Origin of the sequence: Variovorax sp. LG9.2 (genome assembly GCF_035018885.1) — a bacterium.
Lineage (GTDB): Bacteria > Pseudomonadota > Gammaproteobacteria > Burkholderiales > Burkholderiaceae_C > Variovorax.
The window spans coordinates 1-41,776 of the sequence record NZ_JASJXB010000039.1 but is presented as its reverse complement, the minus strand read 5'-3'; the positions used below and the strand labels follow the sequence as shown (position 1 = coordinate 41,776).

Annotated in this window: 40 protein-coding genes and 6 pseudogenes; 27 read left to right on the top strand and 19 right to left on the bottom strand. The window is 62.5% G+C overall.

All coding sequences use genetic code 11. The features are described 5' to 3' along the window. Positions 1-685: 685 nt before the first annotated feature. The 10 genes from ppk2 to QN413_RS24455 are packed head-to-tail and all read left to right on the top strand — an operon-like array spanning position 686 to position 8,268. Positions 686-1,531, top strand: a complete 846-nt coding sequence (gene ppk2 / locus QN413_RS24500) for a polyphosphate kinase 2 (RefSeq protein ID WP_323499216.1) — start codon at positions 686-688, stop codon at positions 1,529-1,531. Between the two features lie 3 nt (positions 1,532-1,534). Then, positions 1,535-3,004, top strand: coding sequence for a F0F1 ATP synthase subunit beta (gene atpD / locus QN413_RS24495; protein WP_323499215.1), 1,470 nt, complete (start codon positions 1,535-1,537; stop codon positions 3,002-3,004). Further along, on the top strand, positions 2,994-3,383 hold the full coding sequence (locus QN413_RS24490; protein WP_323499214.1) for a F0F1 ATP synthase subunit epsilon: 390 nt from the start codon (positions 2,994-2,996) through the stop codon (positions 3,381-3,383). The genes atpD and QN413_RS24490 overlap by 11 nt, the downstream gene beginning before the upstream one ends. A 19-nt stretch (positions 3,384-3,402) precedes the next feature. Next, a complete protein-coding gene (locus tag QN413_RS24485) occupies positions 3,403-3,720 on the top strand; it encodes an AtpZ/AtpI family protein (RefSeq protein WP_323499213.1) in 318 nt (105 codons plus the stop codon). 6 nt (positions 3,721-3,726) lie between these two features. Further along, positions 3,727-4,020: an ATP synthase subunit I gene (locus QN413_RS24480; protein WP_323499212.1), complete on the top strand. Its 294-nt coding sequence runs from the start codon at positions 3,727-3,729 to the stop codon at positions 4,018-4,020. 6 nt (positions 4,021-4,026) lie between these two features. After that, positions 4,027-4,725 (top strand): F0F1 ATP synthase subunit A, encoded by a 699-nt coding sequence (locus tag QN413_RS24475; RefSeq protein WP_323499211.1) that lies wholly within the window; start codon positions 4,027-4,029, stop codon positions 4,723-4,725. Between the two features lie 17 nt (positions 4,726-4,742). Next, positions 4,743-5,033 (top strand): F0F1 ATP synthase subunit C, encoded by a 291-nt coding sequence (locus QN413_RS24470; protein ID WP_323499210.1) that lies wholly within the window; start codon positions 4,743-4,745, stop codon positions 5,031-5,033. Positions 5,034-5,036: 3 nt separating this feature from the next. Beyond that, on the top strand, positions 5,037-5,840 hold the full coding sequence (locus tag QN413_RS24465) for a F0F1 ATP synthase subunit B (protein WP_323499209.1): 804 nt from the start codon (positions 5,037-5,039) through the stop codon (positions 5,838-5,840). Then, positions 5,837-7,387 (top strand): alternate F1F0 ATPase, F1 subunit alpha, encoded by a 1,551-nt coding sequence (locus QN413_RS24460; RefSeq protein ID WP_323499208.1) that lies wholly within the window; start codon positions 5,837-5,839, stop codon positions 7,385-7,387. Before QN413_RS24465 ends, QN413_RS24460 begins: the two co-directional genes overlap by 4 nt. Further along, on the top strand, positions 7,384-8,268 hold the full coding sequence (locus QN413_RS24455; protein WP_323499207.1) for a F0F1 ATP synthase subunit gamma: 885 nt from the start codon (positions 7,384-7,386) through the stop codon (positions 8,266-8,268). Before QN413_RS24460 ends, QN413_RS24455 begins: the two co-directional genes overlap by 4 nt. Before the next feature lie 19 nt (positions 8,269-8,287). On the opposite strand, the gene QN413_RS24450 is transcribed toward QN413_RS24455, so the two are convergent. The 4 genes from QN413_RS24450 to QN413_RS24435 form a co-directional block, all read right to left on the bottom strand. Beyond that, complete coding sequence (locus QN413_RS24450; protein WP_323499206.1) at positions 8,288-8,413, bottom strand: class I fructose-bisphosphate aldolase; 126 nt, start codon at positions 8,411-8,413, stop codon at positions 8,288-8,290. After that, positions 8,410-10,797, bottom strand: a complete 2,388-nt coding sequence (locus QN413_RS24445; protein WP_323499219.1) for a phosphoketolase family protein — start codon at positions 10,795-10,797, stop codon at positions 8,410-8,412. The genes QN413_RS24450 and QN413_RS24445 overlap by 4 nt, the downstream gene beginning before the upstream one ends. Before the next feature lie 128 nt (positions 10,798-10,925). Beyond that, complete coding sequence (locus QN413_RS24440) at positions 10,926-11,192, bottom strand: SHOCT domain-containing protein (RefSeq protein ID WP_323499205.1); 267 nt, start codon at positions 11,190-11,192, stop codon at positions 10,926-10,928. Between the two features lie 119 nt (positions 11,193-11,311). Continuing rightward, positions 11,312-12,040: a PRC-barrel domain-containing protein gene (locus QN413_RS24435; RefSeq protein WP_323499204.1), complete on the bottom strand. Its 729-nt coding sequence runs from the start codon at positions 12,038-12,040 to the stop codon at positions 11,312-11,314. A gap of 371 nt (positions 12,041-12,411) precedes the next feature. Between QN413_RS24435 and QN413_RS24430 the strand changes: the two are divergent. The 3 genes and pseudogenes from QN413_RS24430 to istB form a co-directional block, all read left to right on the top strand. Then, a pseudogene (locus tag QN413_RS24430) lies at positions 12,412-12,797 on the top strand (transposase); the annotation flags it as partial. A 262-nt stretch (positions 12,798-13,059) separates the two neighbouring features. Further along, complete coding sequence (istA, locus tag QN413_RS24425) at positions 13,060-14,553, top strand: IS21 family transposase (protein WP_323499203.1); 1,494 nt, start codon at positions 13,060-13,062, stop codon at positions 14,551-14,553. After that, positions 14,550-15,365, top strand: coding sequence for an IS21-like element helper ATPase IstB (gene istB / locus QN413_RS24420; protein ID WP_323499202.1), 816 nt, complete (start codon positions 14,550-14,552; stop codon positions 15,363-15,365). Before istA ends, istB begins: the two co-directional genes overlap by 4 nt. Before the next feature lie 790 nt (positions 15,366-16,155). Here istB and QN413_RS24415 read toward each other — a convergent pair. Together QN413_RS24415 and QN413_RS24410 are read right to left on the bottom strand one after the other, a co-directional pair. Beyond that, positions 16,156-16,500, bottom strand: a complete 345-nt coding sequence (locus QN413_RS24415) for a type II toxin-antitoxin system RelE/ParE family toxin (RefSeq protein WP_323499201.1) — start codon at positions 16,498-16,500, stop codon at positions 16,156-16,158. After that, the gene (locus QN413_RS24410) at positions 16,497-16,748 is read right to left on the bottom strand and encodes a type II toxin-antitoxin system ParD family antitoxin (RefSeq protein WP_323499200.1); all 252 of its coding nucleotides are present in this window, start codon (positions 16,746-16,748) and stop codon (positions 16,497-16,499) included. Before QN413_RS24410 ends, QN413_RS24415 begins: the two co-directional genes overlap by 4 nt. A gap of 305 nt (positions 16,749-17,053) precedes the next feature. On the opposite strand from QN413_RS24410, the pseudogene QN413_RS24405 reads away from it, so the two are divergent. Then, positions 17,054-17,218, top strand: a pseudogene (locus QN413_RS24405) (IS3 family transposase); the annotation flags it as partial. 454 nt (positions 17,219-17,672) lie between these two features. On the opposite strand, the gene QN413_RS24400 reads toward QN413_RS24405, so the two are convergent. Further along, positions 17,673-18,470, bottom strand: a complete 798-nt coding sequence (locus QN413_RS24400; RefSeq protein WP_323499199.1) for an SDR family NAD(P)-dependent oxidoreductase — start codon at positions 18,468-18,470, stop codon at positions 17,673-17,675. Continuing rightward, positions 18,467-19,666: an MFS transporter gene (locus QN413_RS24395; RefSeq protein WP_323499198.1), complete on the bottom strand. Its 1,200-nt coding sequence runs from the start codon at positions 19,664-19,666 to the stop codon at positions 18,467-18,469. The genes QN413_RS24400 and QN413_RS24395 overlap by 4 nt, the downstream gene beginning before the upstream one ends. A 173-nt stretch (positions 19,667-19,839) precedes the next feature. On the opposite strand from QN413_RS24395, the gene QN413_RS24390 reads away from it, so the two are divergent. Next, a complete protein-coding gene (locus QN413_RS24390; RefSeq protein ID WP_323499196.1) occupies positions 19,840-20,757 on the top strand; it encodes a LysR family transcriptional regulator in 918 nt (305 codons plus the stop codon). A 59-nt stretch (positions 20,758-20,816) separates the two neighbouring features. Beyond that, positions 20,817-21,293: pseudogene (locus QN413_RS24385) on the top strand (IS6 family transposase); the annotation flags it as partial. A 108-nt stretch (positions 21,294-21,401) separates the two neighbouring features. On the opposite strand, the gene QN413_RS24380 reads toward QN413_RS24385, so the two are convergent. Next, the gene (locus QN413_RS24380) at positions 21,402-22,022 is read right to left on the bottom strand and encodes a DUF4337 family protein (RefSeq protein WP_323499195.1); all 621 of its coding nucleotides are present in this window, start codon (positions 22,020-22,022) and stop codon (positions 21,402-21,404) included. 148 nt (positions 22,023-22,170) lie between these two features. Between QN413_RS24380 and QN413_RS24375 the strand changes: the two are divergent. The 5 genes and pseudogenes from QN413_RS24375 to QN413_RS27460 form a co-directional block, all read left to right on the top strand. Next, positions 22,171-22,432: pseudogene (locus QN413_RS24375) on the top strand (IS3 family transposase); the annotation flags it as partial. A 258-nt stretch (positions 22,433-22,690) separates the two neighbouring features. Continuing rightward, a complete protein-coding gene (tnpB, locus tag QN413_RS24370; protein ID WP_416352246.1) occupies positions 22,691-23,140 on the top strand; it encodes an IS66 family insertion sequence element accessory protein TnpB in 450 nt (149 codons plus the stop codon). A gap of 192 nt (positions 23,141-23,332) precedes the next feature. Next, on the top strand, positions 23,333-23,815 hold the full coding sequence (locus QN413_RS24365; RefSeq protein ID WP_323499194.1) for a hypothetical protein: 483 nt from the start codon (positions 23,333-23,335) through the stop codon (positions 23,813-23,815). 457 nt (positions 23,816-24,272) lie between these two features. Next, complete coding sequence (locus tag QN413_RS24360) at positions 24,273-26,258, top strand: TonB-dependent receptor (RefSeq protein WP_416352245.1); 1,986 nt, start codon at positions 24,273-24,275, stop codon at positions 26,256-26,258. A 33-nt stretch (positions 26,259-26,291) separates the two neighbouring features. Then, positions 26,292-26,783, top strand: a pseudogene (locus QN413_RS27460) (hypothetical protein); the annotation flags it as partial. Between the two features lie 134 nt (positions 26,784-26,917). Here the strand turns inward: QN413_RS27460 and QN413_RS24350 are convergent. Next, a protein-coding gene (locus tag QN413_RS24350) for an IS5 family transposase (RefSeq protein ID WP_323499192.1) occupies positions 26,918-27,893 on the bottom strand; the annotation gives its coding sequence in 2 pieces (ribosomal slippage) (positions 26,918-27,218 and positions 27,217-27,893; 978 coding nt in all). 117 nt (positions 27,894-28,010) lie between these two features. Between QN413_RS24350 and QN413_RS24345 the strand changes: the two genes are divergently transcribed. Then, positions 28,011-28,403, top strand: a complete 393-nt coding sequence (locus tag QN413_RS24345; protein ID WP_323499191.1) for a DUF4149 domain-containing protein — start codon at positions 28,011-28,013, stop codon at positions 28,401-28,403. 119 nt (positions 28,404-28,522) lie between these two features. Here QN413_RS24345 and QN413_RS24340 read toward each other — a convergent pair whose 3' ends face one another. The 6 genes from QN413_RS24340 to QN413_RS24315 all read right to left on the bottom strand — a co-directional run bounded on the left by QN413_RS24340 (position 28,523) and on the right by QN413_RS24315 (position 34,890). Then, positions 28,523-28,894 (bottom strand): response regulator, encoded by a 372-nt coding sequence (locus QN413_RS24340; RefSeq protein WP_323499190.1) that lies wholly within the window; start codon positions 28,892-28,894, stop codon positions 28,523-28,525. 275 nt (positions 28,895-29,169) lie between these two features. Beyond that, positions 29,170-30,015: a GAF domain-containing protein gene (locus QN413_RS24335; RefSeq protein ID WP_323499189.1), complete on the bottom strand. Its 846-nt coding sequence runs from the start codon at positions 30,013-30,015 to the stop codon at positions 29,170-29,172. Positions 30,016-30,708: 693 nt separating this feature from the next. After that, positions 30,709-30,993: a hypothetical protein gene (locus QN413_RS24330; protein WP_323499188.1), complete on the bottom strand. Its 285-nt coding sequence runs from the start codon at positions 30,991-30,993 to the stop codon at positions 30,709-30,711. A 14-nt stretch (positions 30,994-31,007) separates the two neighbouring features. Beyond that, complete coding sequence (locus QN413_RS24325; protein ID WP_323499187.1) at positions 31,008-32,300, bottom strand: solute carrier family 23 protein; 1,293 nt, start codon at positions 32,298-32,300, stop codon at positions 31,008-31,010. A gap of 10 nt (positions 32,301-32,310) precedes the next feature. Then, on the bottom strand, positions 32,311-33,768 hold the full coding sequence (locus QN413_RS24320; RefSeq protein WP_323499186.1) for an NCS1 family nucleobase:cation symporter-1: 1,458 nt from the start codon (positions 33,766-33,768) through the stop codon (positions 32,311-32,313). A 219-nt stretch (positions 33,769-33,987) separates the two neighbouring features. After that, on the bottom strand, positions 33,988-34,890 hold the full coding sequence (locus QN413_RS24315; RefSeq protein ID WP_323499185.1) for a LysR family transcriptional regulator: 903 nt from the start codon (positions 34,888-34,890) through the stop codon (positions 33,988-33,990). A gap of 104 nt (positions 34,891-34,994) precedes the next feature. Here QN413_RS24315 and QN413_RS24310 point away from each other — a divergent pair, with 104 nt between their 5' ends. Continuing rightward, positions 34,995-36,032 (top strand): NAD-dependent epimerase/dehydratase family protein, encoded by a 1,038-nt coding sequence (locus QN413_RS24310; protein WP_323499184.1) that lies wholly within the window; start codon positions 34,995-34,997, stop codon positions 36,030-36,032. Positions 36,033-36,311: 279 nt separating this feature from the next. Here the strand turns inward: QN413_RS24310 and QN413_RS24305 are convergent, their stop codons facing one another. Further along, positions 36,312-37,508, bottom strand: a complete 1,197-nt coding sequence (locus tag QN413_RS24305; protein WP_323499183.1) for an MFS transporter — start codon at positions 37,506-37,508, stop codon at positions 36,312-36,314. Between QN413_RS24305 and QN413_RS24300 the strand changes: the two genes are divergently transcribed. Further along, the gene (locus QN413_RS24300) at positions 37,501-37,695 is read left to right on the top strand and encodes a hypothetical protein (RefSeq protein ID WP_323499182.1); all 195 of its coding nucleotides are present in this window, start codon (positions 37,501-37,503) and stop codon (positions 37,693-37,695) included. The genes QN413_RS24305 and QN413_RS24300 overlap by 8 nt on opposite strands. A 49-nt stretch (positions 37,696-37,744) precedes the next feature. After that, complete coding sequence (locus tag QN413_RS24295) at positions 37,745-38,695, top strand: LysR substrate-binding domain-containing protein (RefSeq protein ID WP_323499181.1); 951 nt, start codon at positions 37,745-37,747, stop codon at positions 38,693-38,695. 188 nt (positions 38,696-38,883) lie between these two features. On the opposite strand, the pseudogene QN413_RS24290 reads toward QN413_RS24295, so the two are convergent. Continuing rightward, positions 38,884-39,216, bottom strand: a pseudogene (locus QN413_RS24290) (ATP-binding protein); the annotation flags it as partial. A gap of 75 nt (positions 39,217-39,291) precedes the next feature. After that, positions 39,292-40,278, bottom strand: a complete 987-nt coding sequence (locus QN413_RS24285; protein WP_323499180.1) for an alpha/beta hydrolase — start codon at positions 40,276-40,278, stop codon at positions 39,292-39,294. Positions 40,279-40,816: 538 nt separating this feature from the next. Here QN413_RS24285 and QN413_RS24280 point away from each other — a divergent pair. After that, positions 40,817-41,275 carry a hypothetical protein gene (locus QN413_RS24280; protein WP_323499179.1) on the top strand — a complete coding sequence of 153 codons (459 nt, stop codon included), beginning with the start codon at positions 40,817-40,819 and terminating at the stop codon, positions 41,273-41,275. Between the two features lie 259 nt (positions 41,276-41,534). After that, on the top strand, positions 41,535-41,776 hold a 242-nt coding region (locus tag QN413_RS24275; RefSeq protein WP_323499178.1), incomplete at its 3' end, for a helix-turn-helix domain-containing protein.

Sequence of the window (41,776 nt, the reverse complement as noted above, 5' to 3'; positions counted from 1 at the left end):
CCCCCCCCCCCCCCCCCCCCCGGGCGCCCTCGGCCGCTTCACGACAGGTGATGGAAAAACCGTTGCACCCAAGCTGTAACGCACCACGAAGGTCGTCCACGCCCTGGGTATGAGGGGGCGTACGCACAGCTGGTTCCCGCTTCTTTGTACGCCGAGGAGCGATTCGACGATGCGCTGCGCCGTCCATCCTGCCGACCCGGCGTACCAGATCCGACCTCCGCGGCCAGCATGCGGCGCGAAGGCGTACAAGTCGCCCGCGACGACAAGATGCGACTCGGTAGGTGCCGACATCGGAGGTCGTCTCGTTTTCGGTGCGCGTCACGATGTCCTGCTTGCACGGCCGGGAGGTCGCAATTTCACCCGAATGGTCGTGGACGTGGCAGCGCGTGCCGCCGTTGTCGAGCGATGCATCGGCGGCTGTACCCGTGGCCTGAAGCGGCGACCAGGACGTGATGCGCGCCGTTGGGACGAATTTGCAGTTCAAGCATGGGATTGAGCTCGCAACGATGCGCCGCCAGCGGGTGGCGGTCTGTGCGGCAACAGACAGACGATGGCCTGCCGAGCGAATACGGTGATGCTTGGCAGGCGATAGCAGCCAAGGACGGCGCCCACGTCGATGATTTGCCCAGCAAGCGAGTTCTTGCCGAACCTCATCCGCCCCTGAACGCCTTAAACAGCCAACCCAATGTCGCAAAACACCACCAAACCGCACAAAGACACGACCGACCACACCACGGAATCGAACGGGGGCGACGAGGCGGGCAAAGCAGAGATGTCACACGCGGACTACAAGGCCGAGTTGCGTGACCTGCAGATCGAGCTCGTCAAGCTGCAGCGCCACTTCATCGCCCACGGCGACCGGATTCTGGTGTTGCTCGAAGGCCGCGACGCCGCCGGCAAGGACGGCTCCATCAAGCGCATCGTCGCGCACCTGAGTCCACGCGATACCCGCGTGGTCGCGCTCGGCAAGCCCTCGGACAGCGACGAGCGCAGCTGGTATTTCGAGCGGTATGTCGCCGAGCTGCCGAAGGCCGAAGAGCTCGTGCTATTCAACCGCAGCTGGTACAACCGCGCCGGCGTCGAGCACGTCATGGGCTTCTGCACGAAAGCGCAGTACCAAGAGTTCATGCAATCGGTGCCCCGCTTCGAGCAGATGCTGGTCGACTCGGGCATCAAGCTGCTCAAGTACTACCTGGACATCGGCAAGGACGAACAGAAGGCGCGGCTAGCCGACCGCAAACGCGATCCGCTCAAGCAGTGGAAGATCAGTCCGATCGACGATGTCGCGATCAAGCACTGGGACGCCTATTCCGCGGCCCGCGACGCGATGCTGCTGGGGAGCCATTCGACAGCAGCGCCATGGCACGTCGTGCGCACCGACAGCAAGCGGCAGGCGCGCCTGAACCTGATGCGCGACCTCCTGGGTCGATTGCATTACGCCGGTCGGAGCAAGACGCTGGTGACGCCGGATCGCAACATCGTCTTCGAATTCACGCCGGATTGCCTGGCCACCCGGCGCCTGGCCATCTGACGCATGGGCACGCCATCGGCATCGAAATCACTGAACGCAGGCGTCGTCACCGCGGTGCGCGGCAGCGTGGTCGACGTGCGCTTCGACCGATCGTTGCCGCCCATCCGCACCCTGCTGCGCTGCGGCGTCGATGACGCCATCGCGATCGAGGTGTTGACCCACACGGATGCAAGCCACGTGCGCGGCATCGCACTCACGCCGACACAGGGGCTCGCGCGCGGCATGCCGGTGACGGATACTGGCGGACCACTGATGGCACCAGTCGGCAAGGCCATCCTTTCGCGCATGTTCGACGTGTTCGGCCAGGCCATCGACCAGCAGGAAGAGCCAAAAGATGTGTCGTGGCGGTCGGTACACCGCGAGCCGCCACCGCTGGTTCATCGTTCCACCACGTCGGTGATCTTCGAGACCGGCATCAAGATGATCGACGTGCTGTTGCCGCTGGAAACCGGCGGCAAGGCCGGGCTCTTCGGCGGTGCGGGTGTCGGCAAGACAGTGCTGCTGACCGAGATGATCCACAACATGGTCGGCAAGCACGAGAGCGCCAAGAAGGGGGTCAGCATTTTCTGCGGCATCGGCGAGCGCTGCCGCGAAGGCCAGGACCTCTACGCCGAGATGCAGAAGGCCGACGTGCTGAAGAACATGGTGATGGTTTTCGGCCAGATGAACGAGCCGCCGGGTGCGCGCTTTCGCGTCGGTCAGGCCGCGCTGACGATGGCCGAATACTTTCGCGACGACGAGCAGCGCGATGTGCTGCTGCTGATCGACAACATCTTCCGCTTCATCCAGGCCGGCTCGGAGGTCTCGGGGCTGATGGGGCAGATGCCGTCGCGCCTAGGCTACCAACCGACCATGGGCACCGAACTGTCGGGTCTTGAAGAGCGCATCGCCAACACCGACAGCGGCGCCATCACCTCGATCCAGGCCGTCTACGTTCCGGCCGACGACTTCACCGACCCGGCGGCGGTGCACACCTTCTCGCACCTGTCTGCATCTATCGTGCTGTCGCGCAAGCGCGCCGGTGAGGGCCTGTTCCCGGCCATCGATCCGCTGCAGTCGAATTCCAAGATGGCCACGCCCGGTATCGTCGGCGAGCGGCACTACGCGATCGCGCAGGAAATCCGGCAGACGCTGGCGCAATACGCTGATCTGAAAGACATCATCGCCATGCTCGGCCTGGAGCAACTGTCGCCGGCCGACCGTGATGTCGTCGCGCGCGCGCGCAGGCTCGAGCGTTTCCTGACGCAGCCTTTCTTCACCACCGAACAGTTCACAGGGCTGCAAGGCAAGCTGGTGAGCCTTGCCGAATCGCTCGACGGATGCGAGCGCATCCTGCGCGACGAGTTCAAGGACCGCCCTGAAAGCGCGCTGTACATGATCGGCGCGATCTCCGAGGTCAAGACCGACAAGCCAAAGCCCGCCGTCAAGACGCCCGTATCAGGTGCGACACCGGAGGCGACCCATGCGCCTTGAAGTGTTGCTGCCGTTCCGGATCTTTGCCGACAAGGCGGACGTGCTGCGCATCGTGGCCGAAACACGCGACGGATCGTTCGGTCTGCTGCCGCGCCGGCGCGACTGCGTCGCCGCCCTGGTACCAGGCATCCTGACCTACGAGAGCGAAGCAGACGGCGAAGTCTTCGTCGCCGTCGACGAAGGCGTGCTGGTCAAGATCGGCGACAGGGTGCAAGTGTCGGTGCGGCGCGCGTCGAGCGGCGCCGACCTGGCGAGTCTGCGCGACGCCGTGCGGCGCGACTACCTCACGCTGGATGCATTGACCCTGAGCGCGCGTGCGGCCACCGAAAGTCTGGAAAGCGGCTTTGTCGGCCGCTTCGCGAGGTTCCATGCCGAATGACCCGCTACCGCCCGACTTGATGACCCAACAGGTCGAGGCCAAAGCCAAACGCAAGCTGCGTGCGCGTCGCGACGACGCGCAGGGCGTTTGGTCGGGCCTCGGCATGATGGGACTGATCGGCTGGTCGGTGGTGGTGCCAACGCTGCTGGGTGCGGCCATCGGGCTCTGGCTTGATGCGCGCCACCCCGGCGCGCACCCCTGGTCGCTCGCGCTGCTGATGGCCGGCCTGGTACTCGGATGCCTGAATGCTTGGCGCTGGGTGGCCCAGCAGGACCGTGCGATGCAGGCAGCCGACAACGCGCCGGACGACGCCGCCAATCGCCCCGGTGGCGACTGACCTGCGATGAACGACATGCTCTCAATAACGTCCGGACTGGTGCTCGCCAGCGTCGTCGGCGCTCTGCTCGGCGTGCTGTTCTTCGGCGGCCTGTGGTGGAGCCTGCGCCGCGCGCTCCGCTCACCCCGGCCGGCGCTGTGGATCGGGGGCAGCCTGCTGCTGCGCACGGCCTGCTTGGTCGGCGGATTCATGGTTGTTTCAGCCGGCGATTGGCACAGGATGCTGGCCTGCCTGCTCGGATTCTGGACCGCCCGCTGGCTGGTCGTTCGTTACACCGCGCGCCTCGCAGCGCAAGCCTGATCCCCCATGCGCCTCGGTCCCGATCAACTCATTTTCTGGCAACACGGGCTCTTCAAGCTCAACGGCACCATCGTGTTCACTTGGGCCTTGATGGCGGTATTGGTGTTCGGCTCGATGCTGATCACGCGAAAGCTATCCACCGATCATCAGCGCTCCCGCTGGCAGAACCTGCTGGAGATCGTCGTCACGGGCATCACCGAGCAGATCCGCGAAGTGGGCCTCAAACAGGCCGAGCGCTACCTCGCCTTCCTGGGCACGCTGTTCCTGTTCGTTGCCGCCGCGGCGCTGGTCACCATCGTCCCCGGTTACGAGCCGCCCACCGGGTCGCTGTCGACCACGACCGCGTTGGCGCTGTGCGTCTTTGTCGCGGTACCGCTGTTCGGCATCCGCGAACAGGGCCTGCGCGGCTATCTGAAGTCCTACCTGCAGCCGACATTCATCATGCTGCCCTTCAACATCATCAGCGAACTCTCGCGCACGCTGGCACTGGCGATTCGCTTGTTCGGCAACATGATGAGCGGGGCCATGATCGTCGGCATTCTGCTGACCATCACGCCGTTTGTCTTTCCGGCGGTGATGACGCTGCTCGGCCTCTTGACCGGCATGGTGCAGGCCTACATCTTCAGCATTCTTGCGGCCGTCTACCTGGCTGCAGCGACGCGGCCCGCGCCGCAGCCCGACCAACCCGCCGCGCGCGCGGCATGACACCTGAAAGAAAATCCATGGACAGTCTGACCCTCATTGCGGTGACTTCGATCGTCATCGCCGGCATCACCACCAGCTTTGGCACGATGGGCCCGGCGCTGGCCGAGGGTCGTGCCGTGGCCACCGCGCTCACCGCACTGGCGCAGCAGCCCGACGCCTCGGCGACGATCACCCGCACCCTCTTCGTCGGCCTGGCGATGATCGAATCAACAGCGATCTATTGTTTCGTGGTGTCGATGATCCTGATCTTCGCCAACCCGTTCTGGAATGCGGCGATTGCGCAGGCTGCAAAACTTGCGGGTAAGTAAGGGATGTTGATCGACTGGTTCACCGTCGGAGCGCAAGTGCTCAACTTCGTCGTGCTGGTGTGGCTGATGAAGCACTTTCTTTACCAACCGGTGCTGAATGCGATCGCAGCGCGCGAGAAGCGCATCGCCGACCAGATCGCCGATGCGGCAGCCAAGGAAAAGCAGGCGGTGACCGAACGCAAGACCTTCGAGGACAAGAACGCAAGCTTCGACCAGCAACGCGCCGGCCTGCTCGACAAGGCCACTGCGGACGCCAAGGCCGAAGGCTTGCGACTCGCCGACGAAGCTCAGAAAGCGGCGCTGGTACTGGCTTCCAAACACGAACACGCCTTGGCGATGCAGGCTGCGCACTTGCAGCAGACGATTGCAGGTCGGGCTGCGCTAGAGGTGTTTGCCGTCGCGCGCAAGACCCTGGGCGATCTCGCAGACGTTGACCTAGAGTCGCGCATGGTCGGGGTCTTTTCGCGGCGTTTGCGCGAGCTGCCCGACTCCGCCAAAACGCAGCTCGCAGCGGCATTGAAACCGGGCGCTGAACCTGCTGTGGTGCGCAGCCATTTCGCGCTGCCGGCCGACCAGCAGGCAGCGATCCAGAATGAGGTCAACGTCTGCTTTTCGGCCGATGTGTCGTTGCGCTTTGAGACCACCGACGGTGCCGTCTGTGGCATCGAGCTCAGTGCCGGCGGGCAGAAGCTGGCCTGGACCATTGCCGACTACCTGCGCGATCTGCAACAAAGTGTCGCCGCCCTGCTGGTGCCCGCCGCCAAGCCGGCTGCTGCGCCCAAGCACCCCGATGCCGTCGCCCCATGAAGAGCATCACTGCGAATGCCCTCGATCGTGGCTTTGCCGCGCTGGCGCAGGCGCGTACCGCGTTCATGCCGGCACTCGGGCCGCGCGAGGTCGGCACCATCACGCAAGTGACAACAGGCATCGCCCATGTCAGCGGCCTGCCGGGTACCGGTTTCGACGAATTGCTGACCTTTCCGGGTGGCGTGGTCGGCATCGCCTTCAACGTCGACGAACATGAGCTCGGCGTGGTGCTGCTGGGCGAGTACTGGCACCTGCAGGCTGGCGACGAGGTGTTGCGCACCGGCCGCGTGATGGACGTGGCGGTCGGCCCGGCGCTGCTGGGGCGCGTCATCGACCCGCTCGGCCGCGCGCTCGACGGGCTCGGGCCCATCGACGCCACCGACCGGATGCCGATCGAGCGGCCCGCCGCCGCCATCATGGGTCGCGCGCCAGTCGACGTGCCACTGCAGACCGGACTCAAGGTCATCGACGCGATGATCCCGATCGGTCGGGGCCAGCGCGAACTGATCCTCGGCGACCGTCAGACCGGCAAGACCGCGATTGCACTCGATACCATCCTGAATCAGCGCGGGCAGGACGTGGTCTGCATCTACTGCGCCATCGGCCAGCGCGCGTCGGCCGTGGCCAAAGTGGTCGCGACGCTGCGCGACAAGGGTGCGATGGACTATACGGTGGTCGTCGTCACAGAGGGCAACCAACCACCCGGCCTGGCCTACATCACGCCGTATGCGGCAACCAGCATTGCCGAGTACTTCATGGAAGCCGGCCGTGATGTGCTGATCGTCTACGACGACCTGACCCAGCATGCGCGCGCCTACCGCGAGCTGTCGCTACTGCTGCGCCGACCGCCAGGACGCGAGGCTTTTCCGGGCGATATTTTCTACATCCACTCGCGCCTGCTGGAACGCTCGACGCATCTGAGCAAGGAACGTGGCGGCGGCTCGCTCACCGCGTTGCCCATCATCGAGACCGAGGCCGAAGACATCTCGGCCTACATCCCGACCAACCTGATCTCGATCACCGATGGGCAGATCTACCTGTCGCCTTCGTTGTTTGAACTCGGTGTGTTGCCTGCGGTGGACGTCGGCAAGTCGGTGTCGCGGGTCGGCGGCAAGGCGCAATGCGGGCCGTTCCGCGCTGTCGCCGGCGACCTGAAGCTGGCCTATGCACAGTTCGAGGAACTCGAATCGTTCTCGCGCTTCGGTGCGCGGCTTGACGATGCCACGCGCAAGACCATCGACCACGGGCAGCGCATCCGCGCATGCCTGAAGCAGTCGCAGTTCGCGCCCGTGCCGGTGCCGGCGCAGATCGCTGTTTTGCTCGCATTGACGGCCGGGTTGTTCGACCCGGTGCCGCTGCCGCGCATGGCCGAAGCGCAACGTGCGGTTCAGGACGCCACCGCCCGGCTCGCCGCGCCGCTGCTGAAGCGCTTGCTCGGTGTAGACAAGCTCAACGACGAAGACCGCAAGGCCATCACCGACACTGCGCGCGCCGCGTTGCAGTGCTTCTTGCCGAAGCCGGGTGAGAAGGCCAAGGCGGCGGCGTGAGTGACAGCGTCGCGGCCCTGCGCCGCAAAATTACCGGCGCGGGCGATCTGCATGCCGTGGTGCGCACGATGAAGGCGCTCGCGTCGTCGAGCATCGGCGACTACGAGCGCGCCGTGGGTGCGCTCGCCGACTACGACCGCATGGTTTCGCTCGGCCTCGGCGAGTGCTTTCGGCAAGCCCGCGCGGACCCCGCCGCCGTGGCCCCGCGCGTGGCGGCGTCGGACCCGATCGACGCCATCGTCTTCGGCTCCGACCAAGGGCTGGTGGGCCCCTTCAACGATGTGATCGCGGAGCATGCGATCCGCAGCTTGGCGGCACTGCCGGGCGGCGCGCAAGTCTGGGCCGTCGGCGAACGGGTCCAGGCGCACCTGAAGGACGCCGGACTCGAAGTGCTCGGCGTGTATGTCGTGCCAGGTTCGGTTGGAGCCATCGCGCCGCTCGTCGCGCAGATCCAGATCGATAGCGAGGCGCGCCGCGCAAAGAGGGGCATCGCCGAGGTTCATGTCTTTCACAACCGTCCACTGGCCGCTTCGTTGTACGAGCCGGTGAGCCAGCGCCTGTTACCGCTCGACGCTGCCTGGCAGCAGGGCTTGGCGGCCGTGCCCTGGCCCAGCAAGGTGGCGCCGGAAGTGATGGACCATGGCGCGACGACCTTGCGCGCGATGATCCGCGAGTACCTGTTCGTCTCGTTGTTCCGCGCGTGCGCCGAATCGCTGGCGAGCGAGAACGCCAGCCGACTGGCGGCGATGGAGCGCGCCGACCGCAACATCAAGGATTTGCTCGAGCACCTGCATGGCCACTTTCACCGACTGCGCCAGAGTTCGATCGACGAAGAACTCTTCGACGTCACTGCGGGGTACGAAGCCCTGGCCCGACCATGAACCAACGACGATCCGCGCGTCAGGCGGCAATGCCGAGCGCGGCAAAGCGCTTGTTGCAGGTCGGGTTGCTTTCATCCATCGCGAGCAGGCCCTTGCCGCTCCCGACCATCCGGCTTGCGGTCTCGACGAGGAACGAGGTACTCACCGCGAGGCTCCCCACTTCCACTTCCAGTTCCGGATCTCCGGCATGTCCTCGCCATGCTCTTCGATGTAGATCTTGTGTTCGACCAGCTTGTCACGAACCCGCTGCTTCAGGTAGGCACCCTTGCTGCCGAGATGCGGCAGGCGGTCGACGACGTCCTGCACGAGATGAAAACGGTCCAGGTCGTTCTGCACCCGCATGTCGAAGGCCGTGGTGATCGTGCCCTCTTCCTTGTAGCCACGCACGTGCAAGTTGCGATTGGTGCGGCGATAGGTCAGGCGATGCACCAGCCATGGATAACCGTGGAAGCCGAAGACGATGTGCTTGTCCTTGGTGAACAGCGCGTCGTAGTCCGCTTCGCTCAGCCCATGCGGATGCTCGCTGGCCGGTTGCAGTCGCATCAGGTCGACGACGTTGATCACGCGGATCTTCAGCTCGGGAAGATGCTCCCGCAGGATCGAGACAGCCGCCAGGACTTCCAGCGTCGGCGTGTCGCCGCAGCAAGCCATCACGACATCCGGCTCGGCGTCCTGGTCGTTGCTGGCCCATTGCCAGATGCCCAGTCCCTGGGTGCAATGCACGATCGCCTCGGACATGGTCAGCCACTGCGGCAGCGCGTGCTTGCCGGCGACGACGACGTTGACGTAATTGCGACTGCGCAGACAGTGATCGAAGGTCGACAACAGGCAGTTCGCATCAGGAGGCAGATAGACCCGAACGATGTCGGCCTTCTTGTTGATAACGTGGTCGAGAAAGCCGGGATCCTGGTGGGTAAAGCCATTGTGGTCTTGCTGCCAGACGTGCGAGGCGAGCAGATAGTTCAGCGACGCGATCGGCCTGCGCCAAGGCAGCTCCTTGGTGACCTTGAGCCACTTGGCGTGCTGGCTGAACATCGAATCGACGATGCGGATAAAGGCTTCGTAGCTGTTAAAGAGGCCATGCCGCCCAGTGAGGAGGTAGCCTTCGAGCCAACCCTCGCACTGATGCTCGCTGAGCATCGAATCGAGAACCCGACCAGCGGGGGCCAGGAACTCGTCGGTGGCAACGGTCGCCGCATCCCATTGGCGATTTGTGGCCTCGAAAACCGCACCGAGCAGGTTCGACAGCGTCTCGTCCGGACCGAAGATCCGGAAGTTGCTCGGGTTCAGCGCCACCACGTCCTTGAAGAACTCGCCCAGCACCTGCGTGTCCTGGGCCAAGACAGCGCCCGGCGACGGCACATGAACCGCATGCGCGCGGAAGTCGGGCATGTGCAGATCGCGCAGCAGCAGCCCTCCATTGGCATTCGGATTGGCGCCCATCCGGCGCTCGCCCTTTGGGGCCAGCGCGGCCAGCTCCGGGATCAGCCGTCCGGTCTCGTCGAACAATTCTTCGGGCCGGTAGCTTTTCATCCAGTCCTCGAGCTGCGCGAGGTGCTCGGGATGTTGACTGTCGACCAGCAGGGGCACCTGGTGTGAACGGAAGGTTCCCTCGACGGGCAGCCCATCGACCCGCTTCGGACCGGTCCATCCCTTGGGCGATCGCAGCACGATCATCGGCCAGCGGGGCCGGCTGGCCACCTTGGTGCCACGAGCAGAAGTCTGGAAGCGCTGGATGTCCGCAATGGCCTGGTCCATCACGGTGGCCATGGCTTCGTGCATGGTCGCCGGATCGTCGCCCTCGACAAAGTACGGAGTCCATCCGCAACCGCGAAGGAACTGCTCCAGCTCGTCATGCCCGACGCGAGCAAGCAGCGTCGGGTTGCTGATCTTGTAGCCGTTCAGATGCAGGATCGGCAGCACCGCCCCATCGCTCACGGGATCGAGAAACTTGTTGGACTGCCATGCGGTGGCCAGCGGGCCGGTCTCCGCCTCGCCGTCGCCGATGACGCAGGCGACGATCAGTTGCGGGTTGTCGAACGCAGCGCCAAAGGCGTGGCTGAGCGAGTAGCCAAGTTCACCGCCTTCGTGGATCGAACCGGGCGTCGTCGGTGCCACGTGGCTTGAAATGCCACCTGGAAACGAGAACTGCTTGAAAAGCTTCTTCATCCCGGCTTCATCCTGACCGACGTTCGGATATACCTCGCTCCAGGTACCTTCCAGGTACACGTTGCCAACGATCGCTGGGCCGCCGTGGCCGGGTCCGGCGATGTAGATCATGTCCAGGTCGTTGTTCGTGATGACCCGGTTCAGATGGACGTAGATGAAGTTCTGTCCCGGTGTCGTCCCCCAGTGACTGACGACCAGCGGCTTGACGTGCACCATCGTCAGCGGCTCTCGCAGCAGGGGATTTCCGTAGAGGTAGATCTGCCCGACCGAGAGGTAATTAGCGGCTCGCCAATACGCGTCCATGCGCCGTAGTGTCTCGGTGTCGAGTGTCTTGCCAGCGCCAGTAGTGGATGTGGGCACGAGCGTGACGCCAATGCGGTCGGGAGTCTGTAGCTTCAATGTGGTTATGTCATCCAGCGATCAGGGGATATGTCTGCTGTTGCAAAGAAACGGAAGCAGCACGCGGGTCGTGCGGCTCGTCGGCAACGTCAGGCATCGCCTACTCTGGTTGCCGCTGATCCGCTTGCACCTATCTCGGATTTCATAAGGGCGTATTCGTCGCGACTGATATCGCCCCGTGCATACCGGGAGTCGAGGATGTTGATGGCATCGCTGCGCGAAGTGCCTCCGAATCTGCGGTGGGCTCGGTAGGTGTAGCCCCAATTCCCGACGCTCGAAAACATCAGGATGACAAAGCCCAGCCAGAGAAACCAGCCCCAGCCGAAATACCAGTCGTTCCAATAAGCATGTTGCATCGTTACTCGCCCGTTCGCACCGACGAGTTTGTCGGCAAGTCTTCACTGTGCGCTTGGATGATCGCGAGCTCTGTGCGCCAGCGCACCGAGTCCGCAATTAGCGACATAAAGGCCGGTGGTCAGCTTTCGTCGTAAGCCGGGGCGTCCTTAATCGCCTGCCGCGTCAGGTTGACCATCACGGTCGCGTTGAGCCAACCAATGTCGTTGATCCAACTCGGAGCGACCAGCATGCGATGACCCAGCCACCAGTCGCTGGTGTTGACGATGAGGTCGCAGATTGCCCACCCTTCATCGTCCACCAGCACCGACTCGACGTGACCGACATCCCCGTCGGTCGCGTGAATGTGATATCGCTCGATCGCCCGGCAACTGCGCAGATGCGGATCGTCGCCTCGGTCCCGATGCAAGCGCAGCTGGGTGTTGGCATAGGCGGCCGACGCTTGCGGTCCGATGGGCAGTCGGGCGTCTCCATAGCTGGACAGGCTCATGCCCGGCTGCGGTCCGCCGCCCCACAAGTCTCCCTCGCCCCAGTAGTACGGAAAGCCGTAGTAGCCAAACTGCTCCACTTCGTGCTGTCGTGAAACGGGCTTGCTGGTGTCGATGTCAGGACTTTTTCGGACTTGTTCCTGCGTCAGGGAAGTCGACAGCGTGTTCGCGGCCCCATCGACGCGTTGGATCGCAAGGGGCGAGATCAATACCTTTCGACCGTTGAGCCACGTGCCGGTTTCCACGACGAAGAAACGGATCGTCCAGGTCACGTCGTCGAAATAGCAGTCCTCGATCGTTCCGATCTGACCGTCGATTGCCGCCACGGAGAAACCGTAGAGTTTATTGATGTTGCGTTGCATATGAGCCTCAATGGTGCGAAGGCGACTGCTCGAGCGTCGCGCCTTCATCTACATGCAACTCAGTATGGCCACCGCCATCAGCACAGTCTGTGCGCTGACGCACTCGAAGGATTGGTTCGGGTTGCCTTAAGACTAGTCCGTCCGCAGGAGCTCTGAGGCAATCAGAAGATTGAAAAATATCCCAAAATCGGCGTGAATTGCTTCCGAAATCGCTGCTTTCTGCACTGTGTGAAAAGCGAGTCTTCGCCGATGAGACTGACGCGTTTTGGAAGGGAGTATTTCCGTATCCTGCTAAGGAGACGCCGATCAATTGATCGATCCCGGCACGCCTCATGCATGCACGCGAGGATCAGATTTCCAGGGCAACGGACATGAACCAACGCAGCTTTGCCAGCGCCGAGTACGCATTGAAGAAGAAGCGAACGCGCCGGGAGAAGTTTCTGGCCGAGGGTACGGCCTGGCCGACGAGGCGCTGGAAGGTGCCCTGTACGACAGCCAGGCACTGCGCGACTTCGTGGGCATCGACCTGTCGCGCGAATCGGTGCCCGATGCCACCACGATGCTCAAGTTCACGCGCCTGCTGCTGGACAACGACCTCACCAAGGCGCTGTTCGAAGAGATCAACGCCCACCTCGCCGAACAGGGGCTTCTGATGCGCGCAGGCACCATCGTGGGCGCCACCAGCATCGCAGCGCACAGCTTGACCAAGAATGCAGATAACACGCGCGACCCGGAGATGCAGCAGACCAAGAAGGGAAAGAACACGGCACAGCTGTTGAGCCTGTTCGGCCTGGCCAATCTGGTCATCGCCAGGAAGTCGCTGCTGGACTGTTATGCCCGAGGTGCGTCTTGAATGTGGAAAGCGGTCTCGAAAGAGGTCAAAACCTTACCTGTGTGGTTGGCGACAATTGGTTTGTCCGGTCGACGACAACTATCTTGGCCGGTATTGATCCGGCACCGGGCCGGTTCGGGAGGCGGGTTTAACGTGAACCGATCGTCATTCAACGAAGGTTCGCGTTGTGCCCGGCAAGAAGATCACGGACCATCAAGTGCAGAAGTACAAGCAACATCATCTGAAGCTCAGCCAGGCCGCCGCGGCGGCCAAGGCCGGCATCAGTGAACGCAGCGCACGGCGCATCGAACACCAAGAGGTATTGCCATCACAGCGCAAGGAACGAGCTTGGCGCACTCGCACTGACCCCTTGGCGTCGGTGTGGGACAGCGAGGTTGCGCCACTGCTTCACACCGACAGCGCACTCAGCGCGGTGACCCTGCTGGAGGAACTGCAGCGTCGCTATCCGGGCGACTACGGCGCGGCGGTCTTGCGCACGCTGCAACGCCGCGTGCGCCAGTGGCGCGCCCTGCATGGGCCGGAGCGCGAAGTCTTCTTCGCGCAGGAACATCCGCCAGGGCGTCTTGGACTATCGGACTTCACGGTGTGCGACGAACTGGCAGTGGTGATCGCCGGGGTCGCCTTCCCGCATCGCATTTACCAGTTCGCGTTGGCCCACTCGGGCTGGCGTCATGCTGTCGTATTCGAAGGCGGCGAGAGCTTCATCGCGCTGTCTACCGGGCTGCAATCGGCGCTCTGGCGCCTGGGTGGCGTGCCCGAAGAACACCGCACCGACAGCCTGTCGGCGGCCTTCAACAACCTGGCGGAGCAGCAAGAACTCACACGTCGCTATGCCGCGCTGTGCACGCATTACGCGATGCGTGCGAGTCGCTGCAATCCGGGTCAATCACAGGAGAACGGCTCGATTGAATCGCGCCACGATTCGCTCAAGACCGCGCTCGATCAGGCGTTGCGCCTGCGCGGCTCGCGCTGCTTCGATGATCGCGTCGGCTACGAGACGCTGGTCGCGACGATCGTGGCGCGGCTGAACGCCCGTGTCGCGGTGCGTCTGATGGTCGAACGCACGATGTTGCGCGCGCTGCCCCAGCGACGCACCGCCGAGTACGAAGAACTGCCTGCACGCGTGAGCAAGTACGCGATCTTCACCGTGCGCGGCGCTCAGTACAGCGCGCCGAGCCAACTCATCGGCCAGCGCATGACGGTGCGCCTGTACACCGACCATCTCGAGTGCTGGCTTGGTGACACACGCGTGCTCGAGCGCGCGCGCCTGACGCACTGTGACGGTCAGCGCCACCCCCGCGACATCGACTACCGACACTTGATTGCAGCGCTGCGGCGCAAGCCCGGCGCCTTCGCGCGCTCGGTGCTGCGAAATGCGATGTTCCCGCGTGCGGTCTATCGCCAGACTTGGGAGCGCCTGAGCGCGCAGTTGAGTGAACGCGAGGCTTGCAGATGCATCGTCGGATTGCTGGCGCTGGCCGCAGACGGTCATGAGGCTCAGCTGGCCACCGAGCTTGAACAGCTCATCGAGCTGGATCAACTCCCCGATCTGTTTGCGCTGACCACGCTACTGGCACCGCGCCCCGGCGCGCTGCCGGATGTGCAAATCGAGCTGCCCGACCTTGCAGGCTTCGACGCCTTGCTGGGAGCGTCGGCGTGAGCACCGCGAACGCCACGAGCACGGCCGCAGAAGGCCGCCTGAGCCTGCTCCTGACCGATCTGAGGTTACCCACGATCAAGCGACTCGCCCTGGATCTGTGCGCTCAGTCCGATCGCGAAGGCTGGCCCGGCAATCGACTGCTGGAGGCGCTGTTCGAGCACGAGATCAACGAACGTGAGGTGCGCCGCATCGAGCGTCACCGCGTCGAGTCGGCGTTGGTCCCTGACAAACGTCTGTCGAGCTTCGACTTCGCCGCAGTACCCAGCGTGTCCAAGGCCCAGGTGATGGCGCTGGCCAGCGGAACGGAGTGGCTTGATCGCGGCGCGAACGTGCTGCTATTCGGTCCACCGGGGGTCGGCAAGAGTCACCTGATCAATGGTCTCGGGCATGCACTGATTGATGCCGGGCGACGGGTGCTGTTCATGCGGTGCTCCGAACTTGTGCAGCGCTTGCAAACCGCGCGGCGCGACCTGCGCCTGGCTCAGGAATTGGCCAGGCTCGATCGCTTCGACTTGCTTGTGCTGGACGACCTGAGCTACGTGCGCCGCGACCAGGCCGAGACGAGCGTGCTGTTCGAGCTGATTGCCGAGCGCTACGAGCGCAAGAGCATCGCCGTCACGGCCAACACGCCGTTCTCGCAATGGGGAGAAGTATTCGTCGACGCCGCAATGACGGTGGCCGCTGTGGATCGGCTGGTGCATCACTCGACGATCCTGGAGATGAATGTCGAGAGCTACAGGCGCCGGGCCGCACAGGCGGCACAAGAGCCGACAAAGCGTGCCCGGGCAACGACAAATATGGCTGGCATCTGAGCAGCGGGATCTGCCCGGGCCTGCGGCGCAGGCGCGCTTCGCTTGCAAAACAGCCATAAAAAAGGAACTCACAAGAAGCCAACAAAGCAACTCGAGTCATCAATAAATCACCCCACCTCCACCGGCCAGGATAGTTGACGCCGCGTGGACAGAGTAGTTGACGCCAGCCACCTGTGAAGGCTCCAAGTCGTGACATCGGGCAATCTTGAGGGCGCATCGCGTTGCGATGTCGTCAACTCGCGCTGCGATGCTCAATGTTCAGCGCCTCCTTAGAGAATTGCAGTGAATCACGAGCGACTGATGTCATCGCCTTCATCAGCGGGACGAGGGGTGAAGCGCATACCGGTGGCCGTCGGCTGCTGCGGGAGACTCAGGCAGCGCAACAGCTCGAGCGCGAATGCAGGGTCAGCTTGGGGCTCAGTCGCCGCTGCTGGCGCAGGCTCAATCCCAAGCCGCGGCTCTTCAGCAGCGGCTGGATGACTCGCCTCAGAAATTGTTGGAGGAAAAGAAGACACACGAAGCCACGGAGCGCTTGCTGGCCGCGGCGCTCGCAACAAAGCCCAAGTTCAGCGCAACCAAGCGAGCCAGCTCGAAGCCTGCCGCATAGTCTGTCGCTCCAACAGCGACTTGAAGATCTACAGCTACCGTTCAAAGCGGAGAAGACCGTTCATGAAGACACGCGCGCTTCGCTCATCACGGCCCTGGAAAACAAGGCCAAGACGAGCAGCACGCGGCGTGTGGTGACCAAGCCCGTCAAGCCGCCGGCGCCAGGTTAGCCCTATGGCCAACGCTACTGCGAAACTCCGCCCATTCCGGGCTCCGTGCCCAGCCACGCCGGGATGTCTCGTTGGCCGTGAAGCACTCGCCAAACGTCAACGGAATTTTCGAACTCAACGTAAAAGATCAGATACGGGTAGCGCGTCAGCTTCCAGGAGCGAAGCCCGGGAAGATTCAGTTCATGCGCGTAGCGGCTGGAGCCGGTTGCTGGGTAGCGGCTGATGTGGGTGTAGGCGCGCTCCAAGGCGTCGATGAATCTCATGGCCGCCTGCACGGCGCCCTCGCCCAGGTGATAGTCAATCGCAGCGTCGACATCTAGATTAGCCCTTTTACGGGTGACGATCGGCTTGGACTTCACCCGCGCTCTGCGGACCGGGTGCGACCATGCACTCGCTCGCGAAGGCTGCTGAAGTATTGAGTGTCGTTCGGCGCCGCCGCAGGAGAAGCGGCACCTTCCAAGAGCAGCCCGCGTAATTGCAACCGGTCTGCGTCTTTGCGGATCAGCTCTCGCACGTACTCACTGCTGGTGCCATAGCCTCGCTGCACGACTTGCTCATCAACAAAGGATTTCAGCGAGTCCGGAAGCGAAATGTTCATGGTGCTCATGAATCGAATCATAGGAAGTTTGGCAAATTTTGGCAAACCCAGCTTTCAATTTCTATCTGGTCGACGGCGGGCGAGGCCTTGGCTCGCGTGACCTTGGTCAGGACGTCCGGGGCGCGTTCGGTTCGGATGAAGCAATTGCGATCGGCTTGCCTCCGGCTAAACGCGCCGGCATGGCGGCATACATCTTCAACACGATACGCATCTCCTCGGACGGTTGGCCGTCGTGCAGTGACGGCTTTGAGCTGGGATTGTGTTTTCAGGACCACCGGGCTAGTTTTGCGGTTTCCTATGCCCGTGTGCGCGGCATCATGGCGGACATCTTCGAGCGCAATCACTGCTGCTATGGCTATCGCCGCATGCGGGCGTCTTTGGGCAGCCATTGCATGCACATTTGTGAGAAGGTGGTGCTGCGCTTGATGAAGCAAGAGCGCCTGGTCGCTGCGACGCCCAAGCGGCGTCGATATGGAACACGGTCCAGTGACGGCGTACTGCGAAGCTGTGGACCTCATTGAAAATTCGACCGGTCGGTTGCGGGACATGCATACGTTTCGTCTCGCGCCTGCTTGAAGCTACCGCTCACGACCAAGACCTGATCTTTCAGGCATCGCCAGGAGCAAGAACGTGACTTCAAAGCCAGATCCAGATCTTGAGCAACGACTTGCCGGCATGGTTGCATCGTCACATGCACTCATGGCTGCGTTGGACGCGGCGCGGCTCTTCGGACCGTAGTCATGGTGCAGCGGCGTGTGCAGCGGCCGGACCGGCTGTGGTGTCAGCCGGCCGATACTCAAAGGTCTCGCGCAAGTTTGAGCAAGCTCCCAGCTTCGGCCGCGCCCTTGCCTGCGGGATCGTTCTCGTCGAGCGATTGCGCTGAAGGCCCGGTCTACCACCCGGCGAACGGTGGATGACCAAGCCCTCCGGTCATCAGCCGATCGATCGCACGATGCCACCATCGACGCGCAATGCGGCGCCCGTCGTAGCGGAGGCCTGCGTCGAGCAGATGTAGACCACCATGTTCGCGACCTCCTCGGTGGTCGCGAAGCGGCCCAGCAGCGAACTCGGGCGCTTCGTGTCGACGAAGTCTTTCTGCACCTGCTCCAGAGTCTTGCCTTGTTCGCGCGCCACCGGCTCCAGCCAGTTCGTGAAAATCTCCGAGCTGGTCGGCCCCGGCAGAACGGAATTGACCGTCACCCCGGTACCGGCGACGGTTTCGGCGACGCCTCGCGAGATCGCGAGCTGAGCCGTCTTCGTCATCGCGTATTCGATCATGTCCTTCGGAATGTGCAGAGCGGACTCGCTGCTGATGAAGACCACGCGGCCCCAGCCCCGATCCACCATGCCCTGCAGGTATCGGCGAGTCAGGCGCACGCCGCTCATGACGTTGAAGTTGAAGAGGTTCAGCCAGTCGTCGTCGGTGAGTTCGCTGAAAGTCTTCGGAGCGCCGGCGGTGCCGAGGTTGTTGACAAGGATGTCGGCGTGCGGCGTGCGTTCGGCGAGCGTCGCGGCGCCCGCTGCGGTAGCCAGGTCCGCGGCGACGCCGTCGAGATCAGCCCCAGGCACTGTGCCGCGAATGTCTTCGATGGCGTGCTGGACGCGCGCCTCCGTGCGGCCGGTGACGACGACGCGTGCACCGGCAGCGGCGAGCCCGCGAGCGATAGCGAGGCCGATGCCGGCGGTGGATCCGCTAACGATCGCGATTTTGCCGTTCAGGTCGATGTTCATTGGATTGTCCTTTTGTTGAGGTTGGAGTGATTGGATGTTGATGGGAGTACCGCGTCCCAGGTTGCGTGGGCCGCAGACAGGCTGGCTGCCGCCAGCAGGGCGAGCACAGCCCAGGGCAGCGCCGCGGCTCCATATGAGGACAAGAGCGCAGCGCCGAGAAGGCCGCCGCCCGCCATGCCCGCGTTCCAGACAGTGACCAGCATGGACTGCGCCAAATCCGGCGCTTCGCCGGCGGCTCGCGCCGAGGCGGTCTGGAACAGCGTCGCCGTCCCACCGAAGGCCAAACCCCAGAACGCGATGCACGCCAACAGGACGGCAGCCGAGTGCCCCAGCAGACCAGCCACGAGGGCCGCAGCGCCGAACACGACGATGCTCATGCGGATGAGAAGGGTCAACCACCGGTCGACAAGCAGCCCGGTGAGCCAGATGCCGACCAGCGCTGCCAGGCCGAACACGAGCAGCGTCACGTCGACTCGCACCCCCGATTGCAGATAGGCCAGCCAAGGTGCGATGTAGGTGTACAGCATGTTGTGCGCGAGCACGTACAGGACGGTCAACGCCAGCACAGGGCGCAGTCCCGGCATCCGAAGGACCTGGCCGACGCCCTGTGCAGTGCCGTTCGGCTTGCCCGGAAAGTCCGGCACGCCGAGGCGCACCCAGGCGAGCAAGGCCGCCGCCAGCAGCGACATCACGCCGAAGGACCAGCGCCACCCGACCAGCCCGCCCAGCAGGGTGCCCGCCGGAATGCCGATCGACAAGGCCAAGGGCGTTCCCACCATGGCGACCGCTAGGGCTCGTCCCTGCAACGCCGGCGACACCATCCGGCTGGCATGCCCGGCCAGAAGCGCCCACAAAAGGCCCGAGAACACGCCTGCGCCGAACCGCGCGACGAGCGTCAACGCGAAGGACGTCGACAGCGCAGTCACCACGTTGACCGCGCAGATGCCACCGATGGCCATCAGCAACAGGGGCCGCCGACGCCGAGCCTGGGTCGCCTTGACCAAGGGAATGACGGCGAGCACCGAGCCCAGGGCGTACAGCGTCACCAACTGTCCGGCGCCACTGACGGAAACGCCCAGATCCGTGGCGATGGCCGGGAGCAAGCCCGCCGGCAGCGCCTCGCTCAGGATGGCGACGAAGCCCGCCGCTGCCAGCGCCAGCAGGCCGGACCATGGGAAACGGTTGGCGTCACGCATGGTCGCCCTCGCGGGCCGGCCGCCGGTCGGCGACGCGGTCTGTCTTCGAAATTCCGTGGAACGTGGCCTGCATCATCTCGCCCATCCAAAAGAGAAGGCTTTGACGATAGGCAAGAATTCACTCCGGATAAAGGGGGGTAAATTTCCGATCTCTCATGACTGGAATGTCCGCAATGAAGCCGTTGATGCTCGACAGCCTGGACGATTTCGCCGTGTTCGTGCAGGTCGCGGAAACGCGCAGCTTTGCGGAAACGGCGAGGCTCACCGGCGTCTCGGCCTCGGCCGTCGCCAAGCGGATGGCCCGTCTCGAAGAACGCTTGAAGGTGCGTCTGTTTCACCGGAGCACCCGTAGCGTCACGCTGACCGCCGAGGGCGGAATGTTCCTCGCTCGCTGCCGCCGCGTGCTGGATGAAGTTCAGGGCGCCGAACACGAGCTGTCACGGGCCTCGGGAACGCCGCGGGGCCGTTTGAAGGTGAGCCTGCCGATGGTTGGCACGCTGTTCCTGCCGTTGCTCGCCGAGTTCATGCGGACGCACCCCGCCATCGACCTCCATCTCGATCTCAGCGACCGCATGGTCAACGTCGTCGAGGAGGGGTTCGACGCGGTACTCCGGACCGGCGAGCCCGACAGTTCCGCGCTCAATGTCCGCTCGCTCGGAAGCTGGCCCCTGCTGCTGGTGGCTTCGCCGGCCTATCTGTCCCTGAGGGGCCGGCCCGAGCGACCGGCGGATCTTGCAGGGCACAGCTGCCTGCATCACTGCTTCAACAGCACCGGCAAGCTCGAGCGCTGGCCGCTGGCCTGGAGCGGAGACGAAGAGCAAGTCCCTCTGCCGGTGTCGATGGTCTCCAACAACCTGGAGGGACGGCTATGTTTCGCAGAGAACGGCCTGGGCATTGCCTGCCTTCCCGAGTTCTGCGTTCGCGACGCGCTGGCTGCGGGCAGGCTCGAGATCGTGTTGTCCGCTTTTACCGAGCTTCGCCAGACCACCTTCCGCATTTTCTGGCCCTCGTCCCGCCATCCGTCGCCGAAGGTCAGGGCACTTGTCGACTTCCTCGCCGAGCAGATGAACGTCGAGCGAAATGAACGTTGAAACGCTGAGTGCGAGCAGCCGGTTCTGTCGCAGTACGACGCGACGATCAAGCTGTTGCGATGGACCGGATAGTGATGAACGAAGCGCTTCGCAGGATTTTGAAGCGGCTGTACTACCCGATCGGGGTGACGCGGGTGTGCGTCCGCTGGTATGGGGCCTCTCCGTGGAGCCAGCGACAGATCGAGCAGATGATGGACGAACGTGGGGTGGTGGTCGACCACGCGACGATTCACCGCTGGTCGATCAAGATGTTGCCGTTTTGGCTACGGTGTCTCGCAGGCGCAAGCCCTCGGTCGGCACGAGTTGGCGAATGGGCGAGACCGATTCGAAGGTCAGCGGTGAGTGGAACTACCTGTATCGGGGCGGTGGACCGTGCCGGCCACCCGATCGACTTCCTGCTGCGCGCACACCGCGACCTTGCTGCAACAAGGAGCTTCTTCGAGCGTGCCATCGCCCTGCATGGCGTGCCCGAGAAGATCACGATCGACAAGAGCGGCGCCAAAACGGCAGCGATCGTCGGCATGTGCGCCAACAGCTCTACTCGCTGGCTTTGTAATCCATTGCCGGCGCAGCAGCTTGTGGGCGCCGGCTGCACTATCGCAACAGGATCTGGACCGCGTCTTGCGGCAGAGACCGAACGCGCTTCAGAGATGAAAGTAGGCCAGCGCGCCCACCACCAGCCCCAAGCCGCTCATCACGAAGACGGCTTTCTCCAGCCAGCGTCGCCTGGTCAGCAGCGCGATCGCGGCCATAGCGATGGCGATCTGCAGCGCCGTGGTGGCCTGGGCCCAGCGGTGATGCTGGTGCAGCTTGGCCTCGCTCATCTCGTCGAATTCGGTCGACTCCTTTTCGAGCTTTTCGGCGGCCAGCTTGATCTCGGCCTCCTCAGCAGCGTAGCGTTTGGCCTCGGCCTCGAAGAGCGGTCTTCGCGCCGCGTCGACAAGCTGCATCCCGAGTTCGCTCAGGTTCTGCTTGTTGCTCTTTGCCTGGTAGAAATTCCATTGGTTTGACGCCTCGGTCTTCCTGATAGCAGCATCGTTCTTGAATATCCCGGCGTCGGCCTGAGTGGCTCCCGCCATGTACGAGAACATCGCCCCGACCGTTGCGAGGATCGCCGTCATCACCGCCAACTGTCCTGCCATCCCCCTGGGCTCGCGCTCGGCCGCCGCGTCCATCTGGTCTTCGTGTGCCCCACGTATCTCGAACTCTTCAGACAAGCGCTTCTCCTGATGTTGGGTCAATTGTCGACGACCGGAATAACCCACGCCGTCAGAGTCCGATGACGTCGTCCACCTTCAATCTAAGCGCATAGTCGAATGCTACATATTTCAATAATCAGAGCTGGCCCGGGAAATCCGAACAATCCGGTCAGCGTGGAAACTGCTTCCCCTACCAGGTCACTGATGGACGTTTGCCGAGCTCGTCAACACGATGCTGGATGCAGCGATCGAGACGGTGGCCGACGGCGATGCCCGACCCATCGTTCACTCTGATCGTGGAGCCCACTATCGATGGCCTGGTTGGCTCTCCAGGATCGGCGACGCGAAGCTTGGTTCGATCGATGTCGCGCAAGGGCTGCTCGCCTGACAACGCTGCATGCGAGGGCTTCTTCGGCCGCCTCAAGACGGAACTGTTCTACCCTCGGGACTGGAAGTCCACTGCGGTCGAGCAATGGGGGTGCGGCGCCGCCCTGCCCCGGGCCCGTCGAGAAAAGTGAATTCGTTCAAAACACGATGGTAAAAGTATGACTGCCCTTGTGGCTCGTCAGCTCACCCGGTAGCAGATCGGATGAGTCAATGCGTCACCATGTCGCGTTTAGACGGTAAGCAGGGCACGCTTGCGTTCACCCAGTTGAGTGAGTCGACGCAGCCATAGTGCACCGGAGAGAGTCGACAGAACACAGCCCGTCGAACTGCAACCGGGCGTCTTGCGTGTGCGCAGCGATGGCAAGCGCGTCTATGCCGCGGACTTCAAGGCCGAACTGGTGCGCCAATGCTTGATACCGGGCACCTCGGTGGCTGCGACGGCCATGGCGGTGATCGGCCTGCCCTCGGGAACACGCGTTTGGATTGCCGCCTGCCACACCGACTTGAGAAAGGGCTTCGACGGGCTTGCCGCGCAGGTGCAAACCGCACTGGCGGCCAATCCGCATTCGGGCCATGTGTTCGTCTTCCGCGGGCGTCGCGGCGACATCATCAAGGTGTTGTGGTCCGATGGCCAGGAATTGCTGCTGTTGGCCAAGCGATTGGAGAACGGTCGCTTCGTGTGGCCGCAAGCCACCTCGGGCAGCGTGTGGCTCACGCCAGCGCAGCTGTCGATGCTGCTCGAAGGCATTGACTGGCGCATGCCCGCACGCACTTGGCGGCCCGAGATGGTGGTGTAAAAAATAGTCGATTTCCAGAAGCGCCGGTTCGCTTCACCCAAATAGGTTCGTTTAAGTCCCAAGCCTACATCCAGCACGCGTTTTCGTTCGTACATTGCACATGTCCACGAACACGCCTGATCTGTAAAAGCGCGCCAACGTTATGTACAACCTTGCGAATCGCAGTATTGAGCCGCTGCCTTCGAGCGACTGATGCAGCGGATCCACCGACTCATCGCGCTATGGCTGACGACGACCTGCTTGGTCGTCGCTTTGCCGCTCCAGTCGGTTTCCGTGGCGATCGTCGGTCTCCTTGGCGCCAAGCATGTGCACCGAACGTTTGAGCCCTCCGCACTGTCCCAAGCGTCGATGAGTGACTGGAGAGATTTCCGCCGAACCGAATTCAACCATGTGAAAACGGCGAATTACCCGCATCATCATGAAAGTGGACTGCGTCACCATCACGATTCCGACGATGAAAGCGTGGTGAATCTGGAGACACCGACGGACGGGGACGGAACATCTTCAGAAAACCTGCAAGCCGGAGCAGGTTTGTTGTTTGTCGTTTCTGAAAATGTTGCGCTAAGGATTTCAACTCAGGAATTGCGCAACAGTTGCTGGCGGGCATTTACCGACGAAGCTTTCTCCAGCGCCAACCTCCGGCGACTCGACCGTCCGCCGATGAGCGTGGCCTGAGCAGCTTCCCGCACGCCGCGCTGTGCGGCGCGGTGCCATAGCGCTGATGAATGCCTGTCGCAGTGCAGTGCAATGCAATGCAATGCACCCTGAACCTTACTTCGCGTGAGCGCGTCCCGCACGTGTGCGCGCGCGCTTCGTGAAGGTTGCCACGCGCCGAAGCTTTAGCTTTCGGCCGGGCTAGTGGCGCACTCTTTGCGCCTCGTCCCGCTGAGACGACCCGCCGCTTTGCCACTTGACAACGCGGAACAAGCCCTTGCCGAAAATCGAGCCGCCGAACTGTTGCGCGGCTTTGGAGAAAACCGTGCTCTCTTCATTCAAAACCCTTGATTTAGACAGGGGCCGCTTGGGTCCCGCTGTGCGTGGGACCGCTTACGCAAACCTCAGCGCCCCTCGTATAACGCTTCTCTTGGCTTCAGCGCTTGCCGGGGGAGCCTTTGCGCAATCACCGGCTTCAATCAACGAGCCGACCAGTTTGGCGCCGACCATCGTTGAAAGCTCGCGCAACAGTCAGCTGGGCATTGCCGACTCGGCCAACGCCGGCGTTGTCACGCAGCAGCAACTGGCGGCCCGAACCGTCTATCGGCCGGGAGAACTGCTGGAAGCCACTCCCGGCCTGATCGTGAGTCAGCACAGCGGTGAAGGAAAAGCCAATCAGTTCTATCTGCGCGGCTTCAACCTTGACCACGGCACTGACCTTCGCACTACCGTAGACGGGATGCTGGTCAATGAACGCAGTCACTCGCACGGTCAAGGCTGGACGGACCTCAATTTCCTGATGCCGGAGCTGGCGACGCAGCTTGACTATAAAAAGGGGCCTTATTACGCGTCCGAGGGCGACTTTTCTTCGGCCGGCGCAGTTTCAGTACGCTACGCAGACAAGCTTGACCACGGCATCGCGAGCTTGGGGTTTGGTCAAGGTGGCTATCGCCGGCTATTTCTGGCTGACTCGCCCGCGTTCGGCGATGGCACTTTGCTCTATGCGCTAGAAGCTTTTCGCAACGACGGTCCGTTCGTTCACCCTGACGATTACAAGAAGCTGAATGGCGTACTTCGCTACAGCCAGGGAAACGAGGCCAACGGTTTCAACATCACCGGTATGGCGTACACCGCCAAGTGGAACGCGACTGACCAGGTCCCCAAGCGAGCCGTTGACAGTGGGGGGTTGTCACGCTTTGACGCCATCGACCCCAGCGACGGTGGCAACTCAAGTCGCTACAGCCTGTCAAGCGAGTGGCGCAACACCACCGCCAGTGGTTCGACCAAGGTCAATGCTTACGTCATTCAGCAGCGGTTGAATCTCTTTTCCAACTTCACCTATTTTCTCGACGACCCTGTCCACGGCGATCAGTTCAATCAGCCCGACCGACGTATCACCACGGGCCTGAAGGCTGCACACACTTGGCAGACTGGGGGGTGGGGACAGGCGTCCCAGACAACAGTCGGTGTTCAATTGGAGAATGACAACATACACAATGGCCTTTACAGCACGGTCGAGCGGCAGCGCCTGTCTACGACCCGCCAGGATCACATTACGGAAAGCAGTTTGGGTTTGTTCGCGGAGAACACAACCTACTGGAGCGATTGGTTTCGAACCGTGGCCGGCTTGCGCACCGATGCCTACCGATTCAAGGTCGACAGCGACAACGCATTGAATTCGGGCAAGGCGCGAGCCAGTATTGTTAGCCCGAAGCTGGGCCTGATTTTTGGCCCTTGGGCGAAGACGGAGTACTACATCAACGCAGGCACCGGTTTTCATAGCAATGATGCACGGGGAACGACCATCCGTGTGGATCCAAAAACGGGCGATGCTGCGGACAGCATTTCTCCGCTCGTACGCTCCAAGGGCGCGGAGGTGGGCGTGCGAACCGAGATCGTCAAAGGCTTGCAAACATCCCTATCGGTATACCGCCTTGACTTCGACTCTGAACTTATCTTTGCGGGCGATGCCGGGACCACTTTTGCGGGACGGCCCAGCAGGCGCGTGGGCTTCGAGCTTTCCAACTACTACAAGCCCTTCGACTGGCTGACCATCGATGCCGATGTCGCCCTCGCTCGCGCCCGATTCAAGAATTTCGACGTTGTGGGAAATCGTATTCCGGGAGCCGTCGAAGGTGTGGCATCGATCGCGTTGGCAGTCGACAATGTCGGAGCGTTCTATGGCGCTCTACAACTGCGCTATTTCGGTCCTCGTCCTTTGCTGGAGGACAACAGCGTGCGGTCCAAGAGCACAGCGACGCTGAACGCCCGCGTCGGCTACAAAATCAACAAGTCAGCACGGGTTGAGCTTGAGGCATTCAATCTGACGAACCGTCAGGATTCAGCGATCGACTATTACTACGAGTCACGTCTGCGCAACGAAGCAGTTTCCGTCAACGACATTCATTTTCATCCTATCGAACGGCGATCACTGCGGGTAAACGTCACGATGAATTTCAATTAAGGCGCCGCTGACCCCGAACGGTCGTTCAAGGCGGACCTGATCCTGCAGAGCCTTGTGCCCGGTGCGTCCGTCTCGGCCATTGCTATGGCCGCCGGCATCAACGCCAACTTGCTGTTCAAGTGGCGCCGAGACCATCTTCGCCTGATGCGAGCGCCCTCGAGTGGCGCCGGAGCACTGGTGCCGGTGCTATTGACTTTCATCGATTCGTTTGCGTACTGCATCGGCCGGGTGCCGGCTTCTTCATCTGTCATCAAAACCGCATTGGATTGCAACGCGATCTTCAGCTTTGCATTGTTGGCCGGGATGACTGCGCGGTACCTCATCGCTGGCAGAGTTGTTCGCATGACGTTCGACGAAATGCTCGCCGATCACGCCGCGCTCAGCGGCGACATGCAGCGCTCGCAGGAGGTCATGAAGATCGCGCTGCTCACCATCGAGAAGATAAAGGTCGAGCTGACCTATTTGCGGCGCATGAAGTACGACCGCTTCAGCGGGCGGATTCAACGGGTCGATGCAACACACTAGGGAGACGCTGAACATTGAGCATCGCAGCGCGAGTTGATGACATCGCAACGCGATACGCCCTAAAGATTGCCCGACTTCACGATTTAGAGCCTTCACGGCGTGCGTTTTGACCTCTTTCGAGGTCGCTTCCACGTTCAAGACGCACCTCGGGCATGGCAGTCCAGGAGCGCCTTCTTGGCGATGACCAGATTAGCCAGACCGAACAAGCTGAACAGCTGTGCCGTGTTCTTGGCGAGCCCCTTGTAGCGCGTCTTCCTGTGGCGAAAAAGGTTCTTGATCACATGGAATGGATGCTCGACTTTCGCGCGGATGCTGGCCTTCATCTTCTCCGCACGCTCGGCCAGGAACTGAGGCTCGATGAATTCATTGAGCTTGCGACGCCTGCCACGGCGCATGGTCACGTGCCAGGTCGGTCCTTGCGCTTCAGCTCGCTTGCACGCCCTGGTAGCCGGCGTCACCGAAGGCCGCATACTCCTCACCATGCAGCAACGCACCGGCGACATTGAGGTCACTCACGTTGGCCGCTGTGCCCACCAATGTATGCACCAGCCCGGACTGCGCGTCGACCCCGATGTGCGCCTTCATCCCGAAGTGCCATTGATTGCCCTTCTTGGTCTGATGCATCTCCGGGTCGCGCGTGTGGTCTGCGTTCTTGGTCGAGCTCGGGGCCGCAATGATGGTGGCGTCCACGATGGTGCCGGCACGCATCAAAAGGCCCTGCTCGGCAAGGTACGCGTTGATCTCGTCGAACAGGGACTTGGTGAGGTCGTTGTCCAGCAGCAAGCGCCTGAACTTGAGCAACGTGGTGGCATCAGGCACCGATTCGCGCGACAGGTCGATGCCCACGAAGTCGCGCAGTGCTTGGCTGTCGTACAAGGCATCTTCCAGCGCCTCGTCTGCCAGGCCATACCACTGCTGCAGGCAGTACATGCGCAGCATCCTGGGCACGCCGATCGGCTGACGGCCTACACGTCCACTGGTCGGATACAGCGGCTCGATCACGGCAATCAAGCGGCTCCAAGGCACGACACGCTCGGCAAGAAACTTCTCGCGGCGCGTTCGCTTCTTCTTCAATGCGTACTCGGCGCTGGCAAAGCTGCGTTGGTTCATGTCCGTTGCCCTCGAAATTTGATGCTCTCGGTGCATGCACGAGGCGTGCCGGGATCGATCAATTGATCAGCGTCCCCCTAGCGGTAAGGCTGTTGCGGCCCATGGCGCCGAACCCGCATGATCCAGGTGCTGGCGGTTCTCACCACAGCCTTGCTGTTCGGCGGCATGGCCCTGTATTCGTTCGGCTTCGCGGCCTTGCTGTTCACGGCCTTGCCCCCCGACGTTGCAGGCGCCACACTGCGGCGCGCGTTTCCAGCGTTCTATCTGTTCGTGATCGCGGCCGCGGCAATCGGCGCGGGCCTGCTGTGGCCTCTGGATGCGGTGGCTGCCGGGCTGATGGCGGCCATTGCCATCACGACAGTGCCCTCGCGCCAGTTGCTGATGCCGGCCATCAATGCCGCCACCGACCAAGGGATGCGCCAGCGCTTCAAGTGGTTGCACGGCATGTCTGTAGTAATTACGCTGGCGCACATCGCGGCTGCGGGCACTGTGCTGGTGCGGCTGGTCTGAGTGAACCACGCCCTCAAAACTGGCGGACGAATCTCTCAGGCAGACGTGGGACTTTTAAGCCGCATGGCATGAGGGGCGCAGAAGAGACCGCAAAGCACGTCGGCGCCCCGCCGAATTTCTTAACGAACGGTTCGCCGAAGGTAGGCGAAAAATTCATCCAGTTGAGTCGACTTGTCGAAGATGGCATCCCCCCCAAGCGCACTGCATCTGGCCCGCATCGCATCGGTGCAGTAGTTGGTTAAAACAATGGCGCGCTGGTCGAAACTTCGCCCGATCAGTGCTGCCAGGACGCCAAATCCCTTTCCATGTGGGTAGAACAGGTCGATAACCGCGTCGTCCCATACGTTGGCGTGGTCGTGAAACCAGGCAACGGCATCGGCTTCATTGTCGGCAAAGCCAAGGAGCCTTGCGTTCGCCAGTTCCACCATGCTCGGCATCAGCTCGTCACGTATGACCTGAATGTCTTCAACTACGAAAGTAGCACGGTTCATCGAAGGCAATCCATCCACGACAGCGTAACTTGCGCGCTCGTCGGTCCTGTGCGCCGAGGGGGTCTAGCGCATGTAGTCCGTCCCGTGCGTGACTAACACTGGTGTGTGCGGTGTAGCACATACGAACAGAGGCTTAGTCGGCCTGGCGCGGCTGATCGATCCATCGAAGGGAGGGCTACTGTCTTGGAAACGCCGTTCGACTCAAGCATGGAAATGAAGCACCAATGCTCTCTGCCCTGGGGCGTATAGCCAACCGATGCTGCGATGCCTGATCGTCAACGCCCGATCGCGCTCATCAGCGATGCGATTTCGACAGGTTTTCCAAAGACAAAATCATAGCCAAGCTCGAGTGCATCGAGCTTGGAGATGTCGGCCGCAACTGCCACCATGATGGGCGCTGCGTCGCCCAGGACCGCCCTGATGCTGGCGACCGGCGCCAAACTGTCCAGCCCGGCCATTTTCAGGTCGGCAATAACCGCCCACGGACGCGTGGAGAGCACCGCCGTCATTGCGCTTGGCCAATCGCGGCGAACATCGATCGTGCAGCCTGGCTCGACCAGACAGATCAGCTCCGACAGCGCCCTTGATGAATCCGGATCGCTGTCCATCAGAACAATCGATCGCAGCGCACCGGTTGCCAGCGCCGAAGGCAGTTTGCGACTTTCCAGCACGTGGATCGCTGCTTCGGCCAGGATCTGCAAGTCCAGCATCTGGCCTTCACTCAGTTGGTGCGGCTTGGTGTCGTAGACGCAAAGGGTGCCGACCGTCTGCTGCCCAACGGTCAGGCGCGCCGCTGCGTAGAACCGGACGAAGGGCGCACCGGCCACGAAAGGATGCGTCGCAAAGCGCGGATCCTTGGAGGTGTCTTCCACTACGACAATGTCGGTTGCCGTGTTGAAAAACACCTCGCAAAACGACGCGTCCGCGGGCGATTGCGACATCGGCAGACCGACGCATGCCTTGAACCAGTCGCGTTCAGTGTCAAGCAGGTTCACCATGCCAATCGGTACATCGAGGCTGCGCACGAGCAGCTTGGTGAGGTCGTCGTAAATCTTCTCCGGACTGCTGTCGAGAATGGCCAGTTGCCTGAGTTGATCGAGCCTCTCGGCATTTGCGCGCATGCCTCAGTTTAAGGCCGCGCTATGCGGTACCCCAACGGCGCAAGGGACCCGCACGTTGGGCTTGCGACTCGATGGGCGACTGACGTCGGCGCCTGCGTGTTTTTGGCCTATGCGGCGGCGTGGGACTTACCTTTCCCAGGATCTCGCAATCCCGGTCTTGGGATGTCTTAAGGCCCGCGAATGCGCCGACGCAATTCCGGCGAAAGGGTCAAATCCAGACCCGCCCCAACATAGTTGACGCCAGCCACCTACTGATCTATGACCTATCGGCATGCATTCCCTCATCGCTGCCGCTTCGCTCGCCCTGGCAGCGGGCGAGGCGCTCGGCGAGCACCCGCATGCGCGCGCGCTGCTGCGGCGCGCACGAGGAAATAGTGCCGGCTTCTGCTTCTCGGCTGCCTCGACGAAACCGCGGTCGTGCTCACGGCGCTCGGTGGCACAAGCGCGCCCACTGATGACTGCGCGCTGCCACCCTCGCTCCTGGCCGCGGTCGATGTTGAGGTCGACGAACTGAGCTAGCGAGGTCACCAAACCTCGCTAGCCGCTCAACGAACCACGCTAGCGCGGCTGCGATAAGAGCCGTAGCGCAATTCCCACTTGCGCCGGCTGACGTAACCAACCTCGGTGGTCGGCGCACTTGTCACAGCCGGTACCCAGGGGTGCGGGGGCGCCTTGAGGTGCTTGCATGGACTCTCATGGGTCCGGAATCAGCAAATTACATGCCGAACCCACCAGGCCCGAAAGCACGTTGCCGCCGACAACCGCCCAAGGCTGCACCAAAGCTCCGACCGACACGGCCCGCCCTGAAATGACGATACCGGCCAACCAGTGCGACACCAGTACGGTGACCAGAATACCTATGCCCGCCCGCCGGACGGCACGCCGCCATTCACGTGAATCGACACGTGCGCGGGCCGGCCACAACTGGACGATGAACTCACGGAATCGCTCGGAGAACGACTTGCGGCGCGGTCCCAAGGCGCGGCTCGACTTCACGCATTGCGCGCGCGACCGAGCAATGCATACAGCAGGATCGCGCCGAAGGTCGCCGTACCGATCCCGCCCAGCGCGAACTGACCGAACTTCAAAGTGAAATCACCAGTGCCGATGATCAAAGTAATGGCCGCGACGATCAGATTGCGGTTCTGCGAAAAGTCGACCTTGTTGTCGACCCAGATTTTGGCGCCTGCCACCGCGATCAACCCGAACACCACGATGCTCACACCGCCCATGACCGGCAATGGAATCGCCTGGATCAGTGCGCCGAACTTCGGCGAGAAACCCAGCAGCAGCGCGATCAGCGCGGCCACCACGAACACTGCCGTCGAGTAGATGCGCGTGGCCGCCATGACGCCGATGTTCTCCGCATACGTCGTGACGCCGGTGCCGCCGACCGAGCCGCTTACCACGGTCGCGATGCCGTCACCGATGAAAGCGCGGCCCATATAGCGGTCGAGATTGCGGCCGGTCATCGCGGTCACGGCCTTGAGGTGGCCGAGGTTTTCGGCGACGAGGATGATCGCCACCGGCGCGATCAGCAGCATGGCGTTGCCAGTGAATACCGGCGCGGTGAACGCCGGCAGGCCAAACCACGCTGCATTGGCGATGCCGCTCAGGTCGACTGGCTTGCCGAGCCCCAGGCCATTGGTCAAAGCGGCATAGACGAGCGTGGCGAGCACCAGTCCCGCGAGGATCAACAGCCGCTGCAGCATGCCGCGTCCGAACACCGCGACCAGTCCGACGCACAGGAAGGTAGCGGCCTGCATCCACGCATCGAAGTTGCCCGCCGCCATGTTTTTGATCGGCACGCTGGCCAGGTTGAGCCCGATGACGGCGACTACGGCGCCTGTGACGACCGGTGGCATGAAGCGCTCGATCCATCCGGTGCCGACCCATTGCACCAATGCGCCGATAGCGATGTAGACGACGCCGCACGCAACGATGCCTCCGAGCGCGACGGCGAGGTTGTTGTTCGGGCCCTTGCCTGCGTAACCGCTGGCGGCGATCACCACGCCGATGAAGGCGAAGCTCGAGCCCAGGTAGCTCGGCACGCGCCCGCCGGTCACGAAGAAAAATATCAGCGTGCCGACACCGCTCATCAGGATCGCGATGTTCGGGTTGAAGCCCATCAAGATCGGCGCCAACACGGTGGCGCCGAACATGGCGATGACGTGCTGCACGCCCATGGCCGCGGTTTGCGGCCACGGAAGACGCTCGTCGGGCGCGACGACGCTACCGCTGATGGCCTGGACTTCGCGCCAGCGCGGAAAGTAGGAATCGGACATGCGGTTTCCTTCAAACGAGCACGGTCGCCACAGCGGCTCTTGGACGCAGTGTCGCCATGATCAGATACGTGCCGCCACCGATGAGCACCCCGAAGAACCAGCCGTACGTGTTCCACCAGGCCGGCAGCAGATTCGTGAAGTTGGGCAGGATGGTCGAGAAGATCGAACCGATCGCCACCGCCACAAGAGCGTTCACGTTCCAACCCCCCTCGTAGCGGTATTCGCCGAACTCCTGATAGAGCGCCGCCACATTGATGTTGCCCTTGGCCACGAGGTAATAGTCGACCAGGATGATGCCGAGCAGTGGCCCCATCGTGGCGCCGATGGCATTCACGAAGTGCGCTGCATTGCCTTCCCACGGTGCGAAGGGATACAGCACGAGCGCGATGGCGGCAGCGATGTAGCCGCCCTTCTTGAAGTTGATCTGCTTGGGAAAGACATTGGAAATATCGAAAGCAGCCGATACGAAGTTGGCCACCACGTTGATGCCGAGCGTCGCGACCGCGAACGTCATGGCTGCGATCAGCGCCAGCACCCAGCTGTCGAACTTGGCTGAAATTTGCTCGGGGTGCAGCAGCACTTCGCCGTAGACCTTGAAAGCCGCGATGGTGGTCACGCCGGCGACCAGAGAGAAAGCGATGAGGTTGACCGGCAGGCCCCAGATGTTGCCCTTCTTCACCGCATCCTTGTTCTTCGCGTAGCGGGAAAAGTCGCAGAAGTTGAGGTAGAGCGCTGCGAAGTAAGTGATCCACGTGGCAGCGACCGCCGTCAACGCCCAGAACGAACCGGGCTCGCCGGCAACGCCGGCGTCCTTGGTCTTGGCAAGCAGGACATCCATCGGAATCCCGTGGTCGAAAGAGAAGCCGCCCGCTTTCACGCACAGGCCGATCGCCAGGATCAGCATGGCAACCCACACGGCCGGCCCGGCCCAGTCCTGGAACTTGCGAACAGTCTCCATTCCCCGCTGGATGATGAGGAGTTGCAAAGCCCAGATCACGACATAGCAGATCACCTCCAGGCCCGAATGGCCTAGGAAGTGCGTGCCCTTGTGAAAGTCCATCAGGACGTCGCTTCGGATCAGCAGTGCGACCATCGCGCCCGAGGCTGCCGCGGTTTGGGCGCCGTACCAAAAACACGCCACTACCGCGCGCACGACGGCCGCCAGGTTGGCGCCCCATACGCCGAACGAGGCGCGTGCCAGCACCGGGTACGGCACTCCTGTCTTTTCGCCGGCATAGCCGATCAGGTTCATGAGAGCGAAGATCACCAGCGAACCCAGCCCGATCGCTATGACGAAGTTGACGAAGCTGCCGCACAGGAGAAAAAGACTGGCGGCCAAGTAGTAGCCCCAGAGACTGTGCACGTCCGAGGTCCACACATTGAAGATGCTGAAGGCGCCCCAGTTGCGTTCCTTGGCTGGCGCCAGGTCCTCGTTGTAGAGGCCTGGGGAAGGGTTCTTGATTTCCATGGTGACGTTCCTTGTGCTCGCCAGCGCAATGCCACACACGCTGGTATGCAATAACTGTATGCACTTTTGCATGGAATCGTGAACAGGGTTTTTCCGGGTTTTGGAAAAAGCGTCGGTCGCCATCAGCAAGAGGCAGCTTCGATGGCGCACTCGCAGGCTCCTAACGACAGCGATCGAGCGAGCACCAGTCGTTCAGACGGGTATCCGCAGCAATGGAGTTCAAACGTTTGCGTAAGCCACCATGCCTTCGACTAGCGCGTCGAAGGTGACGCGGCAGCGTGGGCTGCCACGCAAGTCTTCATGCATCGTCACCCAGGTCTCGAGCGGCAGCGAGAACAGCTTTGGCATCACGCGGACCAAAGCGGGATCTCGCTTGGCCAGCGGCACCTGGCACATGCCGATGCCTGCACCAGCGCGAATCAGCGCCAGCTGGGCAAGGTTGCTGTCGCTTCGCAAAGAAAATTGCTCACGTCGCAATCCCTTGAGCGACTTCTCGGCCTGGCGCAGATAGGCCGTCATCTGGTCGTAGCCGATGGAGGAATGACCGTGCAGCTGACCGACGTTGCGAGGGGTACCGTGGCGGTCCAGATAGTCGCGTCGGGCATGCAGGCCGAGCTCGATCCGGCCGATGCGCCGCGCCACCAACTGCTCTTGTTTAGGTGCCGCCATCCGCACAGCGATGTCGGCCTCGCGCAGCAACAGGTCCTGCACCCGATCTGTTAGCACCAGTTCGATCTTCAGGTCGGGATGTGATTCACGCAGCCGGGCCAGCACCCCTGGCAGCACCTCGACCCCCACCACGTCGCTGCAGCTGACCCGCACGATCCCTTTGATTGCGACTCCGTCTCCGCCCTGGCTTCCGGCCGCACGCTCGAGCGCCGCTGCCGTGCTTTCCATCGCCTGCGCATGGCCGCGCAACGAGGTGGCCGTCTCGGTCGGCAGGAGGCCTGCCTGCGACCGGGTGAACAGCACCACGCCAAGCGCCTTCTCCAGCGCCGCAATGTGACGCCCGACGGTGGGCTGCGTGATGCCGAGCGCGCGCGCCGCTCCCGACAACGACCCCTCGGTCAACACCCCCAGAAACGAGCGATACAGCTCCCAGCCAATGGTCGTTGAAGTCATACGTAAATGTATGGGCGCTGGGCGATGTTGGCCAATTCCATTTGTACCGGTCTCCGCTCAGACTTCGCTCATCGACGAACAATCGTTGAAACAAGGAACACGAAATGGGCAACGACAGCAACGACAGCAACAACGGCATGACGGTTCTGGTACTGGGGGCGACGGGCGGCATCGGGGGCGAGGTAGCCCGGCAGCTTCGAGACGCAGGATGGAGAGTTCGCGCGCTGACGCGTGGGACCGCTGGCACCGCACCTCGCGATGAAGGTCTGACATGGCTGAACGGTGATGCCATGAGCCATGAGGACGTGATGCGGTGTGCCGAGGGTTGCAAAGTCATCGTGCACGCGGTCAACCCGCCCGGCTACCGCAACTGGGAGACGCTCGTGCTGCCAATGCTCGACAACACGATTGCCGCCGCCGCGGCGCACGGCGCCACCATCGTCCTGCCAGGAACCGTCTACAACTTCGGACCGGACGCATTTCCGTTCCTCGACGAAGACTCTGCGCAGCATCCGGTGACACGCAAGGGCATGATCCGCGTCGAGTTGGAGCGGCGCCTGGAGGCGGCGAGCCGACAGGGTGTCCGCTCCATCATCGTGCGCGCCGGTGATTTTTTTGGGCCCAAGCCCGGGAACAGCTGGTTTGCTCAAGGCTTGCTGAAGTCCGGTCAGCCGGTTGCCTCGATCGCCAACCCTGCCGAAGCGGGCGTTGGTCACCAGTGGGCGTACCTGCCGGATGTAGCGCAGACCATGGTTGAACTGTTGGCCCGCCGCGAGGCACTGGGCGCCTTTGAGCGCTTCCACATGGCGGGACACTGGGACGCCACCGGATTGCAGATGGCACAGGCGATTCAGCGCGTCGTCGCACGCCGCACCGCAAAGGCTCCGCCCATCAAAAGAACGCCATGGTGGCTGATGCGGGTGGCCGCGCCGTTCGTGCCGACGCTGCGCGAACTTCTGGAGATGCGGTACTTGTGGAAAGAGCCGGTACAGATGGTCAACAGCCGGCTGGTCCAAGTGCTGGGACGCGAGCCGCACACCCCCCTGGATCAGGCGGTCGAGGCTTCGCTGATCGGCATGGGTTGCGTGCACGTCTCGTCATCACCAGGCGTGCAGCCCGTCAGTTGTCCAGATGTTGTGTGAGGGGGATACAGTCGCGAAATATTGATTGCCGTCGCGGGACATCAAGGCTTGTCGATCTACGCCATTGCCAAGCTCGCGGATGTGCCGTACCGGCGGGCCCACGCCCACCTAGGCAGGGTGATTGAACTGTGCCACAACCAGACATTCGTGACGCGCACTCAGCTCAACCGATGTGGCATCAACAGGCAACCTAGCCATCACTTACGCCAATTTTTTCAGGGCGACAGGAAGGAAAGTGAGGAAGCGCTCAGCGCCGTCGCAGTCGCTCTCGATCTCCGCCTATGTGGATCGACTCAACCTCGTTCTCGCGACCTTCTGGTCGACGGCTGTTGCCTCAGCACGCGGCACCAGCAGCGGCATCGCCACCAGCGCACAGGCGCTCGCAGCGAGCCACACCATCGGCCAGCCTTGTAGGGCGAGCAGATGCGGGATCGAGAAGGGCGTGACGAAGCACACCAGGAACACGCTGGTGTTAGCCATACCCAGCGCGGTGCCCGCACGCGCCGCACCGGCCAGCGTGGCGAGTTCGGTGAACGCGACCCCGTGCCAGGCCGATACGCAAACACCGCTCACGCCCAGCAATACGACCAGCGTAATGCGCAGCGCCAATGAATCGGCGGCATGCGTGCCTGCGGCTATCACCAGCACTGCGAGCCCTGCGAACAACCCCACGCTGAGTGCGCTGCAGGCACGCAGGTAGGCCGGGCGGTTGCAGCGGCGGTCGGTCCAGCGGCCGCTCCACACGCGCATCACCATCGCTCCCACCTGCGTGAAGACCATGGTGGCGGTGATGGTCGCCAGGCCCGCATGGCCGAAGTCGTGCAGAAAAATGGCTCCAAAGGACAGCACCGCGAACTGCGGCGCGCAGAGGATGCCGATGCCCAGCACGATGCGCCAGACGCGCGCATCGTGAAGCGGGCTGGCCTTCGATGCGAGGGCTGCTTCGGTAAAGTTAGCGGTGGTGCGCGGCGTGATCGCTGCAATGGGCGGCTCATGCACCCAGGCCCAACTCATCACCGCGCCCAGCGCGCACAGCACCGCCAGCAGACCGTAGAGCGCAGCGAAACCGAAGTGCAGCGCTACAAAGGGCAGCGCCAGCGCGCCGATGCCCCCACCCAGCGGCACGGCGGTCTGACGGATGCTCATCGCGAGCCCGCGCTCGCTGGCGTCGAACCAGGTCATCACCGCACGGCCGCTTGCGCCGTTCACGCTGCCGCCCAGCAGGCCGACCAGCAACAGCCCCGCTCCCAGCAAGCCGAGGCCGGGGATATGCCGCGCATTCGGCGCGGCCCAGATCGCCATCGCCAACAGCGCAAGCGCGGTGCTGCCCAAGCCGGTCAGGAGCACCGGCCGGTCCCCCCAGCGGTCGGTCAAGAGGCCCCACGGCAGCTCGCTTACCGCTATGCCCAGCCCCATGAGGCCGAGCACCAACCCCAGTGTGGCGTTGTCGAGCTGGTAGCCGGTTCGCATGAGCACCGCAGTCATTGGAATGCCGCTAAAGGCCACGGAAAACGCCGCGTTAGAGGCGACACCTGCGGCCAGCACCTTCCAGCGGTGGCGCGGTGAATACGCCGGAGAAGAAGAAAAAGAAGTCGATGAGGTCATGGTGCAACGCAGTTTCGGCCTCTCCAAAGGTTTTGAAAATCAGATAATAATGAGTTAATAATCCTGAAAATAAGGACGATAAAGGTGTAACCCACTCAAGCCAGATCATGTTCAATCTCGACGTGCTGCGCACTTTCTCTACCGGCATCGCGCTCGGCAGCTATGCGCGCGCCGCCGATAGGCTGGGCCGCTCGACCTCAGCCGTGAGCGCGCAGCTAAAGAAGCTGGAGTCGCAGGCCGGTACCGTGCTGTTTCGCAAACAGGGGCGCGGCCTGGCACTCACCGATGCCGGCGAAACGCTGTTGGCCTACGCACACCGCATGCTCGAACTCGACGACGAAGCCAGCGCCGCCATGCGCGGCGCCGACCTGCAGGGCTGGGTGCGGCTAGGCCTGCAGGAAGATTTCAGCGAGACGCTGCTGCCCGCCGTGCTGGGCCGCTTCGCCCGCGCGCACCCCAAGGTGCGCATCGAGGCTTGCGTGGCGCGCAGCAGCGAGCTTCGCGAGCGGCTCGAACTCGGCCAGCTCGACTTGGCGCTAGCGTGGGACGCGGGCGACCAGCCGCTGTCGCCTCACGCCGAGCGCGTGGCGCGGCTTCCGTTGTTGTGGATCGGCCCGACGGCGCCCGAGCGGGTCGATGCCTCCTGGTGGACGGAACGCGAACAACGCGGCCCCGGCGCGCGCCAGCCGAAGAGCAAGGAGCCGCTACCGCTCATCATGCTCGACGCGCCGTGCCCGTTGCGCGAGATCGTCGTCACCGCGCTCGACCGTGCCGGCCTGCCCTGGCGCCGGGCCTTCGGCAGTGCCAGCCTGGCTGCGCTGTGGGCCGCCACGTCGGCTGGACTGGGCCTAACCGTGCGCACGCCGTTCGGGCTGCCCTTGCATGTGCGCATGCTCGACCGAGCGGTGCTGTCGCTGCCAGCGCTGCCGCAGATCTCGCTTGTGCTGTATCGCGCGCAGGCCCATTCCGAGGCCCCGGTGAGCCGCTTGGCCACGCTGCTGCTGGAGGCGGTCCGCCAGCATGTGGCGCCCACAATTGCGCCCGAACGACCGAGGTAAGCGCTCTGCAATGTCCGCTTCCCGTCGGGTCGTAGGTCTGCAGGACGCGGTCGTACGTCACGATGGCGCCATATCGATCTTGAGGTCCAAAAACACCTCAAACGTAGCTGCTACATCGACCTTTCGCTCCCTCGTAACGGGCACCCATCATTGCCACACCGGCTGCTAAGCACGGCGAACGGCCTCACCTACTTAGTCGAGCATGAACGTAGCCGATTTGCTCGAACACCGGCGGTTGGCTGTATCTCGATCTCCTTCGATGCCCCGGTGCGTGCTTGCTCGCGTGCTTTGATGCGCTTTCTCGCCACCGCCGTGCTGTGCACGAAGCGATGGCTCTCATTGCCCGTCTCCACGATGTGGCAGTGGTGCGTGCGCCGGTCCAGCGGGACCGCCTTCGTCTTCGCGTCGCCGAACACGCTCGACCACTCGGCAACGTTCAGGTTCGTCGTGAATAGCACGCTGGTGTGCGCGTACAGCTTGGACAGCAGGTGGAACAGCTTGGCCCCGCCGGCCTGTCTGAACAGGGGGTCGTCTCGGAAAACGGAAAAAATCGTACGCTAGGCGGACCATAGAGGCCTGCCAGGCCCAACTGCAGCTCAACCTTGCCCTCTGTCCAGCGCCTCAATCACTTGCTGGATCGCGGCGGGGTCGAGAGCGATCCCCATATGGCCGACCTTTGGCACCGTACTTACCGCAATGTCCGGCCGAACCCCGTGAACCAGTGGCTCGAATTTATCTGCATAGAAGAACTCGTCATCGGCCCCTACCAGCAGTTCCGTGGGTTTGGTGATGTGACGCAGATCGTCAAGGTAATGCGCGTTATGTGTGAAATCCTCGCTGAGTCGATAGGAATAGAGCGGCGTCATCATGTTCCCCGGCGCTGCAGGCATGGCGAAGGCCAAAACCGGCAGGGATTCGAAACCATGAAGACCAAACCGGTCCAGAATGGTCAGCCCCACGTAGCGCGCCTTGAACGGTTTGGCAAGGCCGCCCGCTCCAGGGCGCACCGTGGGTGCATCACGCGCCAACAAGGGCGAAAGAAACACATACCGGTCGAATAGCGCGCTATCCGGTCCGCCTGCAAAACGCAGCGCCAAGCCACCGCCGGCCGAATGCCCCAACAGCGAGACGCTGGCGTCTGGCTGGGCCTGGTGCACAAAGCGCGTGAAGTCGGCCACATCGTCTTGCAGCTGGCCGATGTATGCGATGTCGCCGCTGGGCCCGGAGCCCCCGTGACCGCGCATGTCCGGCACGTAGACCGTGTATCCGGAAGCCTGAGCGGCCTTGGCCAACGCATGAAGCATGAAGCTGCTGCCAGCCGCGCCGTGCAGCATCACCACTGCTTTTTCGCCCTGGGCCGGGTAGACGCGATAGGCCAACGCGGCCCCGTCGCGCGCCCGAAACGATTGGAGCGGCGGCTGGTCGTGAAAATTGATCTTCTTAAAAGGCCCGTCGACGTCCGCAAGGGGAGGAGGCAAAGACGAGGTTCCAAAGGCAATCATCCCGGCCAAGGCGAGGGTGGCGAGGACGATGATGGCAACGATGACGGCGAAAAGTCTTGTCGCGATTCGGGACGGTGTCATGTCAGAGGTGTTTCAAGGGATGGGTCAAAGCGGCTCGATGATGCCGACCGGCAACTCGAGCTGTACTGACAATGAGACGAATGGTGGCTGTGCGTGCTTGAAATGCATTCCTGCGGTGCCGGTCGCGACGGGATCTCCGGGCGACCAGCGCTGTGCGGCATCACGACCGCCAGATTGATATCTCCTTGGCGTTGGACAAAGCCACGCATACTTCGCTCAACTTGATGCCAAGAATTAGAGCCAGCCACTTCGCGGCGGTGTTCAGATCGTCCATGTTCATAGTTGCTTTCCGACTCGGAGGGAGAGGTGACCGGTTTGGCCCGAAACTTGACGTTCTCGCCGCTGAGTTTCACTGCCCAGTAATCGACAGCAGTCACGGTTTCCAGATCCCAATATCGATCATCGTGCGCGGCGACTGTGAACGCATGTCGTCCTCCGCCAATTGATTGAGAGCGGGCCCGAGCGCATCCCTTTTGGGAAAGTGAGACGTTTGCCTGCGGGTGCAGGCGCGAAAGCAGATTTCGGGCAAGATCGTTTTATGTCCAATCGTTTGGTGAATGCTCCGCAGATCATCCGCCGCCGCCCAATGGCGCGGTTGATGGCGATTTTCTTGGCTGCGCCCGTCGCGTTTTCACAAGCATCGCACGCCCAGAATGACGTAGAGCGCGAGCGCACCTTGCGGCGCACTACGACCGTAGGGCAGGAGGTACGCGTCTTTACATATACCGAGCACCGCTCGGACTGCAGCCAAGGACCACAGCCGAGCGTCAAAGTATTGACACCTCCAGCGCACGGCCAAGTCGCTATTCGTTACGCCTCTGTAGTACAGGGACGATCACGTTTTGGCGCCGTCGATTGCAGCGGTCTCACATTGATGGGGCAGGCGATCTGGTATCTGCCCGATGCGGCGTTCACCGGCACAGACAGCTTCGACTATGAGGTTGGGCAGGGGAACGGCGTCGCGCATGACACTGCGAAGGTCGAGGTCAAGCCCTGAGTGAGATCGTGCTATTCGACCAATTTGGGGCAATGTGACACACGACCGGTCTTGACCGATTGCGGCCTAAACGCCTAAGAAATTCTTGATCAACCACGACGCAGCCAGTGAAAAACCGATGGCAAAGGACGCGTTAATCGCCTCGCTTGTCTGCGCGCGTTGAATCTTGACCCCCAATCCGTAATTGCCATATTTAGCATCCTGAATCGCCCTGGCTTTGAACTGACCCCCAGAAGTTGGACGAACTTCAAGGAGTCCCATGGAGAAGTACGAGACAGAGTTCAAGCTCCAGGTCGTCAATAGCTTTCTAGAAGGTGAAGGCGGCGCAAAGCTCTTGGCGCGGCGGTGGAACGTCCCCGAGGAGAAGATCCGTACCTGGGTGAGTCGTTACCGACTGCATGGCATGGACGGGTTGCGCCCTAAACGCAGCGCCTACAGTTCGGAATTCAAGCTGCGGGTTCTGTCACATCAGGACCGTGAACGACTGTCCAGCCGTCGGGT

What these genes read in the sequence shown, in the direction of transcription:
- QN413_RS24285 (WP_323499180.1), bottom strand. Translation starts at nt 40,278, where the DNA reads ATGACACCGTCCCGAATCGCGACAAGACTTTTCGCCGTCATCGTTGCC.
- QN413_RS24320 (WP_323499186.1), bottom strand. Translation starts at nt 33,768, where the DNA reads ATGGAAATCAAGAACCCTTCCCCAGGCCTCTACAACGAGGACCTGGCG.
- QN413_RS24400 (WP_323499199.1), bottom strand. Translation starts at nt 18,470, where the DNA reads ATGAACATCGACCTGAACGGCAAAATCGCGATCGTTAGCGGATCCACC.
- QN413_RS24440 (WP_323499205.1), bottom strand. Translation starts at nt 11,192, where the DNA reads ATGCAACATGCTTATTGGAACGACTGGTATTTCGGCTGGGGCTGGTTT.
- QN413_RS24300 (WP_323499182.1), top strand. Translation starts at nt 37,501, where the DNA reads ATGAGCACCGCAGTCATTGGAATGCCGCTAAAGGCCACGGAAAACGCC.
- QN413_RS24395 (WP_323499198.1), bottom strand. Translation starts at nt 19,666, where the DNA reads ATGCGTGACGCCAACCGTTTCCCATGGTCCGGCCTGCTGGCGCTGGCA.
- QN413_RS24390 (WP_323499196.1), top strand. Translation starts at nt 19,840, where the DNA reads ATGAAGCCGTTGATGCTCGACAGCCTGGACGATTTCGCCGTGTTCGTG.
- QN413_RS24460 (WP_323499208.1), top strand. Translation starts at nt 5,837, where the DNA reads ATGAAGAGCATCACTGCGAATGCCCTCGATCGTGGCTTTGCCGCGCTG.
- QN413_RS24295 (WP_323499181.1), top strand. Translation starts at nt 37,745, where the DNA reads ATGTTCAATCTCGACGTGCTGCGCACTTTCTCTACCGGCATCGCGCTC.
- atpD (WP_323499215.1), top strand. Translation starts at nt 1,535, where the DNA reads ATGGGCACGCCATCGGCATCGAAATCACTGAACGCAGGCGTCGTCACC.
- QN413_RS24480 (WP_323499212.1), top strand. Translation starts at nt 3,727, where the DNA reads ATGAACGACATGCTCTCAATAACGTCCGGACTGGTGCTCGCCAGCGTC.
- ppk2 (WP_323499216.1), top strand. Translation starts at nt 686, where the DNA reads ATGTCGCAAAACACCACCAAACCGCACAAAGACACGACCGACCACACC.
- QN413_RS24465 (WP_323499209.1), top strand. Translation starts at nt 5,037, where the DNA reads ATGTTGATCGACTGGTTCACCGTCGGAGCGCAAGTGCTCAACTTCGTC.
- QN413_RS24410 (WP_323499200.1), bottom strand. Translation starts at nt 16,748, where the DNA reads ATGAGCACCATGAACATTTCGCTTCCGGACTCGCTGAAATCCTTTGTT.
- QN413_RS24485 (WP_323499213.1), top strand. Translation starts at nt 3,403, where the DNA reads ATGACCCAACAGGTCGAGGCCAAAGCCAAACGCAAGCTGCGTGCGCGT.
- QN413_RS24345 (WP_323499191.1), top strand. Translation starts at nt 28,011, where the DNA reads ATGATCCAGGTGCTGGCGGTTCTCACCACAGCCTTGCTGTTCGGCGGC.
- QN413_RS24280 (WP_323499179.1), top strand. Translation starts at nt 40,817, where the DNA reads ATGTCCAATCGTTTGGTGAATGCTCCGCAGATCATCCGCCGCCGCCCA.
- QN413_RS24475 (WP_323499211.1), top strand. Translation starts at nt 4,027, where the DNA reads ATGCGCCTCGGTCCCGATCAACTCATTTTCTGGCAACACGGGCTCTTC.
- QN413_RS24315 (WP_323499185.1), bottom strand. Translation starts at nt 34,890, where the DNA reads ATGACTTCAACGACCATTGGCTGGGAGCTGTATCGCTCGTTTCTGGGG.
- QN413_RS24310 (WP_323499184.1), top strand. Translation starts at nt 34,995, where the DNA reads ATGGGCAACGACAGCAACGACAGCAACAACGGCATGACGGTTCTGGTA.
- QN413_RS24365 (WP_323499194.1), top strand. Translation starts at nt 23,333, where the DNA reads ATGCAGCGGATCCACCGACTCATCGCGCTATGGCTGACGACGACCTGC.
- QN413_RS24325 (WP_323499187.1), bottom strand. Translation starts at nt 32,300, where the DNA reads ATGTCCGATTCCTACTTTCCGCGCTGGCGCGAAGTCCAGGCCATCAGC.
- QN413_RS24335 (WP_323499189.1), bottom strand. Translation starts at nt 30,015, where the DNA reads ATGCGCGCAAATGCCGAGAGGCTCGATCAACTCAGGCAACTGGCCATT.
- QN413_RS24490 (WP_323499214.1), top strand. Translation starts at nt 2,994, where the DNA reads ATGCGCCTTGAAGTGTTGCTGCCGTTCCGGATCTTTGCCGACAAGGCG.
- QN413_RS24435 (WP_323499204.1), bottom strand. Translation starts at nt 12,040, where the DNA reads ATGCAACGCAACATCAATAAACTCTACGGTTTCTCCGTGGCGGCAATC.
- QN413_RS24470 (WP_323499210.1), top strand. Translation starts at nt 4,743, where the DNA reads ATGGACAGTCTGACCCTCATTGCGGTGACTTCGATCGTCATCGCCGGC.
- QN413_RS24340 (WP_323499190.1), bottom strand. Translation starts at nt 28,894, where the DNA reads ATGAACCGTGCTACTTTCGTAGTTGAAGACATTCAGGTCATACGTGAC.